This window comes from Chryseobacterium sp. FG46 (assembly GCF_057809135.1).
The window spans coordinates 1-57,671 of the sequence record NZ_JBMDJJ010000022.1 but is presented as its reverse complement, the minus strand read 5'-3'; the positions used below and the strand labels follow the sequence as shown (position 1 = coordinate 57,671).

Sequence of the window (57,671 nt, the reverse complement as noted above, 5' to 3'; positions counted from 1 at the left end):
GTGGATAAACAGAATAAAGTGAAAATGACCAATATTAAGATCGGAACTACCCTGAGAGATTCTTATATGGTGGAAAGCGGTCTTAAAAAAGGAGATTTAATCATTTATGAAGGAACTCAGTCTTTGAAAGATGGTGATATTATCAAAATCAAAAAGAAGTATTAACCTTTCATAATCTTTAAATCAATTGACTATGGTAGAAATGTTTATAAGACGAAAGGTTCTTTCGTTGGTTATTTCCATATTATTTGTATTACTGGGAATTATGGCGTTACTGAAAATGCCGATCACCCAGTTTCCCGATATTGTACCGCCTTCAGTAACCGTTACGGCAAAATATACAGGAGCGAACGCCGAAGTGTCTGCCAATGCGGTAGCGCTGCCTCTGGAGCGTGCGATCAACGGAGTACCCGGGATGACGTATATGTCTACGGTAACCTCCAATGATGGTCTTACTCTTATTCAGGTGTTCTTTGAAGTAGGAACAGATCCTGATGTAGCAGCGGTAAACGTTCAGAACAGAGTAACAACTATTCTTGATGAGCTTCCTGAAGAGGTAATCAGAGCCGGGGTAACTACTGAAAAAGAGGTGAACAGTATGCTGATGTACCTTAATATCACCAGTGCAGATCCGAGCCAGGATGAACAGTTCATCTATAACTTTACGGATATTAACGTCCTTCAGGAGCTGAAACGTATTGATGGAGTAGGGCGTGCTGAGATTATGGGACAGAAAGAATACTCGATGAGAGTATGGCTTGATCCTCAGAAAATGGCAGCGTACAATATTTCTGCAGATGAGGTAATCACTTCCCTGCAAAAACAGAATATTTCTGCAGCACCAGGAAAAGTAGGTGAAACATCCGGTAAAACCTCCAGCCAGCTTCAGTATGTGATTAAATATAAAGGAAAGTTTTTTGAGCCTAAACAATATGAAGAAGTTCCCATCCGGTCTGATGTGGATGGAACCATTTTAAAGCTTAAAGATATTGCTAAAGTGGAATTCGGAGCGATGAACTACGGAATGGTTTCCAAAACAGACGGAAGACCTTCTGCGTCGATCATGATGAAGCAGCGTCCCGGTTCCAACGCATCTGAAGTGATTGAAAGTGTAAAGGCAAAAATGGAAGAATTGAAAGTCACCTCTTTCCCTCCCGGAATGGAGTATAACATGGCTTATGATGTTTCCAGATTCCTTGATGCTTCCATCAGTGCGGTATTAACAACCCTTATTGAAGCCTTTATTCTGGTAGGAATCGTAGTCTTTATCTTCCTTCAGGACTGGCGTTCCACATTGATTCCTGTGCTGGCTGTACCCGTAGCATTGGTAGGAACTTTTGCATTCATGAATATGCTGGATTTCTCTGTCAACCTTTTAACATTGTTCGCATTGGTTCTGGCCATCGGAATTGTGGTGGATAACGCCATTGTCGTCGTTGAAGCGGTTCACGTTAAAATGGAAGAAGGAATGAATGCGATGGATGCCACCATCAGTGCCACCAAAGAAATTGCAGGAGCGGTAGTAGCGATTACAATCGTAATGTCTGCCGTATTTATTCCTGTGGCATTCCTGGATGGTCCGGTGGGAGTATTTTACCGTCAGTTTTCATTAACATTGGCCATCAGTATTGTGATTTCTGGTGTCAATGCCTTGACGCTTACTCCGGCACTTTGTGCGATTATTTTAAAACCTCATGATCACAATAAAAAGAAAACCATTATCGACAGAACTTTCCAGAGTTTCAATACAGGATTTGAAAGACTGACCAATGGTTATGTGGGCATTTTATCAAAATTTGCCACAAGAACTACAGTAACTTTCGGGCTGTTGTTTCTATTTGTGGGACTTACTTTTGTGACCAGTAAATTCCTGCCAACCGGATTTATTCCAATGGAAGATCAGGGAATGGTGTATGTAAGTGTTACCACTCCGCAGGGTGCAACAGTAGAAAGAACAGAAAAAGTATTGGATGAAGTAACGGTTATTGCGAAGAAAATTAAAGGAGTAGAAAACGTAACCACACTGGCAGGATACAGTATCGTCACAGAAATCGCAGGTTCATCTTACGGTATGGCGATGATTAACCTTAAAGACTGGAAAGAAAGAAATATTTCAGTGAATGATCTTATTGCAGAGCTTTCAGACAAAACGAAAAGCATTGCAGATGCACAGATTGAAATCTTTGCGCCACCAACGGTTCCCGGCTTTGGTAATACCAGTGGTTTTGAATTGCGTTTGCTGGACAGAACCGGAGGAACGATTGAAAATACAGATAAAATTACGAAGGATTTTGTTAAAAAATTAAACGAAGCTCCCGAACTGCAGAACAGTTTTACCAGTTTCGATGCTACTTTCCCGCAATATATGATCAATGTGGATTATGATATGGCAGCGAAGAAAGGCGTATCAGTAGACAACGCAATGTCGACATTACAAACGATGCTGGGATCTTATTATGCAACGAATTTTATCCGTTTCAGTCAGATGTACAAAGTCATGGTGCAGGCAAGTCCGGAACATAGAGATACGCCTGAAAGTATTTTGAATTTGTATCTAAAAAATGACAAAGGCGAAATGGTTCCTTTCTCAACCTTCATCACCATCGAAAAAGTATACGGTCCTGAAGTACTCACCAGGTACAATATGTATATATCCGCTATGATCAACGGAGAGCCTGCTGATGGTTATAGTTCAGGAGATGCCATTGCAGCGGTAGAACGTGTGGCCAAAGAATCTTTGCCGAGAGGATTCGATATTGAATGGTCCGGAATGACAAGAGAAGAAATTTTATCAGGAAACCAGACCGTTTATATCTTTGCGATCTGCCTTTTATTCGTGTATCTTTTATTAGCAGCACAATATGAAAGTTTCCTTCTTCCCATGCCGGTATTATTGAGTCTTCCGACAGGAATCTTCGGTTCTTATATCGCTTTGGTAATAATGGGATTGGATAATAATATCTATGCACAGGTAGCTTTGGTCATGCTGATCGGATTGCTGGCTAAGAATGCCATTCTGATTGTAGAATTTGCCGTGGCAAGAAATAAACAGGGATTTGATATCATTCCGGCAGCTATTGAAGGAGCAAGGCAGCGTCTGAGACCGATTCTGATGACTTCTTTTGCATTCGTAGCCGGACTTATTCCTCTATGCATTGCATCAGGAGCCGGAGCAATCGGTAACCGTTCCATTGGTACAGCGGCAGCAGGAGGAATGCTGATAGGAACTATCTTCGGACTGGTGGTGATTCCGGGACTGTATATATTCTTTGCAAAACTTGAAAATAAGAAGAAAGATGAAAAGATTAAATCATAGAAATATATTGTATGGAATAGCATCACTGAGCCTGGTTTCCTGTGCTGTTCCCAAGGTAACGGAACTGAAAAAAGCTCAGGAATTGCCAGAAGAAGTCATTAAATCCGACAAAAGTAAATCTCCGGATGAATTCCGGCAGATCAACCTGAAAGCTTATTTTACAGATCCAAACCTGCTTGAACTTTTCGATAAAGTAGTTCAGGCTAATCCTGATTTTCAGATTGCTCAGCAAAGAGTAGAGATAGCCAACAGTTTCCTTCAAAGGTCAAAAATGGATTTGCTGCCTTCACTTGAAGTGGGAGCAGAGGTTTCCGGCAATCATTATGGAAAATATACAATGGAAGGAGTGGGGAACTATGATACCAATCTTTCACCCAATATAACGGAAAACCAGAAAATCAACAGAGATTTTACTCCCAATTACTGGCTGGGCGCAAGAAGCAGCTGGGAAATTGATGCATGGGGAAAACTGAAAAATAAGAAGATTGCGGCTCAAAAGAAATATCTTGCTTCCACGGAAGGATTAAGATTATTACAGGTGGAGCTTTTCACGGATATTGCCAACCTGTATTACCAGTTGGTTGCTTTAGATAACCGTCTTGCCATTTATCAGAAGAACTATAAACTTCAGCAAAGAGCCTTTGAAATTGTTCTGGCTCAGCGTGAAGTGGGAAAAGCTACGGAATTGGCAGTTCAGCAGTTCAAAGCTCAGAATAACAACTGGCTGGCAGAGATTGAACACATAAGAGTGGAAATCGTGACAGTAGAACAGGCAATCACAACATTAACAGGAAGCTACGGCGGAGAGGTGAAGCGTGGTACAATACTGATGCCTACCAATATGGAAGTCTTGAATAAAACCATTAATGTAGAAAATGTGATCCATTCCAGACCGGATGTGGCTGCCAATTATTATGTGTTGGAAGCTTCTCAGGCTGATGCGAAAGCTGCAAGAGCTGCTTTTTACCCCAAAATTGATTTAGGTGCCGGTTTTGGACTGAATTCTTTCTCTGTAGAAACTTTTTTTAAACCAAGTTCACTGGCCGGGCAATTGTTGGGAGGATTAATGGTTCCTGTTTTCAATAAAGGACAGTTGAAATATGAATTCAAAGTAGCAAGTAAAGAGCAGGAAATTGCCTTTTTAAACTATCAGAAAAGCATTACAACTGCTTTTAATGAACTTCAGTCGATTCTGAAACAGACCAGGATCTACGAACGTGTTTTGAAATTGAAATCGGAAGAAGTTGGGTTTCTTGACCGTGGTGTAGAGGTCTCCAATGATCTTTATCTTACGGGATATGCTAATTATTTTGAGCTGATCAATTCCCAGAAAAGCAAATTGACTGCTGAACTTGATCTATTGCAGTTTCAGCACCAGAATACCAGAAATAACGTCCTGCTGTTTAAAGCATTGGGAGGGAAACTGGATTAATTTTTACTTTTTTTACGATGAGGGAGCTGTCTTTTAGGCAGCTTCTTTTGTGTTTTTAATCAAATTCTACGGATTCCCGTAATGATCATTAAAATAATTCCAGGATATTGCGATAGAATCTAACTTTTTACAAATTGAGTTAACTTTTTTTATATGTCCCTAAAAAAAGAGACTGTCCGAAGGGCAGTCTCTTTGTGTATGGTTTAAAATGAATCTGTTTTTAGGGCAGAAACACTTTATAAGTACATATTATTTAACAAGCTGAATTTCAACAGCGGAAAATCCTTTAGGAGATTTCTCTTTTTCGAAAGATACTTTGTTTCCTTTTTTCACCGGCTCTGTACAGTTGTTATTGTGGAAGAAGATGTTTTCTTTGGAATTATCTTCCGTAATGAAACCATATCCTTTTTCACTCAGGAAAGTAACAATTCCTGTTTTTCTTGGATCTTCTTCAATGATAGGTGCTGCACCCAGCTGAATATCATCAAGGTTTACTTCCTGTCTTTGTTCAGGGGGAGTAGAAGTTAATCTTCCGAATTCGTCTACATACATGAAGACATCCTCCGCTCCTTTGTTGTTGTTCGTTTTACGTTCTTCGCGTCTTAGCGCCTTTTCTTTTTGCTTTTGAATTTTTTTCTTGAAATTTTCCTTTTTAGAAAAAGAATCTGCCATAAATTATTTTTAGTATTTAGTTTCTATAAATTATTGAGTTCAATCTGGTCTGTTTTTAGACCCTATAAAGCCTGGCTATGTTTTCTGTCCTGGATAATCCCAATCATACAGAGCTTTAAAATTCCGACAAGTATTGTTCTTAATAGAAGAATAAAAGTTAAAAAGATGGCTGCTCAAAAGGCAAAGACTGAATAAAAAATATTCGGGTCGTTACAGAAAACAAAGTAGAGACTTGGTTTATAATGTACAAATATACAACAATAAAATGAATAATCAGGTTTTAAATGATTGATTATCAGAAAAGGTTTTAAGTGACACCTTATATTCGGCAGGAATGATATAAAGGAAGTTGTGATAATTGTATAAAAAAATCCTCAGAAGCCTGAGGATTATAAAAAAATATATTAAAAATGAAGTGGTGGTGCGTAATACGGGAGGAAGGTATCAAATGTTATGCCTAAAATCGACGCGAGTTTGTGAATTATCCAAAAGTGTTTAACTGAAAAGGCATGTATCAAAGCGTATCTGGTTGGTAAATAACATTCTATTAGAAACTATTGTTTACATATAATAATAAATACTTTTCCTTTGGTTTAAAAATAATTAATAGAAATTTCCGAAAATTTCACCATGTTGAGACAGTTTTTATTATTGATCTTTGTCTCATTAACATTTAAATATAAAAACATGTCAACACAAAATGTACAGGGAAAAGTTGTTTTAATTGCCGGAGGAGGTAAAAATTTAGGCGGATTATTAAGCAGAGATTTTGCATCAAAAGGGGCAAAACTGGCAATCCACTACAACAGCGAAAGTTCAAGAGCAGAAAGCGAAAAAACACTCGCTGAAGTGCAGGCTTTAGGAGCTGAAGCATTTTTATTTCAGGGAGATCTTACTAAAGTAGATCATATCACGAAGTTTTTTGATGAGACCATTTCCCGTTTCGGAGGAATTGATATTGCGATCAATACTGTAGGAATGGTACTTAAAAAGCCATTTTCAGAAACTACGGAAGCTGAATATGATACGATGTTCAATGTCAATTCCAAGTCGGCTTACTTCTTTCTTCAGGAAGCGGGGAAAAAACTAAATGATCACGGAAAGATTTGTACCATTGTTACTTCATTGCTGGCAGCTTACACCGGATTGTATTCCACCTACGCAGGAGCAAAAGCACCGGTAGAGCATTTTACAAGAGCGGCTTCCAAAGAATTCGGAGCAAGAGGTATCTCCGTAACGGCAGTGGCACCCGGCCCAATGGATACTCCTTTCTTCTACGGACAGGAAACGGATGATGCAGTGGCTTATCATAAATCAGCATCCGCATTGGGTGGACTTACTGATATTAAAGATATTGCACCTCTGGTAGAATTCCTGGTAACAGAAGGATGGTGGATCACCGGACAAACCATCTTTGCCAACGGTGGATATACAACGAGATAATATATTGTAAAATCCAGGCAAAAAAAAGCTCACTGAAAAACAGGATTCAGTGAGTTTTTTATGGTAAAAGAAATAAGAAAATTAAGGGGTTTTAATCTTTCCTTTCTCCCATATACTTCTGATAATAAAGAATAATCCGAGAAGAACAAATGGAATACTCAAAAGCTGGCCCATATTCAGGCTCATCCCGTGCTCGAATTCTACCTGATCTACTTTGATAAACTCAATCAGGATTCTCATGATGAAGATCAACAGAATACTGATTCCAAAATAAAACCCTTTTCCGATTTTAAAGATATTCTTCCTGTAAATAAAGTATACAGCAATAAAAATGATAAAATAAGAGATAGCCTCATAAAGTTGAGCAGGATGTCTGGGAAGATCATCCACCTGACGGAAAATAAAAGCCCATGGAACATCGGTAGGAGTTCCTATAATCTCGGAATTCATAAGATTGGCAAGCCTGATAAAAGTACCTCCCAACGGAAGTACAATAGCTATTGCATCCAAAACGGTCATGAACGGGATAGAATATTTTCTCGCGTAGATGAGAAGCATAATAACCAGTCCTATGCCACCGCCATGGCTGGCAAGACCTGCAAATCCTGTGAAATGGTAGAACCCATCCGGTCCTTTCTGAATAGGGAGAAATATCTCTACCGGATGCTGGGAATAATAATCAAAATCATAAAAAAGACAATGTCCCAATCTCGCACCCACTAAAATTCCTATCAGTGCATAAGAGAATAACGCTTCGTGGGCTTGTGAACTAAGCCCTTCTTTTTTATAAATTCTTTTTAAAATATTTAATGATAAAACAAGTCCTGCAAGGAAAAGCAATCCGTAATATTTTATGGGAAGTCCTAAAATATTGACGATTTCGGGATTGACATCCCAGTTGATATATAATAAATTCATTGCTGCAAAGATAAGAAAATAGGATTTTCCCGAAAATATGAACCTGTTCAGGATTTCTATGGTCTGACTCATAAATCGTTAGCTACAATACTGGTTGTGTTGGGTGTACATCCAAAAGAAAGAATTTTTTTAGACTGAGATTAATAAAAATGTGTATATTTGCCCAGCAAAAAAAGAAAGTGATTTTATCTAACCTTAAAAAAGCAAAGAAACAGAACTTACGTCGAACGTCGTGAGTCATTTTCCTTTGGTTAGAAACTAAAACATATCAGGAGCTTGTCATCACGACAAGCTCTTTTTTTTTGGAAAATATTTAACAATTTAAATCTATTATGAAAGTATTAAAATTTGGAGGAACTTCAGTAGGAAGTCCGGGGAGAATTGAGCAGTTATTACCTATCATCAGATCTCAGGCAGCAGATCAACATCTTGTTGTTTTATCAGCTGTTTCAGGAACTACAAATGACCTGGTAAAATTATCAGAGCTGTATGAGAAAAAAGATATTGAAGCTGCTTACAAACACATTGATGAAATGTATGATAAGTATAAAAACTTTGTTAATGAACTGTTTAAAACTGAAGAAGGTATTGCAGAAGCATTACTGTTCATTGATAAAATTTTTGATCTGTTTTATCAATTTAAAAATAAAAACTTTACCTCCAGTGCAGAACGGATTATTCTGGCTCAGGGAGAAATTATTTCAACAACGCTTTTCCATTTCCATTTAAAGGAAATTGAAATTCCTTCAGTGCTATTATCAGCACTTGATTTCATGCTGATTGATGAAGATAAAGAACCCAATATTGATTATATCAGAGAGCACGCAGGGCGTAAAATTTCAGAATACCCTGAAGAAAGCTTATTTATCACTCAGGGGTATATATGCAGAAATGCCGAAGGTGAAATTGATAATTTACAAAGAGGAGGCTCAGATTATACGGCATCATTATTAGGAGCAGCATTACAGGTTGAAGAAATCCAGATCTGGACAGATATTGACGGATTCCATAACAATGATCCCAGATTTGTTCAGAATACAAAATCTATTGCCAGACTCAGTTTTGATGAAGCTGCCGAATTATCCTATTTTGGAGCTAAAATTCTTCATCCGCAAAGTGTTTTCCCGGCAAGAAAATATAATGTTCCCGTAAGATTACTGGATACGATGAATTTGAGTGCGTCCGGGACATTGATCTCCGGAGAAAGTACAAATCAAAATCAGATTGTAGCCATTGCCGCAAAAGATAATATTACGGCAATTCGTATTCAGTCTTCACGAATGTTGATGGCTTACGGATTTTTAAGAAAGGTTTTCGAAGTTTTTGAGCGCTACAAGACACCTATTGATATGATTACTACTTCTGAAGTAGCTGTTTCACTTACTATAGATCAAACTGATTATCTTTCTGAAATTGTGAAAGAGCTGGAATCCTTTTCAGCAGTTGAAATTGATCATGAACAGTCTATCATTTGTATTGTGGGAGATTTCAGAAAAAACAATAATGGGTATGCCACTATTGTTTCTGAAGCGGTAAAACATATTCCGATAAGAATGATTTCTTATGGAGGAAGTGAGAATAATATTTCACTACTGGTTTCATCTGCTTATAAGATAGAAGCCCTGAGATCCCTTCATAATAGATTGTTTTAAAAATAATTACCATCCCCAATAAAAATGTTGGAAAGAAATAATATTGTTAAAAATGAAAACTGCAACATCTTCCTTTAATTAATATATATTGATGGAGATTGATGTTGAATACCGGTCATATAGAGCAGTCTGTATGACCGGGTTTTTGATGGAATGCTTTATACAACAGATTTTTCATGAAATAATATTCTTTGTTTCCTGGGTTTTTAAATTGAAAATAACCTCAAAAATGAACTTTTAGCTGTCTGATAAAAATAGAAGACCTTTACTGATAATGAAATGAAGTTAATTTAAAATGATTCTTGATGAAACATTTGGTAACTTTATGCTGCTACCAAAACAAAAATTATGCATCATCCGCTGGAGAAACATTATGTAAACAGAGTAGGCTGGCTTCGGGCGGCTGTATTAGGGGCAAATGACGGGTTGTTGTCCACCACAAGTATTGTTATTGGGGTTGCTGCAGCAGCACCGGAACGGCATGTGATTATTCTTGCAGCACTGGCAGGAATGATTGCCGGAGCAATGTCTATGGCTGCCGGGGAATATGTCTCCGTAAGCTCACAGGAAGATACTGAAAGGGCAGATTTGATTCGTGAGCAGCGCGAGCTGGAAGAAATGCCCGAAATAGAACTTAGAGAATTGGCTAAAGTGTATGAAAGAAGAGGTTGTACCAAAGAAACTGCAATGCAGGTAGCTATTGAACTTACAGAACATGATGCACTTGGAGCGCATGCCCGTGACGAACTGGGAATAAATGAAATCACACAGGCGAAACCTTTGCAGGCAGCGCTCGCCTCATTCAGTTCATTTGCAGTAGGAGCTTTATTGCCGTTTACCATTTCTCTTTTGGCTCCTCTTAAACAAATGGTATACTTCCAGTATGGTTTTTCAATTATTTTTTTAATGCTTTTGGGAGCCGTTTCTGCCAGAGCCGGAGGTTCCAATATCAAAATTGCCGTGTTGAGAATCTGTTTCTGGGGAACTGTCGCAATGGGAATTACAGCATTGGTTGGACATGTTTTCGGGGTCAATGTTGCCTGAAAATTTTAATCTAAAGAATTCTTCGGGACTCTGATCCGGGGTAGTATATTTGCATTACAAGCAACGTTGTAATTTAGTAAATAACTGTAAATCAGATATGAAGATCTATTTTAGTTTTATATCATATTCGATGCTTAGAAATACTGCATCTTTATAAAACAATATCTACAAGATTTTTATTGCGGAGATTGGCTATTATAGAACCAAAAAAATCAGTTTTGGACTAGCAGTGCCGATAAACAATTGAACCAAAAAACTTACTATTTAAATTAGGGATTTTTTAGCATTGCAAGAATTACAGGTTTTGATCTGTAGCCTAGTTGATTAACAGGATTGTGATTATATCATTGAGCAGCTGATTATTAATTTTTCTCAGAATCCTGAGAAAGAATCTTGTTATAAGACGTTTTATATCTGTATAGTAATGCGCTGAAAAACAACGTAAGCATCTGTGCATTATTGGATAAAATCACCAATAGTAATCCTGCTGGGTGTTTAACAGGACAGACACTTCCGCAAATCCTGAACTCTGAACATCCCGATCATTTAGGAAACTCTTCAGTACTAACAAATAGCGTATCTAAAATGAGTATAAAAATCCTTATAAATACAACGGTAAAGAATTTGATTCTTAAGCAGGATAGTATTATGGAGTATGGTATTATGATCCACAAAGAAGCTTTATATGTTGAAAGCAAATGTTATCCTTGCATCAGAGAATTAAAATTAGTGGATATCCTGAAAAGAACCCAGAATAAATAAACTATCTGATTTAAGATTCATTTTTCTAATAGAAAATAAGCTAACTCAAGAAGTGAATTAGCTTATTAATTTGTTAATGATTATAAATTTATTGTTTCCAGAAAGTCCATACTGTACCGTTAAAAACAGTTAACTGTTTATTAAAAGTATCATACACCATCATTCCCGGGGAAGGGTTTATAATATTAAGGTGCGGACTTGCAACTTTCGGCAGTATCATTGCTTTATTGTTATCTTCCAAAACCAAAATACCTGGAGTAGGGGTTAGAGTACCTATGGATGTTTTAGCAGCAGTATTTTCTGTTGCTGTATTTTGGATAATAGCGCCATCCGTACTTGTCATCGGATCAACAGTGGTTCCTGAAGTGTCCACTGAGAGATCTTTCCAACCTGAAGCATATTTAATCTTAACTTTCTTATCAGTAAGATCATAAACCATGGTTCCATTCACAGCTGCTGTTACAGCTGCTGTAGAAGTTACCCAAGGCAGTACTATTCCCCGATTAGCAGTTCCAAAATCCAGAGAAGCGGACGGAGACGAAACGGACGTTTTTCCTATTGCAACCTGTGAAAAAACAAATCCACAGAACAAAGTAAATATGATTAAGAAAATATTTTTCATTTTGAATATATTAAAGTAAGTTAATTAATTAGTCGGACAAGTTTGGGTATTAAAGCAGGCCCATCCGGCAGAAGTTCCATTGGTATTGATTTGCAGACAATCCAGGGTAATATTGTACACCATCATTCCTTCTACCAGATCAGAAGCCGGAATGGCAGCAATTTGAGAAGAGGTAAGTCTATTGAGAACAAAGCCTTTTGTTTTGGCTTCAAGTACAGTCCATGCCCCTTTTCTTACCATTGGCCAGTTATTACCGGTTGTACCAGTTCCGGCTCTTCCTAGAGAAGTAATACCTTGTGGAGTGTCCAGAATAGTTCCTGTGGTTACTGCAGGTTTGTAGCACACTAACTGAGTATCGGTATCTGTTGCTGTATTATTGGTATTATTGACTTCAGTTATATTAGAGGGAGGAGTAACCGTTACCGTATTAACAAGATTTCCTGAATAAGCAAAAGGTATATTTACCACAACTGTGTACGTTACAGTTCCTCCAACAGGGAGACTTACTAGGTCATTAATTGCTCCGGATTGTGTTCCGGATACGGATGTGGTAGCTCCACCAGCCACAACGGCAGTATAACTGACATTTGCAGAAGGAATTCCTGCGGGAACAGGATCTGAAACAGTAGCTCCTAAAACTCCGAATGGACCGTTGTTATTCACTGTTATGGTATAAGTGGTAGAAGTGCCTGGAGCGTATGTTGAGACTCCGTCTGTTTTGGTTACGGCAAGATCAGCACTAAAAGAGATTGGTGAAGTGACACAATGTGCACCATCATTTCCTGAACTTGGAGGGGCGTTAGAGATCAGAACTCTTTGTCCCGTGGAAAGATTAAACTGATAGAAGCCTCCCAGATTATTAACTCCATACATTTCACCAGTGCTGGAAGCAAACATGGCTCCAATATTTGCAGCTCCCGGTGTAATTCCTATTGGAGTCACAACTCCTGTAGTCGGATTAACGGATACCAGCTGGCCGTTGGTTGAGTTAACACCATATAAAAGTCCTGTAGTTGTGTTATATGCTATATCAGGTAAATTAACACTTGTTGAAAGTGTAATTAATGTAGCAGTTAATGTTGTCAGGTTTATTCTGTAAATCTGATTGTTACTGGTATTTATTTTTACATAATAGTTACCCAGATTATCTATTTCACCAGCATTATATATCACTGCCCCAGGTAGTCCTGTTACTGAACCCAGCGTATTATAGCTGCCATCGGCATTGATACGGATAATTGTATTTGAATTGGCAAGCATTCCGTACATAAAACCATCAAGTGGATTAATGCCTATTGCATTGTAATTTGTAGCAGAGGCGGCTCCTATCTGTGTGTAAGTGAACGGATTAGTAGCCGTATCTACATTATATAAAATATTTAATTGGGATAGATACATGTTATTAGAGCATCCAAAGCCTGTTAAACACTGTATATCCTGAATTGCCGAATTAGCTGAAGTTCCGACTCCCTGTCCCTGATCTGCACCTGCATCTGCAGCTCCGCCAGAATTTACGATTACAGGAACTCCTTGGCCATCAACAGCTCCAGTAATACTTCCATTTGGGTTTAGCTGTGCAACAAGTACATTTTCATCACCTTCAAGGGCATCATAACAGCCATCTCCATCAGAATCCAGATCCAGGTAATCAGGTGTTCCGTCTCCGTCGGTATCTAAATGGTTACAGAATGTAACTGTATTCTGTGAGATCGTTATAAGACCTCTGTTTCCTGCATTTCCTGCACCTGAGCCTGCAGTGCTGGTAAATGCTGTATAGTCCCATGTATAGGTGTTGCCGTAATTTACCCCAAAAGGTAATGTTGATGCGGTGGCGGCGGTGTTAGTAGTATTCTGAAACTGCATTCTTGAATAATAACCACTTCCCAAGACTGCTCCTGCATTTGCAGCATTAAAGCTTGAAAACAGATTGAGTGCAGTATTGCTGCTATAAGAAGAGGTCCCTGTTACTGTTGGTAAGTTTCCTATAGTTGTGGTGTAATTTCCTAACCGGGTAATCATATTGGTGCTTAACAGATACCTAAACCAGGAATCTGGTGTGTTAGGTGATGCGCCAGTCTGATTTTCAGTGGTTGTATTATTAGCCGGCAAACCTGTATACAAAGATGTAGTATTTGGAAGTATTCTGAATTCAGTTGCAGAAGTATTAAATGCACTCCAGGTATGGTTTTGTCCATTAACAGAATTACTAAAGTCTGAATACGTAAAAGGAACAGTAAAGCTGCTTCCTAATGATGCTACTGCAGGGCCGGAGGTTAGGGTATATACCAGATTAAAACTTCCTCCGTTAGCTCCAAAAGTGGCTCCTGCCAGAGTGCTGGCAATATTTAGCGTATAGACACTTTGAGATGTACAATAACCTTCAGTTGTATCTAAAATGCCATCATTATCATCATCCAGATCCAGGGAGTTATCGATTCCGTCACCATCTGTATCGGTAATTACGGGGGCAGGCGTTACACTGGCGGTATTATTGGATGTGTCAGGATCCTGAAGGTCTCCTGAAATAGTAGCATTGTTCAAATAGCTACCTGTGCTTTTTATTGTTGCATTAATTTGTAAAGTGGCATTTGTACCAGCATTTAGGTTTCCTATAGTCCATACTCCGGTTCCGCTATTGTAAGTACCTGTGGAGGCTGTAGAGTTAATATAGGTATACCCGGAAGGAAGAAGATCATTTACGGTCACATTGGTATTGTTGGAAGCTCCTGTGTTGCTGGCGGTAACAGTAAAACTAATGTTGCTTCCTGCTGCGGGAGCTGAATTGCTTACTGTTTTTGTAATTCCCAAGTTTGACTCTAAAGCTGTTACAGCTAACATGTAACCATCTCCAGCTATGTTTGCTGTGCCATGCCAGTCTGTGCCTGTATTGGCAGCTGAACCCCGGGTGAAAACTCTTAAGGTTACTGAAGTTATACCTGTACCTGATATTAATACGGTTCCCCTTGATGCATTTGTCGCAGTACCGTCAGTCGTTGTGGCAGAGTTTAAAATCTGAGTTGGCGTAACATTTAAAAATGTTGTACCGGAAACTTTAGAAAAAGATACAGGTACGTTAGAGGCCAGATAATCAAATTCTGCAGTATAAGACTGCCCGTTAGACTGTCCTCCCAAAGCATTCACCTCTAAGTAGGGGTTATTAACGGGTCTGCTGAATGTAATGGTTAAATCTGCCATTTGCCAGCGTTGGTTTGTAGCTCTTCCAGCAGCTGTCAATGGCTGTACATTGTTGGATAAATTGATCGCTCTGTTTGTTGTAATGTCAATTCCAGTCCCTACCGGTGCACCACTGCTGGTAAAAGGAGTATTGGCAGTGGTACTTCCGAAAGCATTCATTAAGGTAAGAACAGGCTCTCCCGGATACCCCATAAACACAGCTCCATTATATCCTGCAAAATTGGCTTGGGTATACTGTTGATTACTTAAAGTAAAAGTGACATTCAATGCGGTGGGGTTAGCATAAGTTGTATATGTACTTCCTGTAGGATTGTCCATATTGTTTCGGAGTCTAATCACAGTACTGTTTACAACATTGGTTACATTGGCTGTGGGGTTGCCATCACCGTCGGTCATTTCTAGTGAAGGGGATTGGGCTTTTGAGTAGATTGTGGACAATATAGCCATCAATATGAAAAATTTGACCTTAGAAGGCCTCTTACCATAATCTGATTTAGGTAATAAGTTTTTGTTCATTGTTTATATTTTGTATTTCTAAAAATAATAATTATTAATATATCATAATGAAAAAATAATATTAATTTTTAAGTGTAGTTAAAGTTCTAATCAGGTTTTTAGCGAAAATATTTAATTTAGAATTACAAAAGCTGATTTATGATCGTGGAGGAAAAGGAAAAGCAAAAATAAAGGACGTTGAGATATCCATTCCAGCATGGGGAAATTTCAGCTTCAGACTGGCTGTTAGCCGGAATAAAAGCAAACTATTAGGAAAATGGATTTACTAATTCTTTATCTTTAACATTTTTAATATATTATCTATCGAAATGTTTAGCAATATATTAATTAAAAGTAAATATATTTTTCATTTAGCTAAATTGCGTATAGGCATTATGATAATTAGTCGCTCCTTAAAATACAATTAACGGTTTGAATATTAATATCCTAAAGGCTGTTTCGTTTGTTTTTTTTTCGCAAGATTTAGTATCTTAATAGTTTAAAACCTTGCAAATATGTTGGGGGAAAAATCCAGAAAAACTGCCAGAATTATTCCGCCCGATGTTGGTTGATTTTATTGATAATAAGCATGAGCTGGTTTTGCTTTCAGAAAAAATTGATTGGCACTATTTCGAAAAAGAATTTTCGCCATTGTATTCGAAAGTAGGCAATCCGAGCCATCCGATTCGGTTTATGGTAGGTTGTTTGCTTTTAAAACATCTTTATAATTTGGGCGATGAGACTCTTGCTTCAGCCTGGATTATGAACCCTTATATGCAGTATTTTTGTGGAAGAGTTTTCTTTGAGTACGAGTTTCCCTGTGACCCGAGTAATTAATTTTAAGAATTTAAATCGGGCAAACTAGGCACGGTTAGTATTCAATTGGCTTTTGTAAATACTATTCATAGCTTGAATAAATATCCAAAGAATATTCTTAATAAATTCCAGATATATAGCAAATTAATAAGGAGTCATATTATTTAATTATCCGTCCTTTGTTTTTAGTACAATTGCATTAGCTCTTTCAACTCATTCGTCAAATGTTATTATTTCGATAGCAGAAAGAGATTGTCTAAATAATTCAAATGTATTTTTTTTATTTTGTAATAAAATACTGATAATTTGATGATTGTGCTGATTTATACGCTTATTCAATTTTGCGTGATTAATTTTTATATTGTTATTAATTTAAACATTATTTATTGTTTTTTTATTATTTAACATTTATTTAATTGCATTTTTGGATTATTTTGGTACTTTTGAGTATGTGATATTTTTGTTAATTTTATCGAAATTTTGATAATTTCCAATATATGTGTCAGGAATTCATTAGATTCTGGTAATGATGAGTAATAACTATGAAAAAACTAATAAAAACTGTAATTTTTTCTGTTGGATGGGGCACTACAAATTTTTCAATTGTTGTAGTGAAATTTACTCCTTTTGCCAAGCATAGATCGACAAGTATTTCAAATTCAAAGGAAATGAGATTGAAACTCTTCTTATTACCCAGCTAAGTGGAATGGTCCTTTCTAAGTTAATAATCAACTGTAGTAAATAATAATTAATTCTATGCAAAATATAACTTTATTTTTTCTATCCTCTTTTAAAATTATATACGCACAGGATGGTATAGGTGTGATTTATAATGCTTCTTCAATGCATATACGCGCAAAAAATAGTAATGTTCAGGAAAATAATGCAGATATATTATTCGCGGCTTTAAACAGGATATTCTTAATCTTTTTTTTGTTTTTATCTACTGTATTCTATACTCAGAAATGGTCTCCTGAACAAATAGACCTTTTACAAGATAAAATAGGAAGTCAATACATGCAGGAAGGCAGAATTTATGATGGGATTGAACAAACTAAAAAAGCAATACAATTATCAGAGGAAATAAATTATACAAAAGGTAGGGCTAGAGGATATCTTCATATGGTAAATTTTCTTCATTCCTTGGGAAAGTACAGTGAAGAATTGGTATACCTTCAAAAGGCGGAATCTCTTTATTATACATTTGATGATGATCCTGGATTGCTCTCAGCTTTTTTTGCCGCTTACGGAAAAAATTACCAAGAATTAGGATTAATTGCAAAATCTAACCAAAGCTTTGATAAAGCACTAGAGGAAGCTCTTAAAATAAAAGATAAACAGCGAAAAAGAAAACGCCTGCATTATATTTATGGGTGTAAGGCCATAAATTTCGGACGGATTGAATATAGTGATTCCATGCACTATTATATACACAAAGCTTATAAAATTTTACCCAGAGTAGTGGAAGCAACTAATCTTACGAGTTATTTTATTAAAAATAAGAAAAATCCGGATTCTGCAAAATTTTATCTTGACAAGGCTGAAGGTTTACTTAAAAACTCGACGGAAACATTTGACTATTTGGTGTTTAATTATATGTCTGGGCAATATTATGGAAGTATAAAAAACTATAATAAAGCTTTGGAGTTCTACGAAAAATCTCTCGCCTTATCAATTAAGATGAATAGGCCCAAAAATATGATGAAAAATTATAAAGCAATAACTGAAATATATAATCTTCAGAATAATGTTCATAAAGCCAATGAATATCTGCAAAAGTACACTAAAATTAGGGATAGTTTTGAGAAAGGTAATTTGATTGCTTTACAGAGCTCTGGGAAAAAAATAATTGATGATGAAAAGAAGCATAGCGAGGAGTTGAATAAAAAATGGTATTATATTATGGCAGGAGCATTTTTAGGGATAATGATTCTGATTGTTTTACTGAGTATTATGTATTACAGGAAAGTGCAGAAAAAAGATATGTTGTTGAAAGAAAATACAACAACTATTTGGCAGAAAGATTTACAGATGAAAGTATTAGAGCAAAAAGTAAATGAAACTTTTGATGAAATAATACAATTGGCAAAAGAAAATCATCCCGAATTCTGGGGACGCTTTCAAGAGGTCTATCCCGATTTTCGCAGTAAAATTCTCAGTATTAATCCCACGTTAAAAGTTTCCGAACTTGTATTAACTGCTTATATTTATTTAGGATTCAATACAAAAGATATTGCTAATTATACATTTAAGGCTGTCCAGACTGTAAAAAATAATAAGTACAATCTAAGAAAAAGATTAAACATCCCTGCACAGGAAGATATAGTAGTTTGGATAAGAAATCAGACAGATAAAGAGATTAGGATTTAGAAAGGATTCCAAATCTTTGCGAAAGAGAATATGGCTCTTGGGTTAAAAAGTATATTCTGATAATATTTTTTCCATAATAATTTTGGTAAGGTACTTTGTTGGTACCTTATTTTTTTTGATTTAATAAATGACTTGTTTTGCTTTGTGCCTTCAAAATTTTGAAGTTTTAAATTTCTTCCACATAAAAACACTAATGAAAAATAACGGATACTTTGATGTTACAAAACTCATGATCGAACAGATAAATAAAAAAAATGTAGAAAGACAAGATATAAATATCAAATCAGCGACCTAGGACATTGTATTGTAATGATTATTGTCCTTAAGTAGTATTAATTAAAGCTGTCTATTGGTATGAGTTCAAAACAAAATAAAAAAAAATACAGAGAAAAAGATAAGATTTATTATATAACTATGGGTGGTTTTACTATAGCGGTTTCATTAATATACTATTTGCTATTTAGTACAAAAGATGGGAATAGGGAGAAAGCTGATGAATTGATTGAGAAAAACAAGCACCAGGCCTTTGATGAAATTATTCAACTTGCAAAGAATAACAGTCCTGAATTTTGGGCACATTTTCAGGAGCAGTATCCTGACTTTCGGAAAAAGATCCTGAAACTTAATTCCAATCTTAAAGTTTCTGAACTTATCTTCTGTGCCTATATTTTTTTAGGCTTTACAACTAAAGATATAGCTAAGTTTACCTTTAAAGCAGTACAGACCATCAAGAATAATAAAAATAATTTAAGAAAGAGGCTTAATGTTCCTGCCCAGAATGATACAACTCTTTGGTTACGGAAAAAACTTGAAGAATAGATTTTATGACTGATTATCAATATTTTAAAATGTTGAGTACTTCGTTGGTACCGAGGTTTTTTGTTTACACAGAGTAATTTTATTTGATTTGTAATAAATGGTGCTGTAGTTATATAGGGTTATTGATAAACAGCTTAAGATGAAAAAAATAAATGATATACCGGCTGTTGGTATTCCAATTATAGCATGGTATATAAGGTAAAACACAATTCTAAAAACATATACATGTTTAAAAAATTTATTATTTATGGAGCTCTACTAGTTCCAATGTTCTCTCTGGCTCAAGTGGGGATAAGAACAACTTCTCCCGATACGAGTCTTCATATGGAGCCGACAAGCATTTCGGCTCCTACGGAGATGGATGGGATCTTGATTCCCAGGGTAAAATCATTTCCTGTTGCTCAGTCGAAGGGGCATACCGTTTTCTTATTTCAGCACGCTACACTTCCGGATGGCTTTTATTATTGGGATGGCATAAGCTGGGTTTCCTTCCTTAGCAATTATAACCGGCTGTATGACGATAGCATTTATGCAGTAACCGGAGTTGGCTATTCTGCTTCCGGAAATACAGAGAATAATGTATTATTCAGCATATTAAAGGCATATGATACTACAGGTTTCTCTGTTTCGGGTAATCAGATTACTGTAGGAAAAAGCGGAACCTATCTGGTCAGTTTTAATTCCGCATTAAAAAAAACGATTGGTACAGTCAATGAGAATAGAGCAATTTATACTTATCGGATAAAAAAGAACGGAGTAACGGTTTTGACAACTTCCAACTCCATAACTAATGAAGGCACAACAGCAACCAGCGTGGCCCTTAGCGGAATTTTAAATCTGGCTCAGAATGATGTTATAATAGTTACAGTACAAAAGACAACTGAGACGGGAAGTACATTATACACAGGTTATGGAACCAACTGTATTACAATGACGTACCTAAATGATTAATCTTTAATGCTATGAAAAAGATAACTTTATTTTTCTTAATGCTTCCTTTAGGATGTTTGTTTGCCCAGAATGGGATAGGTATAAACACTAGCGCTCCGCAGGCTCTGCTGGATATACAGGCAAAAAATACTGGTACCCCGGAAAGTTCTGCAGGTATACTATTCCCAACTGTAAGTCGCTTTTCATCTGTGGATCCTGCTCAGAGCCAGAATGGAATGCTGGTTTTTTTGGATAACGCAAGTACGGCAGGTTTTGAGGGGTACTATTTCTGGGATGATACAAAAAAACTATGGCAATATATATTCCAGACTAAGATTTTAGGAAAAAATTTATTTAAGACGATTGCTTCAGGAAATGGATTTCCGGTAATTTCCAATAGCGACACAAATACTAATGTTTGGTTTAAGGCCCCCTTTACGGGTTTGAAAGCTCCGGATGCGAATTACACTTTACAGAACGGTGATGTAGTTGTAGGGAAAACTGGAAATTATTCAGTATTCTTTACCGGTGGTGTATACAAAAATATGGGTGATCTCGGCGCAACAGTAACAGAAGTGGGAATCTTTATAGATAATGGGCCTACTCCTGTTCTTATAGCCAAATCACCTTTGCCGGCAGCAGATAACGCTAAAAGAAGTACCAATCATACGATTTCGAATATTATAACATTAACTAAAGGGCAGAGAATATCGGTACAGACACGGAGAACCAATTCATGTACTACGGAAGTTGGGTCAGAGTCTGTTTATACACTAACCTTATCTTATTTGGATTAATAATTATGAGAAATATATCAACTTTACTTATACTTGGTAACATCTTTTGTTTTGGCTTTTTAAGTTCTCAGGTTGGCATCAATACCAATGCTCCTAAAGCCACATTAGAAGTTAAAACCACAGATAAAGATAACCCGCAGAGTAATGAAGGGGTAATTATACCAAGGATAACATCACTGAATGTAACAAGTGCTAAGCAACATGGATTATTGGTTTTCCTTGACTTCGAAGATCCCCTTACTGTGGCTATTGAAAGAGGATTTTATTGGTGGAACAATACAAGTAATACATGGATTCCCTTTTTTTCTATGAATAAAATGACCAAGGACAAAACCATTACTTATGTAAGCTGTAAAAATGTATTTGATGAGGGGCCTTTAACTTCTGCTTCAACCAATGTAAGAACTCTTGGTTTTGACAGCACTACACTTATTGCTAATGATACAGGTAGCTTTTCAGTCAATACAGCTGGAGAACTGGTTGTGCAAAAAGCAGGGACTTATCATGTTCAGGGTGTGCTTTCTCTTCACAGCGTTACAAATGGTAATAATCCTGCCAGAGATGCCTATGAAGGAATCATTTTGGTAAATGGAGCAGAGCCTGTACCTAATCTGCGCACTGCATACGGATTTCCCAGCGGCCAAACTGTTTTGGACAGCAACACGGCCATTTCCGGATTTGTAACCTTAAATGTAAATGACAGGGTTCGGTTCTCTATTAACAGATATTATAGAGACCCTACTTTTACCGATTCTGCTACAATTACCCCCAATGGTACGCTTTCTAACCTTACGTTGCGGTATATGGGCAATTTTTAAAAAAAATATCAATAAAGTTTAAAAGCTGGATAATCTTGTTTTTCAGCTAAGCATTTTGTTGATATTTAATATTGGGTGAAATGTTAATGCTTCCTTGGTCAAATTTAAAAATGCAAAACAAGCTTAAATGCAGGTTTCAATTATCAGATTGATTTTCCCCACGATTAAGTGAAAAATATAATATACACAATAACAAGCTTTATGCTGTCTGGCATTTCCGTAGATTTTAAAGTTCACTAAAATTCAGTGATTAAATAGAGTGAATTCGGAAGAAACAAGTTAAACCTAGATGATCCATATCGAAAAGTTCTAAATGTTAAACTTTGAAACATTATTATTATGAAAAATTTATTTTTAGCAATCTTATTGGTATTGCCAAATATTATCTATTCTCAGGCGGGAAATGTCGGAATAAATACAGTAATTCCAGGCAGTACTTTTACTGTGAATGGATCTATAGCAGGTCAGTATAAAAGGATATCTGTATCTACAACGTTGGGTATTGGTGATTTCTATACGGCTTTTAGTGGTTCCTCAGCAGGAACATTCACTTTACCTGCGGCAATAGCAGCTACCCCCGCCAGTGGACATATATTAGGAAGGGTATATTATATCAAAAATGTTGGAACTGCGCCACTTACCATTGCAGCGAACGGAACTGAACTTATTGATAATCAATCCGGAGCAGGTGTTTCAAGTGTAATCCTGACTCCTGGTGGATATACAATGCTTATCAGTAAGGGGACAACAAGTGGAACGACCTGGGAGTTAGGGATTTTGATCAATAAAACAACTCCAACAATTGCCGCACTGGGGGCTTCTGATACAGTTACCTATTCTGGAACTGCACTAACAAACTTTAATAACAGTATTCCTCAGATCATTCCATTTTCTATAAGTGATATTATTGTGAACCAGGGAGGTTCCGCAGTTTGGAATGATGCAGGAGATTACTGGCAGATACTTGAGTCAGGTGTTTATAAAATAGAGGGCTATGCTTATTTTGGAAGTGGTGGGGCTGTTTCAGGAACTGGAGCTTTTACTGGAATCAACCTGAATATTACCAAGAATGGAACTGCTCTTTCAAGTATTATTGGAGGAAACAGGGGCAATATTGATAATGCAACTGCATCAGCCGGAAATACACCTATAAATGTGAATTGTATTGTACGTCTCAATGCCGGGGATAGAGTCTATCTTACAATGAACTGGGGGGCACTGAATAAGCCTACCGTAGATGCTCATATTACAACCCCTGCTTCTTTGTTGGAAAGCCGAAACTTTTCTTTACAGCAATTATCTACACCATAATTATTTTGAAAATAGCTTTTTACATCAGTTTCTAATTTTTAAAAATTAATCTATTGACTTATCCTTTTAATTAATACTCGGGATTAATGATTAACAAAGGTTTTCTTATTGAGATCCCTTTTTCAGGCTGAGCCTGTCGAAGCTATTATTACTAAAAGGGATAGGCCAATTAATCTATTTACATAGAAATTTATTAATCAGCTAAAAATTGTTTTTAATACTAAGATGAATATAAATTTTAAAAATATTAATATAGGATCATTGATCAAGCAAAGGGTTTTGGAAACTGGAATTGAAACAGAGCGTATTTGCAGGTTTTTTAAATGCACTAGTGAGCAAATAGATCAAATGTTTTTACAGGAAGAGCTGCATACTGATGCTTTATTAAAATGGTGCAAATTACTTGAGTATGATTTTTTCAGAGTCTATTCTCAACATTTGATATTATATGCCCCACCTGCAAGAGTTAATTACAGTGCTTCCATAAAAGAAAAGGAATCTCAGCTTCCGCAGTTCAGAAAAAATATTTACACCAAAGAAGTAATCGATTTTATTTTGGAGTCGCTTGAATACAAAGAAAAAACAAAGGAACAGATCATAAGCGAATATAAGATTCCTAAAACAACTTTATATAACTGGATAAAAAAATATGCCGCAAGAAATAAGGAAGAAACTCAGGTTAATAAGTTAAAACTAAATATAAAATAATAGTAAGATACAATATGGAAAAATCAACTCCAGATTATCATCAGATCTATAAAGACATAATAAGCAAAAAGTATCCATCTAAAAAAGAGGAATGTGAATTTTTATTGAATAAAAAAAATCTATCTATACTAGATATAATTGAGCTTAATAGTAAAATTTTTGGTTTATCAGATCAGATGGCGGAGGCATTTAATCAAAGTCATCGATCTTACGATAAATCTTCCATACTTATGATGTTAGATTATCAAAAAAAAAATAAATTGACTAATTCACAGCTTGCAAAACATTTTAAGTTAAGTAGGAATACTGTAACTAAATGGAAGAGACTGTTTCTCAGTATGACGGAAAATATAGATAAATATTACGAAGTTAGAAAAATTGCAGTTAATTGATATTCTCTTACCTGATTAGTGATCTGAAAATTATCAATAGCATTATTGAAATAGTCTTTATTAATTTAGTAATTTATCGATAAAGAAATCTAATATTTAATTACTATAGGTATTTTAAATAATAATTTTCCTTTTTAAAATGTATGATTCTGATTCTAAAAACACATAAAATTTATTTAAACACATGAAAAATCTTTTTTTATTCTGTACAATCCTCGTTTCTGGATTTTACAAATCACAAGTGGGTATTAATACTTCAATACCTAAGGCTACATTAGATGTGGAAGGACAAGCCACAAGCCCAACCATGATAGATGGTTTTATACCTCCCAGATTAACAGGGGATCAGTTAAAAGCAAAAGATAACGTTTATTCAGCTAATCAAACAGGTTCTATTGTTTATGTTACAGCAGCAACAAATTTACCTTCGGCAAAAACTATCAATGTAACTGCTATAGGATATTACTATTTTGATGGAGCTGTATGGAAATCTCTTGCTGCCCCGACTTCCGGAGGTACAGTAGTAGGATATAGTGCACTTGTATATGGTAATAACGTTCCATGGACTACTGACAATAATATTACTACATTTGATATAAGCCAGGGAAGTGGTAGTCTAGCATCATGGAGAACAAATAATACCACACTTACTGTTCCTGCTAATCAAGGGGGAACATATATAATCTCATATACTGCAGGGCTGTTAATAAATGGTAATGTTCCCACTACTTATTCTTTCATGGCTTTTCCTGCTAAGAACGGTGTTCAGATAGGCAATCGTTCCACAACCGCAGTACCTGGAGGGGCGGGAACAAATTATGCAAATGAAACAGTTTCCAATACCTGGAGTGTAATAGTAAGTTTAGTACCTGGGGATCAGATTCAAATGAGAGGATTTACTTATAATGCTTCTGGTACTCCTGTTTCTTTCAGAGTCGTACGTTTATCATTGGAAAAGGTAAACTAGCTTTAGGAAAAAATAAGTCACCCTGAAATAGGATGGCATAAAATTAGACAATATTAAATCCTTAAAAACTTTCTTCTCTTAATTTAGAGCTATCTAGATGGATGATAATTTCATAAAAATACGAAATATAAGTCCACTAAACATTATTTATTTTAATTTCATAACATTTATTTAACAAACATTAAAATGGGGAAAATATTTTTACCTATTGCGGTTTTATTTTTAAACAGCATGGTATATGCACAATTGGGAATAAATACTTCCACTCCACAATCAACGATGGACATTGTTGCCAAAAATTCTAATGGATCGTCAACACTAGTAGATGGATTATTAATACCCCGTGTAGATAGACAAAGAGCCGTTAATATGACCTCTGTTCAACCATCCACTCTTATCTACGTCAACAGTATTGCAACTGCTAGTGCTACAGGGCAGGCATCAAATATAGATAGCATAGGGTTTTATTATTTTGATGGAGTTACAAGTAAGTGGAATAAGTTAGTTACGGCAGATCCTACTCAAGATGCATTTATTGATGATAGTGCAAATACAATGGTTAAGCTTGGAGTAACTTCATCTGGTGCTGTCAGAGCATCGGGGTCAGATTTTGTTATTAAAGATAATGGTCAAGTTGGCGTTGGTACTTCAATTCCTCTGCAAAAACTTGACGTTAGAGGAAGTGGCAGATTTGAATCTGATAATACATCTCTTAATATGATTTCTACCGGGAGTTTTCCAGCTAGTATGAATCTTTATAGAAACAATGGGGGAGCAAATCTGGCTTTAAATAGTTTGATTGGCTATGTAGACTTCAGAGGACGGATTAATAATACTGATAATTCTGCCTTGGGTGCTATTGTATCAACTTATAAAGGAAATGGAACCGATAATTTATCATCCCTGGATTTCCGTACTAGTGGAAATGCAGGGAGCGATATGGTATTAGATCCTTCAGGAAATCTTGGAATTGGTATTTCAACACCGGCTCAAAAGTTGGAAGTTAATGGGAATGTAAAATTCAATGCCGTACCAGATGCACTATCTGTAGATAATTCAGATAGAATAATGGTACTCCAAAGTGACGGTACCGGTAAGAAAGTTTCTTTATCTAGTCTTCAGCCTGCTGGTACTTATACCCCGAGGGGAGTATTTGTTTCATCCCCAGGTGATCCTGTAACATATGCATTGAATCAGTCATATCCGAGTACTACAATAATAAATAACATTGATCTAAATTATTCAATGACAGTATATGTACCACCCAATACATCTTCCATAATCGTTTTTAATTATTCGATCCCAAACGGAATTACTGACTCAACCGGAGATCTTCTTAACGTTAATACAAGCGGTACTGTGTATCAAGGTATAAGATTTGTAAGGAATGGTGTTGAAGCACCATCAGGTTCAAGAAAGTTTATTCAAAATGGAGTTTCTACTGTCTCAGGGATGTATACCGAAACATATGATAATAATACATCAACCCCAGTTGCCATAACATTCCGGCTTGACGGATATATGGAAATCAATAGTGGGACGAATTTTCCAAGTGGATCTTTTGCAAGATTTAATATGAATAAGGCATCAGGCCAAAATTACAATTGGGGAAAAGGAACTCTTACTTTGCAGCAATTTGATAAACCATTGTAAAGTCCAAGTTTTGGAAAACACAAATATTAGATACCATCGTACTAAACTTCTAAAAATATTTGAGCCAGCAGCCCTTAAAACCAATTAAGGGAATATTTATAAAACACGGATCTTTATCAACTTTTTAATTTGAGTTTTGATTCGTGTTTATTAAAATATTAAGATTTTAAATACTAATTATTTTGAACATTATATAAAACTAAACAAAATTCTGTAATTTTTATTGTTAATGATTAATATTCAATAAAATTTATTAAATATTAAGTAGGTGCTTGAATAAAAGATGAGATACTTATATCTTTGGGTAAGAAATACAAAAAAAAATTAATTAAAACACATTTAATGAAAAAAAAATTATTATGTATGGCAATATTTGTCATATACCTAAACTACAATGGCCAAGTGGGGATAGGAAATCCTGCTCCTAAAAGCACTTTAGATATCACAGCAAAAAATGCCACAGGTACTTCAACAAACACTGATGGGTTGCTAATTCCACGTTTAGACAGGCAAAGGGCACTGAGTATGGCTTCTGTAGAACCTTCCACTTTAATTTATGTCAATAATATTTCCACTGGAACAGCAACCGGCCAGGCATCCAATGTAGATGCTGTAGGGTTTTATTATTTTGAGGGGACAACAAGTAAATGGACTAAATTAAGTACATCTATTTCTAATAATACCACAGCGAACAATGGTCTTACCAAAACCGGGGATAATTTTCAGTTGGGTGGTACTCTTGTAAAAAATACCGATATAGCAACAGCCGGTTACAATACTACCTTTAGCGGTAGTGGGAATATAGGTATAGGGACAGGTGCTCCAGATACAAAGTTAACAGTACTGACGCCAGATGATAGCTTTGGGATTAATCATAGCAACGGAACAATTAATCTGAAATCCTATATTGGAAAAGGAAAAGCTATGTTAGGGACTACTACTTCACATGATCTAAGCCTTGTCAGCAATAATGTTGTTAGAGCCACCATTACCAAGGATGGCAAAGTAGGGATAGGAACAGATTCACCTACAGAAAAAATGGAGATAAATTCCGGAAGTACTAATACTTCTGGATTAAAATTTACTAATATGACCTCTAATACACCTGCAGCCATTAACACTGCTACTCTTGGAGTAGATCAAAACGGGAATGTAGTTGTTTCAGGCCTTAAAACCCCTTCCAATGTATTATATGCCAGGAGAACCGGGACCTCTGTGAAAACAGGAAATAATATCTATCATATTTTGTGGTTTGAAGCAACGGATCATATCAATAATGAATATGTTACCAGAGTGGATAATGGAACCTTTGTTGTTAATAAAACAGGCTTATATAGCTTTGATGTGTGGGCAAAGTTTTCAGATATTCCCGCTGGAGATCTTCGGGATAGGGGGATAGCGCTTAGGTTAACTTTAGGAGCTTCAGCTATTCAATCTCATGGATATAGATGGAACAGTGGAATGGGAGATACTCCTATAGTTACAACAGTAAAGTTATCAGCGGGAGATGTATTTAAGCTAGATACAGTCACCTATAAAAGTGGGACATATACTCAGCTACCGGGGGCGTACATATCTGTCATGTATACTGCAATCCCTTAAACTGCAGCGGTATTTTAGCAAAAGATTCTAAAAAACTATATAATACAAATGATGAGAAAGAGTGTGATGTGGAAGATTCTGAGAGAAGCTGGTTTTTCCTGCCGGCTTCTTTTCTAAAAAATATATTTAAGTTTTTAAAGATATGAATATGGGAAGTCAACAAATACCTGCTTGATTTTTATCAACTTCCGGAAAAATGGTGCAAAGATAAATCTATTATCAATAACTAAATCAAAAGATCTTTTTGTCATTTAATGAGGTAGCTTCCTGGCAAATTGTAGCAGATTAAATCTGTTTGGTGCAATTTCATTTCTTAAATTATTTTGAATATCACATAAATCAAAACAAATAACCGTAATATTTCTTTATAATATCTAATATTCGATAAAATTTATTGAATATTAGATATTTAATTGAATAAAATAAACAATATATACATCTTTGCTAGATAAATATAAAATATTATAATTAATAAAACATTTATGAGAAAAAAATTATTATGTATGGCAATACTTGTCATATCCTTAAGCTACAAGAGTCAAGTGGGCATAGGAACCACTACCCCCAAAAGTACTTTAGACATCACAGCAAAAAATGCTACAGGATCTTCAACCAATACAGATGGAATTCTTATTCCTCGTGTAGACAGACAGAGGGCGTTGAGCATGACATCTGTAGAGCCTTCAACTTTGATTTACGTAAATAATATTTCCACAGGGACAGCTACGGGGCAGGCATCCAATATTGATGCGTTAGGTTTCTATTATTTTGATGGCTCCACAAGCAAGTGGACAAAGCTCAGTACAGGTACCAATACTAATATTTATAATACTGATGGCATTTTAACAAGCAACAGAGTCGTGGGGCTAGGTAATAAATCTTTGATATTCAGAAATGGTGTTGAAGCCAATCTGTATTTTGAAAGATCCGGTACTGGTAATTTACAGAGTGGTCAGAATGTGGCGAACCTTTATACAAGTGGTTATGTTGGAAATACAAATCAGACCTTGTCAGGAATCAGAACCTATTATCGGGGAGATGGAACCAATAACAAAAGTTCTATGACTCTTTCTGTTAATGGGGAAAACAGCAACAACCTGGTATTATCTGATAATAATAACATAGGAATAGGAACAGAAACTCCCGGAACCACACTTGATGTAAAGGGTGCCATCACAAATCGTGAAACAGCGATAGCCGTATCCGGTAATGCAGCTACAGTACCCGCTAATGTGAGCCAGGTACAGCTTACAGGAGCTGCCACTGCGGCAGTAACCATCACAGCACCGGCTGCTCCCAATGCAGGTCAGCGGCTGGTTATTTTTAACAATACAACAGGTGGTTTTGGTGCTACCCTGAATGGGGTAACCATTCCAAACGGACAAGCACTGGAGTATGTATACAGTAATTCAGGATGGAGATCAACTGATGGAGGTTCAGTAGGCGCTGCACCGGTTAATATTTACAACACTGATGGCGTTTTAACAAGCAACAGAGTCGTGGGGCTAGGTAATAAAGCTTTGATATTCAGAAATGGTGTTGAAGCCAATCTGTATTTTGAAAGATCCGGTACTGGTAATTTACAGAGTGGTCAGAATGTGGCGAACCTTTATACAAGTGGTTATGTTGGAAATACAAATCAAACTTTTTCAGGAATCAGAACCTATTATCGGGGAGATGGAACCAATAACAAAAGTTCTATGACTCTTTCTGTTAATGGGGAAAACAGCAACAACCTTGTGTTATCTGATAATAATAATATAGGAATAGGAACAACTACTCCTGATACCAAACTTACCATCAGTACTCCTGATAATAGTTTTGGTTTAAATCATACGAATGGTTCAGTGAGTTTGAAATCTTATATAGGAGGCGGAGTTGTCTCTGTGGGTACGACTACAGATAATGATCTCAGATTTACTACTAACAATACTCAAAAGATGAGTATTACTTCAGCAGGAAATGTAGGAATAGGTACCTCAACGCCTGATACCAAACTTACCATCAGTACTCCTGATAATAGTTTCGGTTTAAACCATACGAATGGCTCAGTGAGTTTGAAATCTTATATAGGAGGAGGAGTAGTTTCTATGGGTACTACTACGGCTAATGATCTCAGATTTACCACTAACAATACTCAAAAGATGAGTATTACTTCAGCAGGAAATGTGGGAATAGGTACAGTAACTCCTCAAAAGCAATTACATATAAATGGAAGTTTACAGGTGACTAATGAATTGAATGTAGGAGGGGATGCTTCTACGGCTGGGTCACCGGGAATTGCCGGGCAAGTGCTCAAGTCCAACGGACCAGGTACTCCTCCTACATGGCAAAACCTTGCAGGGGTTCCCAGTTCTATAGGAACAGTCATTGCTGTGAATGGACAATTTTTGGTGGCCCAGGAAATCATTGTACAAATGACTTCTGATTTTACTGCTATGCCTCTGTCTCTAACGGGAAACATTCCGGTTGCCATAGGAAATTTAAATAATAAAATTGTAGATAATGAAAACCTTTATACGGGCTCATCGTCAAGTAATTCATTTAAAGTCTCTGCAGATGGAGTATATCAGGTAACAATGAACGCACAGTTATCAACAACAAATGAGCCTAATGGCACACCTACAATGCCAGTGTTGGGCATATGGGACGATACAATTAATGCTTGGGTGGCACGTGTTAATGATGTTTATTGGGCAGGATCAGTACCTGTAGCTGGTGGAGAACCTAGGCAAACTTATACTCTGATTACGTCAATTCCAATGGTGGTTTCTCATACATATTCGTTCAGATTAGGTAATACACGGGAAGTAACCGTCAGACATTTAAGTTCAGGGAGTACAGGGTCAGGGCCTGTTACCCAAATGTCTGTAAAACGATTAAAATAAAATTATTGACTTATCCTTTTAATTAATACCCGAGATTAAGGTTTTCGTATTGAGAAACCCTCGACAGGCTTAGAGTGACCAGTCGAATACCAACCGAAACTTTTGAACGTTGTCAGGCTGAGCTTGTCGAAGCAATTATTACTAAAAGGGATAGGTCAATAAAATTGTTAGAGTAACATTCAAATGATGAGAAAGATATAATGTAGTGACGATCCAAAGAAAATCAGTTTCCCTGCTGATTTTCTTTTTTAGGGGAAATGAAAAAATAGTAAAACATACATAATGTCTGGTTTAAATATGTATTTAATATAATTAGAGAGAGTTGGTAGTTCTTTTCTCAAATCAACTAAGTTGAAAACTGATTAGTTATCATGTAATCTTCAGGAAACTTTGTTATTCAGGAATTTGATTCCGAACTATTATAAGTACACATCATAAAAACAATATAAAGTATAATGTAATTTTTTAATATGCATGATAATTTCAAAAATATTCATATAGGCTCATTAATTAAACAAAAGACTGTTGAGCTGGATTTAGAAGTTTCCCGTATCTGCAATTTCATGAAATGTAATGCAGATGAGATAGAAAAAATGTTTATGCAGAAAGATCTGTCTACAGATACTTTACTATGTTGGAGTAAGCTGTTGGAATATGATTTTTTCAGGATGTATACCCAACACCTCATATTATTCTCTCCCCCGGCAAAAAATAAAACCGATGAAATAGAAAAGAAAGTTTCCAACCTCCCTCAATTTAGGAAAAATATTTATACAGGAGAAGTTATTGATTTTATTTTAGAGCTTATCAATTCAAATGAAAAAACAAAGAAACAGATCATTGATGAATATAGAATTCCTAAAACTACACTGTATAAATGGATTATGAAATACAAAAACAATAACTTGGAAATGCAAAACAGATAGAATGGTAAATGATATCTAGTAAACAATTTGTCTAACCTTCTCTCCATCTTTACATCTTAATGATAAATTATAATAAGGTGGTTACTGAGAATTATAAAAACAGGGATATGAATAATTTATCTCCAAATTACAAACTGATTTATCAGGATATTATATCGAAAAAATATCCACATAAAAAATCTAAGTGTAAAGATATACTGAGTAAGAAGGAACTTTCTGCTTTAGATATTATCAGATTGAACAGTCTCATTTTTGATGAAGAAACCATCATATTTAACCAAAGATTACGTTCTTATGACAAATCGGCAATACTTGACATATTACATTATCAGAAAATAAATAGTTTAAATAATTCTGAAGTAGCTGAAAAATTTAAGCTAAGCAGAAATACCATTGCTAAATGGAAGAAGATGTTTCTAGTATAGCTGATAATTTTAATTTCGTAGCATAAAAGCCGGATAATTGAATTCAATAGATAAATTTTACTTATAACATCTTGTCATATATAAGGTTTTATTACATTAATCAAAGGAAAATGGCTTGCACGTACTAGTCAGCTGGTAGATACATTGTTGTGGGACTGACGGTAAATTGGAGTAATTTTCAGTATACATTCATTAACGGTAGTATTCCTATTACTGATGATTCTATATTCTTGCATTTACAAGAAGTATTAATACAGTAGAAACACCACCTGCAGTTAAAACAGGCAATTATGGAGAAAATTACTTGTACGCAATACAATTAGCGGATATTGTATCGGGCTGGTTAGGTATTGTTGATTTGAGCTATATAATGTAGGTTGAGAAAGGGGGTCACAGTAAAATTTCACAAAAGAACTCGTTTCACGATTTGTGAAACGGGCTCTTTTAGCATAGTAACTTCTTAAATAGCTACACTAACGGTAGCTCTGTAGTATTTTTTACTTCTGATAAAACAAAATAAGTATGTACGGTATTCACATGGGGAAGTATAGATAGCTTGTGACGTAGAAACACATGGTATGAATCCATATCTTTTGTAACAATGCGTAGCATAAAATCATATGAGCCTGCAATTTGATGGCACTCTGTGACTTCGGGAAACTTAGCTATTTCCTTTTCAAATTCTAATAATACATCAAAAGTATGGGCTTTTAAAAATACTTGAGAAAAAGAAATCAATCCCAATCCTATTTTATGCCGATCCAATAATGCAACAGTTTTTTTTATATACCCATTCGCCTTAAGCTTTTTTACCCGTTCATGAATAGCTGCAATGGATAAGTACAGCCTTAATGAAAGCTCTTTATTATTTAATGATGCGTCTTGTTGAAGCAATTGCAGCAGCTTAATGTCTGTTTGATCCAATTTCATTTTTTATGTTTTTTTTTAATATATATAAATTTAAATAAAATTCCGCAATATTTCTTGCGAATCGTTAAAATTTCAATAAAATTTATTAAATACTTCGCGAATAGTTGAATAAAAGAAATAAGACGTATAACTTTGCCTTATAAATACAAAAAAATGGGAATAATTGAAAAAAATGAATTCATAAAATGTTTTTCACCTGAGTTAGATCGCAAATTCAAATATCTATGGTGTTTAGTGGGTAATACACCTATGCTGGAACTGCAATATAATTATAAGAGCAAGCCTGGAAAAATATATGTAAAATGTGAGAATTTTAATCTTACAGGAAGTATCAAAGACCGAATGGCTCTGTATATTTTATATAAAGCTTATTTAAATTGCAATATTCAACCTGAAGATACAATTATTGAAGCTACCAGTGGTAATACAGGAATTGCTTTTTCTGCAATAGGAAAGGCTTTAGGTCATCAGGTAAAGATTATTATGCCTGATTGGCTAAGTAAGGAAAGGATTGATATTATAAAGAGTATGGGTACTGATATACAGCTTGTATCCAAAGAAGAAGGAGGGTTCTTAGGGAGTATTAGATTGAGTGAAGAACTTGCATTAAAAGGAAGCATCTTTTTACCCCGTCAGTTTGAAAACCAATATAACGCTGAGGCTCATGAATTAACAACTGGAAAAGAAATATTTCTTCAGCTTGCTTCTAAAGGAATGACAATAGATGCATTCGTTGCAGGAGTAGGGACAGGAGGAACAGTAATGGGAATAGGTAGACAATTAAGAAATCAAAATCCAAATATTAAAATTCATCCTTTGGAACCGCTGGAGAGTCCTACCTTAACAACAGGATTTAAAATTGGTTCCCATCGTATACAAGGAATTTCGGACGAATTTATTCCCGATCTTGTAAAATTAGATGAACTTGACAGTGTTATTTGTGCAGCAGACGGAGATTCTATTATTATAGCCCAGAAACTTGCACGGCAACTAGGATTAGCGGTCGGAATATCTTCAGGAGCAAATATTATTGGCGCTATAAAGTTAAAAGAGGAAATGGGTGATGATGCTGTTGTCGTTACCTTACTTCCGGATGATAACAAAAAATATTTAAGCACTGATTTGGTTAAGGAGGAGCCGATGAAAGATGATTATATTTCTAAAGAACTAAACTTCACTGGATTTTTACCTATCGCAAGACTTGAAAAATCATTGTTAGGAGTTTAATCAAAAAAAATTACTGGTAGTGTCTCACTAACTGTGTAAGTTAAAAAGTTATTCTGGAAAATTTTGGAAAACTGAAAATTTACTTGCTAAGTTTACTCTTTATTACACATTCCATTCTTTTAAAATTAACAAATCAATAGATGTATCGGATTTATAATTGTGAAGTCATGTCAGTAAATATAAAACAAGCACACAAAAAAATTATACGAAGCCCTCGAACAAATTTTAGTTTAGCGCCTTTCAACTTAGACGCAGAGTATTTATACTGTACTATAAAATAATAAAAGAGAAGCTTTATTTGCTAAGGAGATAGCAAACAAAATAGTAGAAATGAAAATATTTCAAATTATTAATTAGTAAAGAAATGGAGTGCTTAGTGGTGAAAAGGCAGATTACATATTGATGTGTATTTCCTGCAGGAAAAGATAATCTGATGGATATTCTTAAAATTATTCCATCAAAAAGTGCTGTTGCATGGCTTTCATATTTGCTGTTTAAAAGGATTTAATAACAAGTAACCAAAGTGAACTTGATTTTTATATCAGAAAAGGAAAAAATATATTTCTATTTGAATTTAAGGATGTTATGCTAAATGCTAAGATTAAGCATTGCAGTAATTTAGAGGAAATTCAGCGTGAGTTTCTTCAAAACTTTGAACTTAAAACAATAGAAAAAAATGGGAAAAATCAAAAACATAAATATAAAGGTATAACACAGTTACTAAATGTGATAGAGAATTACTTAACTACAATCTTCCAGAATTTGGATAGATTTCATGTTTATCCTATAATTGTCTATCAAGAAATGATTATACTCAAAGAATCGCAAATCATGCATTTGGGCATCCTGCAAGAGTAGGGGTAGATTTTATAAAAATATAAAATAACTAGCCACCCTTTTGACCACCCTAAAAAGTAAAAACCTCTGAAAATCAAATGATTTTAGAGGTTTTTTGTACCCAGGACCGGGATCGAACCGGTACTCCTAAGAACTGGTGTTTGAGACCAGCGCGTCTACCAATTCCGCCACCTGGGCTTGATGTTGATTACAAACATGATGTTTGTTTCAAATTGGTGTGCAAATATAGGAACTTTTTTCAATGTTCAAAAGCTTTTTGAAGAAAATATTTTAAAAATTAAGTTCCAAACCATCGTAGGCAAGGTGTATACCGGCTGGAAGCTCCTTATCTTCAATATCATGCAGCCCTAAATGATGGCTGATGTGGGTTAAAAATAATTTTTTAGGTTTTAATTCTTCAAACAGTTTAATAACATCGGGAAGAATAAAATGGGCAGGATGAGGATCAAATTTTCTGATGCAGTTTAAGATCAGAATGTCCAGATCCTTCAGTTTTTCCTTCTCTGTTTCAGAAATGAAACCAGCATCCGTAATGTAGGCCAGCTTTTTAAACTTATATCCAAATACGGTAATTTTATAGTGAATCACTTCCACAGGAGTAATTTCTGTCTCCAATACCTGAAAAGGTTTATTTTCTATTTCATGAAGCTCAAAAGCGGGTGCACCAGGATATCTTACATCTGCAAAAGCGTAAGGAAACCTGTTTTTTATTTCTTGAGCCACTCTTGAATAGCAGTATAACGGAACATCTTTTCCACTTTTAAAAATCAGTGGCCGCATATCATCCAGCCCAATCACATGGTCATTGTGTTCATGGGTAATCAATGCAATATCTACGTTATGTTCATGGTTGGTAAGCATTTGCTGCCTGAAGTCCGGACCGCAGTCTATCAGTATTTTTTTATTTTCCTCCGTAGTGATCATCACGGAAGAGCGTAAACGTTTGTCTTTGGAATTTTCTGAAGTACACACTTCGCATGTGCAGCCTATAACAGGTACACCTTGAGAAGTACCGGTTCCTAAAAATTTCAACTTCATTTTGTTTTGAGGTTGGTTTAATTTTGGTAAATTTACAAAAAATTTCATGTCCTAATGTATCAGAAACTAACTCCTAAACAAAAAGCATTAACAATTAATCTAGATCCTACTATTTATGGTACTTTCGCAGAAATTGGAGCAGGGCAGGAGACTGTTCGCCACTTTTTTAGAGCAGGGGGAGCTTCCGGTACGATTGCTAAGGCAATGTCTGCTTATGACAAAGATTTTAGTGATGCCATCTACGGAAAGGAAGTCAAAAATAGGTACGTTACCCAGAACAGGCTTCGCAAAATGCTTCGATATGAAGTAGCGTTGATTGAAGAGAGAATTTCAAGAGATAATAATCCGGATAGAAAATTCTTTTCTTATGCCAACACGGTAACTACCATCAATTTTGACAAAACGGTAAAAGGCCACGGCTGGGTAGGGATTCGTTTTCAGACCAAAGAAAATGAAGATTACAATGAAATCGTTATCCATGTAAAATTCAAAGAAAATGATGCTACTCTTCAGCAGGAAACTTTAGGGAACCTGGGGGTAAATCTTATTTTTGGAGCCTTTCATTATTTTGACAATCCAAGAACTTTGGTAGAATCTCTTTACGATGATATTGCAAAAGATAACCTGGAGATTGATATGATCGACTTCAGCGGACCAGCTTTTGCGTATGTTGACAACAGACTGATGTCTCTTCAGCTGGTAAAGAACGGAATGACCGATGCCGTGATCTTCAATTCTCAAGGGAGCAACATGCTTCCGGCAGATGTTTTGTACAAGAAAAATATTTTCGCGGTAAGAGGAAGCTTCAGACCGGTGACGAAGGTAAACATTGATATGCTTAAAAATGGTATGGATATGTTCTTCAAAGATGCTACCTGCACCCATGAAGAAACAGAAGTTCTTATTGAAATCACCATTTCCAATCTGAGAGCAGACGGAGATATTGATGAGAGAGATTTCTTGGATAGAGTAGATATTCTTGCAAAGCTGGGGTATACTGTTATTATTTCAAACTTCTCTGAATATTACAGACTGATTGATTATTTTGCCTCTTATACAAGTGGTGACATCGGAGTAGCAATGGGTGTAAATAATATGCTGATGGTATTCGATGAGAAATATTATAAAAATCTTTCGGGAGGAATTCTTGAAGCATTCGGGAAGTTCTTCAGAAATGGAATGAGAGTATATCTGTATCCGTACAAAGATCCGGAAACTCATCAGTTATTAGATTCTTCCAACCTGAAAGTGGAAGAAAATCTGAAAGAATTATATAAGTACTTCAAACACAACAACCGTATCGTAGATATTACCAATTATAATCCTGAGTTTCTGGAAATTTATTCCAGAGAAATATTGAGAAAAATTGCATGTTGTGTGAAAGGCTGGGAAACTCAGGTTCCGGAAGGCGTAGCAGAAATGATTAAAGAGCGTGGAATGTTCGGATATAAAGAAGAACTTTCCCTAAAACAATTCTCTTAAAATATAAATACAATGTCAGAATTAAAAAAAAGACTTTCCTCAATTCTTGAAAGTCCTAAACATAATACAGAAGAAAAACTTGAAAAAGTCTGCCACCTTTTGGATCAGGAAATTCCTTACTTCAACTGGACGGGTTTCTATTTCAAAAACGGAGATAAGGATGAATTGATTTTAGGCCCTTATGTAGGAGCACCTACAGATCATACCATTATTCCTTACGGTAAAGGAATCTGTGGTCAGGTTGCGGTTTCCAACGAAACATTTGTCGTTCCTGATGTACACGAAGAAAGCAACTATTTAAGTTGTTCTATCGATACGAAAGCAGAAATTGTAGTTCCTATTTTTAAGGACGGAAAAAATATTGGCCAGATCGATATTGATTCTCATACCATAGACCCTTTCACGCAGGAAGACCGTGAATTGCTAGAATGGCTTTGTAACGAAGTTTCTAAGATTTTGTAATTGGAACTTACTATAAAAAAATAAGAACTCCGGCTATTTCTGCCGGAGTTTTTTATGGATTGTTGGTGGTAATCACAAACATAATTAAAGGCTCATCTCCCGTATTTTCAATAGAATGATATCCTATAGAACTGATCGCTGTAATATCGCCTTTTTGCAGCACTTTCCTGCGTATTGCTCCTTCTGTTCCGGTTCTTTCCCTATATTCTCCGATTCCATGTATAACAACGTACAGTTCCTGTTCATTTCTTTGATTATGCGTGTGAAATCCGGATTCATCACCGTTATTCAGTAAAACCATATATGCAGCCAGACGGTTATTAGCTAACTCTTTCTGATCAAACATCTGTATCATATAGACTGTTCCGCTTCCACCATACATATTTTCGCGTTTGTCTACACGTGTAATGGTTCTTTCTTCTTTTTCAAACGCCATTACATACAGGTGAATATATTTTGAAACTTCCTGTATGACGTGATCGAATTCTGCTCCTTCGGATAGTATAACTGTACCAGACATGAATTAAATATTTAAAGTTTAAAGTTTTGGGTTTAAAGATGATGGTGAAAAATCAGCTTTGCTGCATAAGGTGAATTTCTGCCAGTAATTCTTTAAAGTAATTCTCACATTTCGCAATATGCGTCCCATACCAGGAAAAAGCTTCACCATCCACTATTATAATTTTTTTATCAGGATAAAAAGCCTTTAGTTCCTCAATATGCTTTTCTTTAAACGGAAAAGGTTCAGACGAAAGCATAATGACATCGGCATCTGCAAGATCTTCAGTAGTGATTTGAGGATAACGGGTTTGATTTTTAAAAATATTTTCAAAACCAATTTCAGTTAAGATCCTATGAATAAAGGTATCTGAGCCAATGGTCATATAAGGATTCTTCCAGATAAGATAAGCGGCTTTTACGGGAGTATCCAGTTTGGCCTGATTCAGAACATCATAGATTTTAAGATTGAAAAGCTGTGCTCTGTCTTCCTTTCCGAAGAGCTTTCCGAGATTTTTAAGCAGATAATAATTGTCCTCAATGGTGTCTATATTAGTGACCATTACCTTATAATCATCCATCAGGGCTCCCACCTGATCTTTTACATTTTCTTCCTTATTGGCAAGAATAAGATCCGGCTGTAATGCTTTAATCTTCTCAATATTAATATTTTTTGTTCCGCCGATTATGGGTACATTTTTTATTTTATCCTGAGGATGAATACAAAATTTTGTTCTTCCTACCACTTCATTTTCGGTCAGTCCAAGGTCAAATAAAGCCTCAGTAATAGAAGGTACAAGTGAAACGATTTTCATATTGGCATGTTAGATGATGCCTAAAATTACAAAAGTTTTCCGGTTAAGAAAAGTCCGGCTACGGTAAAATAGATAATAAGCCCTGTAACATCCACCAGCGTTGCTACAAAAGGAGCAGATGAAGTAGCAGGGTCAAGATTCAATTTCTTTAAGACAAACGGGATCATGGAACCTGATAATGTTCCCCACAATACAATGGCAATCAGGGAAACAGAAACACTCAATCCTACGTATACCCAATACTGTCCGTAATCAAACAGGCCTATCTGCTGCCAAAGCATAATTCTGACAAATCCGATAACTCCTAAAATTGCTCCAAGACATAATCCGGAGATAATTTCTTTTTTCATCACATACCACCAATCTTTCAGACTGATTTCCTGAAGAGCCATCGCTCGGATAATCAAAGTAGCAGCCTGTGATCCGGAATTTCCGCCACTGGAAATGATCAATGGAACAAATAGGGCAAGAACAACCGCTTTTTCAATTTCCTTGTCAAAATATCCCATTGCAGAAGCAGTCAGCATTTCAGAAACAAATAAAATGATCAGCCAGGTGGCTCTTTTCTTGATCATTTCTGTCCATGAAGTCTGGGTGTAGGGAAGATCCAATGCTTCCAATCCCCCAAATTTCTGGATGTCCTCCGTATTCTGCTGTTCAATCTGATCGAGAATGTCATCTATTGTTACAATTCCTACCAGAACACCAGCTTCCGTAATAATGGGAAGCGCACCACGGTCATATTTTTCGAAATAGGTTACCGCATCCTCTTTGGAAGTAGTGGTGGTAATAGCTACGAAATGATTGTCTGTGATATCAGAAACCAAAGTGTCTTCTTCTTCCAGCAGTAAAGTTCCTATGGCAAGGTCATCAATCAGTCGGTTTCTTTCGTCTACCACGTACAGATAGTTCATGGTTTCCACCCTTTTTCCTACCTTTTTAATCTGCTGAAGACACCTTTTTACCGTCCATTCCTTACGGATCTGGATATAGTAAGGAGTCATCAGACGGGCAATAGAATCCGAATTGTATCCAAGAAGTTTTAACGCAATCCTTCTTTCCTGAGGGTTAAGATGGTTGATGGAGTACTTAATCAACTCATCCGGGAAATCCTCGAAAAGAGCAGTTCTGTCATCCGGAGTCATCGCGTTCAGGATTTCGGAAACTTCATCGCTTCCGATACTTCTGATGGTATCTTCCTGAAAATCAGGATCAAGATGTGAGAAAACTTCTGCTTTGTATTCTTTCGGAACCTTCAGGAACGCGAGCAACCTCTCGTCAGCAGGAAGTTCGCTGAGAGTTTCGGCAATATCGGCAGGGTTAAAGATAAGTTCGTCTCTAGAATTCAAAACGTGAAATTTTTGGATATGCAAAAATAATTCAAATTTTTAAGACTGAGCAATAAACTGATAAAATTAAGGATTAATTAAAGTTGAGCGCTTCAGTATAAGGCCCCAAAAAAAACACCCGCCGAAACGGATGTGTAAAAATTAAATTTTAAATTCCAATATTCTTTAAATTGGTTCGCATTCTGAGGTGGGAATGTATATGCAGACAGCATTTGTACAGCATTGGTAGGGGCCGCAATCTGAATTGTCACCACACTTTTTTACTCCACTTCCTTTAATGTTTTTCTGTTCCAGCCTGTTGAGCTTCTTAAGATTTGAATTTTTCATGGTAATCAAATATAGTAAGATTAAGGCTCTATCGGACAGTCATGATCAAGGCATTCTCCATTACAGCAGTATCCAACGGAACAAGGTCTGGTTATGCTGCATCTGAACGGTCCTATACCGCCATTAATTTGTTTGGCAGCTTCTCTGCTGAGCTTTTTTAGATTTTTCATATAGTTATAGTTTGGATTTAATGTAAGACTAAAATAGTAAATATTTCTGTATTATTCATTTACGTGTGAAAATATTTTATAATCAATTAATAATTTATTGATATCATAAATAAAAACACCTACGAATGCAGGTGTCTGTAATGATTATATATTATTCCAGAGGACATGGATTAATAACACAGATGTTGTGACAACATGATCCGCCCGGACATTCATAATGCTCTGTACATCTTTTGAAAGGTCCGCTGCCTTTAATTTCCTTTTGTACTTGTCTGCTGAGTTTTTTTAGATTTTTCATAAGATTTGATTTTATATGATTTAGTTTTATCTTTTATTCAAGACAGATGAAAGGGGAACAAATTCCAAAACAGCACCATCCCACAGTACACGGATTGGTTTCGCTGCATCTTTCCATAGATCCTCCATTAATGTGTTTTGCTTTTTCCCTACTGAGTTTCTTTAGATTTTTCATAAGATTTTGTTTTTAATGTCGGTCTAAAATAGTAAAAAATATTCAATAAATCCTTATTTGGTGAAAATATTTAATTGTTATTCAGGTGTTTATGGTGTGTTTTAAATAAAAAGCACCTGTTCGTAAGGGTGAACAAGTGCTTTATATATCATGAAAATTTTTTAAAGAATGATGAATGATGAATGATGAATATTTCTGTTACAGCTTATTGAACAAGGAAATAAGATTCACCATTAACTTGCGAAGCAAAATTGACAATTCACCGTAAAAAGCCCTGCATTCCAACCTTAAACCAAGAACTTTAAACTCTAAAGCTCTGCTTCCGTTGGTTTCAGCTTTCTCAGCTTCTTAATAATTCCTTTTATAGCTCCTTCGGTTCCTATTTTAACGGAATTAACGGTAGAACCCAGCAGACGCATATTTTTCCGATAGGTATCATGATCGGTTTCGGTGACAAGTGTTCCGTCAGCACCAAAGAGTTTCATACTCACAACCACCTGATTGGAGAAAACATACTTGCCAAATCCTACTTTGAAATATCTCACTTTAGAAACAATAGCAAAATCTGCATCATTGTTGAGACAGTAATCCACGATGGTCTGTTTGTCTATGCTGTCGAAGGGAACCTGTACTTCTGCACGGAGCATCTTATTTATTCTGTTACTGAAATTATCGGTAACAGCATCAAAGAAAGCGTTGTTGGTAGGGTCTTTTATTTCGTCGATATCAGGCTCTACCTCGGGATTGAAGTAAAGAACTTTTTTTATTTTATCATCAGTATTCTTCTGGGCTTTTACCGAAGTAAATCCGATGAATAAAAAAGTAGTAACCGCTGTAAAGAATATAATTTTTTTCATTTGTAATTCGAATGCAAAATTACTGCCTTTTCGTTGGATTGCATACAATTTATTAAGAAATTTTTAACATTTTTTTCTATCAAATTTGATATATGAAATCAATAATGTTTGCAGAATCAAAAAATAGTCGTAATTTTGCACCCGTTACATAATAATCATTAAACAATATTGGAATGTACTTAACAACAGACAAAAAGCAGGAAATTTTCGCAAAACACGGAAAATCTGCACAGGACACAGGGAGTGCTGAAGGACAAATCGCTCTTTTTACTTTCAGAATCAATCACTTATCTCAACACCTAAAGGCTAACCGTCACGATTTCAACACAGAGAGATCTCTAGTGAAATTGGTAGGTAAGAGAAAAAGTTTATTAGATTACCTTAAAAACAAAGATATCGCAAGATATAGAGCAATTATTGCTGAACTAGGTTTAAGAAAATAATCTATAAAGATTTTCAAAATAAAAAAGCAACTTCGAAAGAGGTTGCTTTTTTGCTTCTACACAAGAAGGGATTTTTAATCACAAAAGACACAAAAGTTTTTTTTAAAATACTAAATGACTGAGAAGAGCACTTAAGTTTCTTAAAGTCTTTGATTCTCATGTGATAATAAAAGAGTATTTAGATTCCTACGGAGTGACAAATTGTATGGATAGACGAATACGCCAATTGTGTCATTCCGTAGGAATCCAGCCTTTATTAGCTTGAAAAAAATACTGAAGATGATTACAGCTGTAACAGCGATCCCAGCTGAAGGTACGATAATTCCTCTTCCTCGAAGGGTGAAAATTCAAAGAATTTTTGACGGTGTGGTTTACAACATCACTATTCAGTTTTCTTACCAATCTTCCCCAAATGCGTATTCTGAAAACTATCCGGATACTTCAAGCCGTAACCCAGAATTCTGTCAAACGCAGAGTGAGAAAACAAAATAGTGCCAATCACCTGCAAATAGGGCAGGGACAAGGCTGTTCCGGTAAAATAAACAACGACAGCCACTCCAAAATGGTGAAAGAGATTATAGCAAAAAGCACCCACTTTATTATTAATCGTATATCCCAGCATGGAAATATCCGGAGCAAGAAAAAGTCCGGCAAACCACCACCAGGAATATCCTGTTTGTGCAAAAGCATAGATTCCTGATAGTAGAAATGCTGCGTATTCAAGCTTTAACTGTATTTTCATAATAATGGTGTCAGTTTATAAGATAAGTTCTTTTTTCTGATGAAAAGTTACATGGTAAGATGGGAAAAAAGAAAGCGGAATACCTTTGAGATATTCCGCTTATACATTTTGATTTGAATTTTAATGACCTGATTGGGCTTCTGTAGTTTCCACATGCCCCAGATATCTGGTACAGTAAGCTCCGAAGATCAGAATAACCAGATAGCAGAATACAGGGATAATAAATGAATGCTGTACCCCAAACTGATCTGCAAGATATCCCTGGAATATTGGAACAATAGCGCCTCCCAGAATCGCCATTACCACCAAAGAAGATCCTTGGCTGGTATATTTACCCAATCCTGAAATAGCCAATGTGTAAATATTTGAGAACATGATAGAGTTGAAAATCCCGATTCCCAGAATACTGTACATGGCCAGTTCACCATGATTTACCATTGCAGAAATTAACAACGCAACATTGATCGTTGCAAAGATGGATAAAGTTCTTGCCGGAGCTGCTTTACCCACGAAAAAAGCAATGAAATTAAGTATGATAAACACAATGAAAAAGCTGATCTGACTGAAAGTAAGATTGACAATGCTGAAAATCACAAGGAAAACAGCTGCAGCTGCTCCCAGCATATAAACAGCCTTTTTGCTTTGACTTATTGATTGATTTAAAGAGATAGCCCCAAGAAAACGGCCAATCATCGCTCCACCCCAATATAAGGAAAGGTAATTTTTACTGATGATCTCATTAAAACCCATAATCTGCGGCTGCTCCAGGAAACTGATAATAAAACTTCCTACGGCAACTTCTCCGCCTACATAACAGAACATAGCGAATACTCCGAATTTCAGATGACTGAATTCAAGTGCTCCCCAACCTTTTACCACTTCTTCTTCACCCATCTGAAAGGAAGGAAGCTTTACTCTGGAAATCAATAAAGCAACCAGTAAAAGGATTCCTGCAAAAATAAGATAAGGAATTCTTGTGGCTACCGCACTGAAAGATCCGTCCGGAGAAGAGAAAAATTCAAAAATAAGGTGGCCTCCAAGTACCGGGGCAATCGTTGTTCCGAAGGCATTGAATGCCTGGGTCATATTCAGTCGGCTGGATGCAGATTCTTCACTTCCCAACAGTGAAACATAAGCATTAGCTGTAATTTGTAATACCGTAAAGCCCAATCCTAAAATAAACAAAGCCCCCAGAAACAGAGGGTAATATGAAAACGTAGCTGCCGGATAGAACAGAACGCAGCCAAATGCTGCCAGAAAAATTCCGAACAGGATTCCCTTCTTATAGCCTAATTTATTGATAGGATCTCCTTTCGTAATGGAAATCATAAAATAAATCAGTGATCCGATAAAGTAAGCTCCGAAAAAACAGAACTGTACCAGCATGGATTCGAAAAAGGTAAGATTGAACAGTTGCTTCAGATAGGGAATCAGAATGTCATTCATACAGGTGATGAATCCCCACATAAAAAACAGCAGGGTGATGGTAATTAACGGAACCGTATAATTCCTGCTTTGAGATTGTACTTCTTTATTAATCATAAACATTTATTTATCTGGATAAGGAGAGTTCCTTAACTTTTTGCCTACAGCATTGTAATTGGTGAAGTAGGGCAAATATAGGGATCAGCCTATTGGTTTGCAATATTCTTAATAGTTTTTATAATGAAAATGTATACTTTTTTAAGATCAGATTACTATTTTCATTTTTTGAGACAATAATACAAAAACAACAGGATTTTTCAATACCTTATCATTAAAAAAAAGCTTTTTTATTTTAAAGAATAGTGAATAAACCGGGAACAGATATAAATTTTCAAGAACGTTCATGAACTGATAGCCAATTTTTTGTATTTTGACAGGCTATTTATGCAAGGGAAAAATTTATTATTTCATTATTATATAGTACCTTTGCACACGAAATTTAAAGAGTTTAAATATTAATTCATACTCAATACGGAGTATTAAGAAGACAAATTTTATGAGTATACCTCAAGCGTTTACAGAAATGATTACTCTTGCAGATGGCAGGGAAATCACTATTGAAACAGGGAAATTAGCCAAGCAGGCTGATGGATCTGTGGTAGTAAAAATGGGTGGAACAATGCTTTTAGCAACTGTTGTAGCCAATAAAGAAGCAAATCCTGGTGTAGATTTCTTACCATTAACGGTAGATTACAGAGAAAAATTCTATGCAGGTGGAAGAATTCCCGGAAATTTCTTCCGTAGAGAAGCAAGGCCTTCTGATCAGGAGATTTTAACCATGCGTTTGGTGGACAGGGTACTACGTCCGCTTTTCCCTGAAGATTTCCATGCGGAAGTTCAGGTAATGATTTCATTAATTTCTTATGACGGAAAAACAATTCCTGATGATTTAGCAGGTTTGGCAGCTTCTGCAGCCATTGCGATTACAGATATTCCTTTCAACGGACCTATGTCTGAGGTAAGAGTTGTAAGATTTGACGGTGTACTTTCTATCAACCCAAGTTACGAAGAATTGAAAAATTCTGAATTAGATATTATGGTTGGAGCTACTAAAGACTCCATCGTAATGGTAGAAGGGGAAATGAAAGAAATTTCTGAGCAGGAAATGTTGGAAGCTATTAATTTTGGTCATGCTGAAATTAAAAAGCAAATTGAAGCGCAGGAAAGATTAGCAGAAAAAGTAGGTAAGGCTTTCCCTAAGAGAGAATACTCTCACGAAACTCACGATGAAGAAATTCGTGAAAAAGTATGGAAAGAAACTTATGATAAAGTATATGAAGTAGCAAGAACTCCATCTGGTAAAGAAGAAAGAGCAGAAAAATTCAAAGCTGTTCGTGAAGAATTTCTTGCTCAGTATGCAGAAAACGAAGAAGAATTGGAAAGAGTAACACCTTTCGTAAAAGTATATTATCATGATGTAGAGAAAGAAGCAATGCGTCAGATGATTCTTGAAGACAATATCCGTCTTGATGGCCGTAATCCTCAAACGATCCGTCCAATCTGGTCAGAAATTGATTATCTTCCGGGAGCTCACGGTTCTGCGATCTTTACAAGAGGAGAAACTCAGTCTTTAACAGCAGTAACTCTGGGTTCTGTAAAAGATGCCAACATGGTAGACAGCGTAATTACGCAGCACGACGAAAAATTCTTTTTACACTATAACTTCCCTCCATTCTCTACAGGTGAAGCGAGACCTTTAAGAGGAACTTCAAGAAGAGAAGTAGGACACGGTAACCTTGCTCAGAGAGCATTACAGGCTGTGATTCCTGAAGAAAACCCATATACAATCAGAATTGTTTCTGATATTCTGGAATCAAATGGTTCGTCTTCAATGGCAACAGTTTGCGCAGGTACATTGGCATTGATGGATGCAGGGGTTCAGATTACAAAACCTGTTTCGGGGATTGCAATGGGGCTGATCACTGATACAAAATCAGGGAAATTTACCGTACTTTCTGACATCTTGGGCGACGAAGATCACTTGGGAGATATGGACTTCAAAGTAACAGGTACTGCAGACGGTATCACCGCTTGTCAGATGGATATCAAAATCCAGGGACTTTCTATGGATATCATGGAAAAAGCTTTGATGCAGGCTAAAGACGGAAGATTACACATCCTGAACAAAATCACGGAAACTATTTCTCAGCCAAGAGCAGACGTGAAGCCTCACGCTCCGAAAATGGTGGTAATGGAGATTCCAAAAGACTTCATCGGTGCTGTAATCGGACCTGGTGGAAAAATCATTCAGCAGATGCAGAAAGATACGGATACAGTGATTGCTATTGAAGAAGTAGGGGAAATCGGACGTATCGAGATTGCAGGAACAGACCGAGAAAAAATCAACGCTGCCATTGCCAAAATCAATGAAATTACTTTCGTACCGGTTGTAGGAGAAGTTTACAAAGGTAAAGTAGTGAAAGTAATGGACTTTGGTGCATTCGTAGCTATTGCTAAAGGAACAGAAGGACTTCTTCACATTTCTGAAATTGAATGGGCTCGTTTAGACAAAGTTCCTTATGCAGAAGGTGATGAAGTGGAAGTGAAGTTCATGGGTTACGATGACCGTAAGAAAATGAAACTTTCCCGTAAAGTTCTTTTACCAAGACCTCCAAGACCGGAAGGACAAAGCAGACCTGAAGGGCAGAGAAGACCAGAAGGACAGGGCAGACCTGAGGGACAAAGAAGACCTGAAGGGCAGAAGCCACAAGGTGAAAAGCCGCAAAGCGAAAAACCAGTGGAAAACCAAACGCCTTCCAACGAAGCTTAATAAGATTCATTCTTAAACATAAAAAATCCCTCAATTTGAGGGATTTTTGCTTTTTTTGACAGTGGAAGTGTTGAAATTTATCAATCCCGCCACTCATAACTCATTATTATGATACAGTTTTTTCCTTATCTGAATTAAGGCTTTTGTTGTTTTTTCCAGATCCGGAGCGTTGGGTAGCCTGGAAATGGAATAATGATTTTCTATAGACTGTATCAGGTTTTCTGCCTTTTGCATGACGCTTTCGTAAGACTGGTTTCCCGCTTTGATGTCTAACAGTTCATCACGGTTATCAACACGGATATTCAAAGAGTTGGTTTTAAAAATCTGTTCGCATGACTGTAATAAACGGATGGTGTGCATCATATTCTTGCTGTCGTAATTCTGTCCATGGTTTTGATTGACATTGTAACGGTCTTCATTACGCTCAGCAACCCATTTCCAGTATTCCCTGTAATCTTTGCAGTAAACAGAGTAGGCATCAAGATTGCAGAACAGATAAGCAACTGGTTTCTCACCTTTAGAAACAGATGATACGGAAACCTGGTTCGCTTCTTCATTCTGGATAACTCCTTTATATCCCAACGTTCCTGATTCATCATAAAATAAAGCATACATTCCTTTTGTATGGTCAATATTTACCAATCCACATTTTTCCTGTGATAAACCACCCTGTTCTCCAGAGGAAGGGAATTCATGCAGCCATTTTTTCAATGGTACAGAACCCTGTCCATCCAGAATAAAACAGAAATCCAGGATTGATTTTCTCTCTTTATCAATAGGATTTAAGATCTTTTTGTTGAGACCTTTCGCCTTTTTAATCTGGGAAACGGCATAGCCCGCAAAAGTATCTTTACAGAGTTTTGACAGGAAATCTTCAGTTTTCAGCAGATCCATCAGCGGATGTTTATATTGAATACAATCTTCCGGACTCGCCAGAATTTCCAGAATATTAGGATTGTTTTTCTGAAGCAGTTCTACAAACCTCCCGATTTCATAATACGTAAGATCATTCGTCTCATTGGAAACCTGCGGAATGTAATTCAGACCAAAGAAATCTTCCTTCGGCAGATAATACACCCCGCGGATGTCTGTATCAGAATTCTCCGTTGCCAGCCCAAAAGCCCGGCTTCCGGAAATGGATTCAAAGAGGATGAGGCTTTTGTTTTTTAAGTCCTTGATGGTCATTTTATTATTAAATTTTAGTCATTTTCAATTAAATCATCTATTACTCTCCAAATGCCACCATTTTCAATTTTTAGACTTTCTACATGTTCCTCAATATTTTCTTTTAAAACTGCGAAACATAGTAAATGAGTTGGTCTTGAAAAGCCGACATACATCATTTTAAGTGCTTGCTTATCATAAGTTCCATCGCATTTATGTTCTTCAAGTAACAAAGGATTGGAAATATTTCTTCCTTTTTTTATAATTTTTAGAGTTTCATAAGCGGGTCTTTGATATGCTGATTCAATATACATTGTCGCGCAATGTGTTTGCCCTTTTACTGAATGTACCGAAGATAAGTTTATCGGATAATCAGTGGTTTCAGTTGGTTCTGTTTCATTGTCTTCTTCAGATTCAAAAGGAAAATCTTTATTAATGAATTCCCGTGATGCTGAAATTCTTTTCGGCGTATATTCTTCTTCATTATGCCAATTTAAACCGATGAAATTTTGGCTTTCAATAAAGTTTTTAATTTCTTCATATATTTCATTATAACTTGCCCGTGTAACAATATTAAAGCACCATTTGAAGAGTTTATTTTTGAAATTTTCATAAAATTCTTCTCCTTGATTTATAATGAAACTGATGAGCTGCCTTTTAGTGTAATTTTTGTCATTAACAGTTTTAATATTTTCTAAATCTAAAATTCTAATTAATGAATTTAAGATTGATTTTTTAATTGATTCTAAAGTTGATTTTTCTCTGTCAAATAAAAATAAATGTTTCTTTAAACAGTCAAAGTCCTCTTTTTTCTTTTTTGATTCTTTTGAAAAATTAGGAAATAGTTTTTTTAAACATAATGCATCACTATTATCTTTTTCTGTTGTCCAACTTATAATATGAAATCCTTTTTCTAAATTTTTAGAATCAGAAGGTAAAGTATGTTCTTCAATAATTTCTTTAAATTTTGCTTTTAAGGATTCTCCTGATGTATTATGATCAATTAAAATAAGGTGTGGAGCTATTGCTGATCCTTCAAATTTACCCATAACACTATAGTTTTCAGGTCTTGTAAGAACAAACTTGTCTACAAGATTTGCAATTATTGGGCTTAATCTCATAGAATTTTGAATACTTAAATCTGTATAATTTTCGGAATCAGTTTCTTGTCGCGTTTTCCAATCACAGTTTTCTTTTACAGAATTATATATTGATTGATTTTTATCTCCAATTCTTTGAATTATTGTATTTGAAGTATTATTAAAAAAAATTTCATCAATTAAGTTTATCTGAAAATCTTCTAGATCTTGCATTTCATCAATAAAAATAAATTTAAACCTTTGTTGTAGAATTTTTTTAATTATAGGTATTTTACGTAGATAAATTTTTGCATAAAAATAACTATCGTTAAAATTTAAAATTCCATCTGTTAAGAGCTTTAATTTTATTTTGTAAAGATTTTTTTCTAAATTGTTTTTTTCTGTTATGCTCCAATCTACTGGATTTTTTGCTCTTCCTCTTGGCTTTGTGATTACAATTCTATTTTTAGTTCCTAAATCTATAATTTGATTAGGTGCTTCAGATAGCTCAAAATTATATTTCCAAGGGATTTTTGGGGTTCTATAAATGTGTTTTAAATTTGTATTTGCTATAAAACTTTCTAATATAATTTTATTTAAACGATAATTATGGTATTCATCATCAATTGAAATGATTCTTTTATGATTTTTATCTTCATAAAAAGGTATAGTTAAAAACTTATTTACAAAAGATTGTATTGTACCAATAAAATTTGGATATTCGAATAGTTTTGGGCAATAGTTTTTTAATTTTTTTTCAATTTCTTCTATTGCATGATTAGTATGTGATAAAACTAATATGCCCGAGCCGTCTTCAAATGGCATATTTTGTGCGATGCAATAGAGTTTTGCTAATAATGCCGTTGTCTTCCCACTTCCCGGAACAGCAAGTAAATCACAGGTTTCTAAGTTTTTAATGAAGTTTTTTCTTTCATCATCAAAAGTTCCTCCATTTAAAAGAATTATTTCTGCTTGCTCTATATATCTATCTATTTCCATCGCAAACATTTTTTATTGCATCAACTAAATATTTTAAATATAAGTCATTCTCTGTTTCAATTGTCAAAGTTGTAGTTTTTGCTATTTTATCAGCAAGTTCAGATGCTATTCTTACTTTATCTAACGCAGTTGTTCCAGCTTCTTTTTTTAACTTAGAAACTAATTTGGTTCTAAATTCTGGTTTGAAGTTCTGAGTTACATCAAGCTTAAATTCATCTGTTCCGGAATGTACTTCTTTAACAGCATCTTTAAATAGATTAGACAAACTAAGAGAATTAAATAAACACCACTCCAAAGTCCATTCTTTTGCTAAATATAATGTGACAGAAGTATTTTGTAATTCATTTTTTAAATTTTCAAGATTTCTAAATCTTTTTTGAACACTCTCTGTTTCATTTTCTATTGTAGCAAATATCCCTTCAGCATTTGGTCTATTATCCAAGTCAGTAATTATAGAAACAGGAACAGTCATCATTTTACTGTCATTTCGCAAAAATATTTTTGCAAAATGTAGATATGCAGTTGATGCAACATTTACTATTGAAATTTCTTGTTTAGTGAAATCGTATCCAAGTTTTTTTGCAAGTTCAGGTAATAATATTTCTTCTGACCAACCTTCTACTAAAATAATTCCCTTGGCAAAAAATAAATTTGATTTAGTAACATCAAGAAAACGCTCAAGATAAGTGTAGTTTTTTTTCTCTAATTTTGTATATCCAATTCCCATTGGAAAAGCATCATTGTTATTACAAATTATCAAAGATTCTAAGTTAATCTTAGAAGCAATGTTTGGACTGTGAGTTGTGAGAATAAATTGAATATTATTTTCATCACTTTCTTTCTTCAGTTTCTCAATGATTTTCATTTGAGCTTGAGGATGAATATGCGCTTCTAACTCTTCAATAACGCATAATTTTAGTCCGTTCCAATTTCTTCGTAAATGAAGCAATTCGGTTGCCATAAAAATTCTATTTAGAGTACCTAAGCCTAGATGATTTTTGCCATCAATTCCTAATGATATTTTTTCAAGAATTTGTTTTATATCTGTTCCTGAAACATCAAATTTTGAATAATAGTCATCTTCAATGAATTCTTTTAAAAATTCATCAATTACATCTTTTATTTGAGTTTTATTGCTTTCTTCACCGGTGTTATCGTTAAAGAAATTTTTAATGTCATTATTTGCATTAATAAAAGTGTCAATTAAAGGATGTTCAACATTAGCATTTTTAAATAACTTATGATCATTTAGTATTTTGGCAAGTCTAGAATTCTTCCTCCCTAATAATTCATTTTCAGCATCTCTTAATGGTTTTAAATATGTACACTTGAGATATTCTTTAGCTTCAGCATTTAAGATATGCCCAGTTCCATCCATTCCTGCACGAATATCAGACGGAATGACATTATTATTTTTTCTTTCAACATCATATATTAAAATGAGTTTGGGTCTTTTTACTATTCCTTCCGAAATATCTCCCGCTTCATTAGTAATTATTAATTTTTCATCTTCCCAACCTAGCCATTCAATAAAATTTCTTGCTTCATTATCTGTAATTCCTTTGAAATGAATCTCAATTCTCAAACGATTTGAAATCTGATTATCTATACCAATATGAAAGTCTTTATCTTCAGCTCTAATCCATTCATAAGTATGAGCTTTTAGTACTAATTTTATAGCATCTATTATTGCACTTTTACCAGAATCATTTTCTCCTATTAATAAATTCAACCCTTCATTAAAATAAACTTCTAAATGAGGTTTATCTAATTCGAAATTTTCAGAGCCATATTTCCTGAAATTCCAGAGTTTAAGTAATGATATATGCATGATTTAAGTTTTTCCTAATATATTAATTTCTATCTAATTAAGCAGTTTTCCTCAACCAACAAATATATTCCCAATCCATAAAAAAAGACTACGGCTTCCCGTAATCCTTAACATTTCTCCAATATCTCCCTAAAAACCCGCTCCATCTCACCTTTATCCGCCTTTCCTCCTGATAAACCTTTCGATTTTTCTTCATTTTCAGCGATTGTTTTCTCCAGAAAATCAAACAGTTTCCAATCGTTCGGGTGGTAATAAGATTCTCCTTTGGTGGCTTTTAAAGCGACAAGTTCTTCTATTTTCCGTTTGGTTTCATCATCGGTTAAAACAAGCAGATCACTGAATAACACAGGAGGAACAGTTCCTTTTTCTATGATCCATTTTCCTGTTAATGTGGTTCGTAAACAATAAAAATAACTTTTTAATTTTACTTCATCACTTCTGCAGGCTTCCAGATATTTCTTGCTCATGCTCAGATAATGGTAAGAAACCGCAACCGGAGAAAAGCAGGCATCTGCTAAAGGTTTGAACAGTTCTATAAACTTTTCATCCGCTTTATAAACGATAGGAGAATAAAACCAGCTCAGCAAAGCTGCATTCGACTTTAACAAGAGATGAAAGGTCTTTCTCAGATCCCAGCCGGAACCGTCCAGGTCATCTTCTGTCATAAATTCTATCGTTTCATCCTTATCCCAGGGAGAAAGATACCACTCTTTTTCGTGACGGTATATGAAACGGATATCATAATCACTGTCAGGAGATGCAAAGCCCCATGCTCTGCTCCCTGATTCTACAGCAAGAAGGACTTCTACGCCACGTGCTGCTTCTATTTCTTTTATTTTTTCAAGTATTGTTGGTGTCATTGATATTGATTGATGATACAAAGTAAAGGGTGAAGTGCGCAATGTTCTTACGTAGGTTTTTCGGATTGCAGGATTCGTGTTCCGGGTTTGAGAGTAGGAGAGTGAGAGTGTTTGAGAGTTATAAGGTCAGAGAGTTTGAAATTGTGGGATATTTAACTTCCAGCTCCCAGCTTCTGGCTTCCAGCTTATAAAAACTCCAGACAAATCATAAAAAATCCTCTCTATTTCACTAATATTGCACTTTTCCATTTAACGTAACTATAAACATCCATGTTATCATCAGAATTACAGCATAAAATTGATTTTAAAACAAAACCGTTAGGCGCATTAGGGCATCTTGAACATCTTGCCCATAAAATCGGAATGGTTCAGAAAACCACTTCACCACAGTTATTGAATCCCCATATGGTAGTTTTTGCAGCCGACCACGGCATTGCCAAAGCGGGGGTAAGTGCCTATCCACAGGAAGTCACCTATCAGATGGTCATGAATTTCCTTGGAGGAGGTGCTGCCATCAATGTTTTTTGCAGGCAGAATGGTATCAGCATAAAAATTGTAGATGCCGGAGTCAATTTCGATTTTCCGGAAGGACTGAATCTGGTAGACAAGAAAGTAAGAAAATCCAGCCGTAACATCCTTGAAGAACCGGCCATGACATTAGAAGAATATCATCAGGCTCTTCAAAATGGAAAGTCTGTGGTTGCTGATATTGCTAAAAAAGGCTGCAATATTATTGGTTTTGGAGAAATGGGAATCGGGAATACTTCCGCTTCTTCTTTAATGATGAGTAAGCTGTTTGATATTCCTATCACCAATTGTATAGGACGCGGAACAGGGCTGAATGATCATCAGCTGGATAATAAGATCAGTATCTTGAAAGAAGCTATTGAAAAATATCCGGCTGAAATGACTGAGGATGAGATAGCCCAAACTTTTGGAGGATTAGAAATTGCCCAAATGATCGGTGCAATAGAAGAAGCGTACCATCATAATATGCTGATTATGGTAGACGGTTTTATCGCCACTGTCGCTGTAGCCACCGTATGGAAAAAGAACCCTGAAATTTTGAATAACTGTATCTTCTGCCATGTAAGCAATGAAAATGCCCATCCTCAGCTGCTGGGACTGATGAGAGAACAAGCTATTCTCAATCTGAATCTGCGCCTGGGAGAAGGAACAGGCTGTGCATTGGCTTATCCGATTATTCAAAGTGCCGTTAATTTTCTGAATGAAATGTCAAGTTTCGAAGATGCAGATGTATCAAATAAAAACTAAATGAAAGCTATAAAAAATGAAATGATTTACTTTGCAACGGCACTCATGTTTTTCACGAGAATTCCGGTTCCGTTTACCATTCCGTACTCCAGCGAGATTATGAATAAATCTCAGAAATATTTTGCCTGGGTAGGCTTGATTGTAGGGCTCATCAACGCTTTGGTTCTTTATCTTTCTACACTGCTTTTTAATCTTGAAATCGGGATTGTTTTAATGATGATTTCCAATGTTTTGCTGACCGGAGCTTTTCATGAAGATGGCTTCACAGACATGTGCGACAGTTTCGGAGGCGGATATGGAAAGGAAAAAATCCTGACGATTATGAAAGACAGCCGGGTAGGAGCATATGGTACAATAGGAATCATTTTGCTTTTTGCTTTAAAATTTTATAGTATTCAGACCTTAGGAATGAGTAATCCGGTGGGAGTTTTACTCATTGTCATCTTAGGACATACGGTAAGCCGTTTTATTGCAGGAACGATGATCTATACCCACCAATATGTTACGGATATCGATGTCAGTAAGTCAAAGCCTCTGGCCAATAAACCATTGGATGGAATGGCTTTGTTGGTAAGCTTCATCAGTGTTTTAGCCACTTTTGCCCTGTTTCCGGACTGGCGTTTGATTTTTGCTTTTGCGCTCGCTTATTTAGGAAAAATATATATGGGCTGGTATTTTAAAAAGCATATCGGAGGTTATACAGGTGATTGTTTGGGATCGGTACAGCAGGTTTGTGAAGTTTTATTTTATTTAGGAACAATCATCGTATGGAAATTCATGTAATCCGGCATACAGCTGTAGAAAATTCGGAAAACCGATGTTATGGTTTTGCTGAAATGCCTTTACGTAAAGAGTGTATCCATGATTTTAAATCGGTGGATATTGATGATCATTATGATGTAATTATTTCAAGTCCTTCCCAGAGATGCTGTTTTTTAGCGGATTATTTTAGGTTTGAATACCAAACAGATGAAAGGCTTCGTGAAATGAATTTTGGAAGCTGGGAACTGAAGAAATGGACAGATATTCCTGAAGAAGAAATCAATCCCTGGTACAAGGATTTTATCCATGTAAACGCTTGCGGAGGAGAAAATCTTCTCGAAATGCAAAACCGGGTCCTCAGTTTCTGGAATGAATTGATTCAGAAAAAAAACAGGGAGAAAGTGCTCCTCATTACTCATGCCGGAGTTATTCGTCTGATCCTTCAGGCTGTGCTTCAGTTTCCGTTGGAGAATATGTTCAGTATCCAGATTGATTATGGAAAGAAAGTGATCATTAATATGAATGAAGGAATATTTTCTGTTAAAAAGATGAATGTATAACATTAAGGACATTGCTATAGCTTTCAAGCAATAAATAATACAAATTGTTTAGATTCCTTCGGAATGACACAATTGCAATGAAGGTCTATTCACACACTTTGTCATTCCGCAGGAATCCAGCCACAATCGTACAGAAAAGTACAATCCTGACCAGCCTTTCAACTGAAGACGTGAAAATTCCCCTCCCTCGGACTATCGTGTGGACACAATTATTTCTAGTTTTATACATTTATTGTTATTTAG

49 protein-coding genes and 1 tRNA gene (1 of these 50 running past the window's edge) are annotated in these 57,671 nt (G+C 35.7%); 30 read left to right on the top strand and 20 right to left on the bottom strand.

Features of this window, described 5'->3' with window-relative positions; genetic code table 11:
* The 3 genes in view from ACODR7_RS16000 to ACODR7_RS15990 are tightly spaced (at most 28 nt apart) and all read left to right on the top strand, a layout consistent with a single transcriptional unit that may run on beyond the window.
* Positions 1–165 carry the 3' end of an efflux RND transporter periplasmic adaptor subunit gene (locus ACODR7_RS16000; RefSeq protein WP_488840551.1) on the top strand. 924 nt of this gene lie to the left of the window's left edge, so the window shows 165 of its 1,089 coding nt (coding positions 925–1,089); its start codon lies off the left edge, out of view; the stop codon is at positions 163–165.
* A 28-nt stretch (positions 166–193) separates the two neighbouring features.
* Positions 194–3,316: an efflux RND transporter permease subunit gene (locus ACODR7_RS15995; RefSeq protein ID WP_488840549.1), complete on the top strand. Its 3,123-nt coding sequence runs from the start codon at positions 194–196 to the stop codon at positions 3,314–3,316.
* The gene (locus tag ACODR7_RS15990) at positions 3,297–4,748 is read left to right on the top strand and encodes a TolC family protein (RefSeq protein ID WP_488840547.1); all 1,452 of its coding nucleotides are present in this window, start codon (positions 3,297–3,299) and stop codon (positions 4,746–4,748) included. The genes ACODR7_RS15995 and ACODR7_RS15990 overlap by 20 nt, the downstream gene beginning before the upstream one ends.
* Before the next feature lie 249 nt (positions 4,749–4,997).
* Here ACODR7_RS15990 and ACODR7_RS15985 read toward each other — a convergent pair whose 3' ends face one another.
* On the bottom strand, positions 4,998–5,420 hold the full coding sequence (locus ACODR7_RS15985) for a cold shock domain-containing protein (protein ID WP_076596824.1): 423 nt from the start codon (positions 5,418–5,420) through the stop codon (positions 4,998–5,000).
* A gap of 687 nt (positions 5,421–6,107) precedes the next feature.
* Here ACODR7_RS15985 and ACODR7_RS15980 point away from each other — a divergent pair.
* Entirely contained in the window at positions 6,108–6,863 is a 756-nt protein-coding gene (locus tag ACODR7_RS15980) for an SDR family oxidoreductase (RefSeq protein WP_076597636.1), read from the top strand.
* An 81-nt stretch (positions 6,864–6,944) separates the two neighbouring features.
* Here the strand turns inward: ACODR7_RS15980 and lgt are convergent, their stop codons facing one another.
* The gene (lgt, locus tag ACODR7_RS15975; protein ID WP_488840584.1) at positions 6,945–7,781 is read right to left on the bottom strand and encodes a prolipoprotein diacylglyceryl transferase; all 837 of its coding nucleotides are present in this window, start codon (positions 7,779–7,781) and stop codon (positions 6,945–6,947) included.
* A 332-nt stretch (positions 7,782–8,113) separates the two neighbouring features.
* Between lgt and ACODR7_RS15970 the strand changes: the two genes are divergently transcribed.
* The 3 genes from ACODR7_RS15970 to ACODR7_RS15960 all read left to right on the top strand — a co-directional run bounded on the left by ACODR7_RS15970 (position 8,114) and on the right by ACODR7_RS15960 (position 11,239).
* Complete coding sequence (locus tag ACODR7_RS15970) at positions 8,114–9,433, top strand: aspartate kinase (protein ID WP_488840544.1); 1,320 nt, start codon at positions 8,114–8,116, stop codon at positions 9,431–9,433.
* Positions 9,434–9,781: 348 nt separating this feature from the next.
* Positions 9,782–10,477 carry a VIT1/CCC1 transporter family protein gene (locus ACODR7_RS15965; RefSeq protein ID WP_488840543.1) on the top strand — a complete coding sequence of 232 codons (696 nt, stop codon included), beginning with the start codon at positions 9,782–9,784 and terminating at the stop codon, positions 10,475–10,477.
* A 585-nt stretch (positions 10,478–11,062) separates the two neighbouring features.
* A complete protein-coding gene (locus tag ACODR7_RS15960; protein WP_488840541.1) occupies positions 11,063–11,239 on the top strand; it encodes a hypothetical protein in 177 nt (58 codons plus the stop codon).
* 88 nt (positions 11,240–11,327) lie between these two features.
* On the opposite strand, the gene ACODR7_RS15955 is transcribed toward ACODR7_RS15960, so the two are convergent.
* Positions 11,328–11,861 (bottom strand): hypothetical protein, encoded by a 534-nt coding sequence (locus ACODR7_RS15955; RefSeq protein WP_488840539.1) that lies wholly within the window; start codon positions 11,859–11,861, stop codon positions 11,328–11,330.
* 24 nt (positions 11,862–11,885) lie between these two features.
* Positions 11,886–15,503 carry a DUF6923 family protein gene (locus ACODR7_RS15950; protein ID WP_488840537.1) on the bottom strand — a complete coding sequence of 1,206 codons (3,618 nt, stop codon included), beginning with the start codon at positions 15,501–15,503 and terminating at the stop codon, positions 11,886–11,888.
* A gap of 609 nt (positions 15,504–16,112) precedes the next feature.
* Here ACODR7_RS15950 and ACODR7_RS15945 point away from each other — a divergent pair.
* The 15 genes from ACODR7_RS15945 to ACODR7_RS15875 all read left to right on the top strand — a co-directional run bounded on the left by ACODR7_RS15945 (position 16,113) and on the right by ACODR7_RS15875 (position 32,973).
* Positions 16,113–16,388 carry a transposase gene (locus ACODR7_RS15945; RefSeq protein ID WP_488840582.1) on the top strand — a complete coding sequence of 92 codons (276 nt, stop codon included), beginning with the start codon at positions 16,113–16,115 and terminating at the stop codon, positions 16,386–16,388.
* Between the two features lie 735 nt (positions 16,389–17,123).
* On the top strand, positions 17,124–18,737 hold the full coding sequence (locus tag ACODR7_RS15940; RefSeq protein WP_488840535.1) for a tetratricopeptide repeat protein: 1,614 nt from the start codon (positions 17,124–17,126) through the stop codon (positions 18,735–18,737).
* A 354-nt stretch (positions 18,738–19,091) separates the two neighbouring features.
* Positions 19,092–19,556 (top strand): helix-turn-helix transcriptional regulator, encoded by a 465-nt coding sequence (locus ACODR7_RS15935; RefSeq protein ID WP_488840533.1) that lies wholly within the window; start codon positions 19,092–19,094, stop codon positions 19,554–19,556.
* A gap of 225 nt (positions 19,557–19,781) precedes the next feature.
* The gene (locus ACODR7_RS15930; RefSeq protein ID WP_488840531.1) at positions 19,782–20,507 is read left to right on the top strand and encodes a hypothetical protein; all 726 of its coding nucleotides are present in this window, start codon (positions 19,782–19,784) and stop codon (positions 20,505–20,507) included.
* 11 nt (positions 20,508–20,518) lie between these two features.
* The gene (locus tag ACODR7_RS15925) at positions 20,519–21,283 is read left to right on the top strand and encodes a hypothetical protein (protein WP_488840529.1); all 765 of its coding nucleotides are present in this window, start codon (positions 20,519–20,521) and stop codon (positions 21,281–21,283) included.
* A 5-nt stretch (positions 21,284–21,288) separates the two neighbouring features.
* The gene (locus ACODR7_RS15920) at positions 21,289–22,101 is read left to right on the top strand and encodes a hypothetical protein (RefSeq protein WP_488840527.1); all 813 of its coding nucleotides are present in this window, start codon (positions 21,289–21,291) and stop codon (positions 22,099–22,101) included.
* A gap of 339 nt (positions 22,102–22,440) precedes the next feature.
* Positions 22,441–23,412 (top strand): hypothetical protein, encoded by a 972-nt coding sequence (locus ACODR7_RS15915; RefSeq protein ID WP_488840526.1) that lies wholly within the window; start codon positions 22,441–22,443, stop codon positions 23,410–23,412.
* Between the two features lie 348 nt (positions 23,413–23,760).
* A complete protein-coding gene (locus ACODR7_RS15910; protein WP_488840524.1) occupies positions 23,761–24,120 on the top strand; it encodes a hypothetical protein in 360 nt (119 codons plus the stop codon).
* Between the two features lie 14 nt (positions 24,121–24,134).
* A complete protein-coding gene (locus tag ACODR7_RS15905) occupies positions 24,135–24,512 on the top strand; it encodes a helix-turn-helix domain-containing protein (RefSeq protein ID WP_488840522.1) in 378 nt (125 codons plus the stop codon).
* A 184-nt stretch (positions 24,513–24,696) separates the two neighbouring features.
* Positions 24,697–25,479, top strand: a complete 783-nt coding sequence (locus ACODR7_RS15900; protein ID WP_488840520.1) for a hypothetical protein — start codon at positions 24,697–24,699, stop codon at positions 25,477–25,479.
* A gap of 186 nt (positions 25,480–25,665) precedes the next feature.
* On the top strand, positions 25,666–27,132 hold the full coding sequence (locus ACODR7_RS15895; RefSeq protein WP_488840518.1) for a hypothetical protein: 1,467 nt from the start codon (positions 25,666–25,668) through the stop codon (positions 27,130–27,132).
* 342 nt (positions 27,133–27,474) lie between these two features.
* The gene (locus ACODR7_RS15890; protein ID WP_488840516.1) at positions 27,475–28,734 is read left to right on the top strand and encodes a hypothetical protein; all 1,260 of its coding nucleotides are present in this window, start codon (positions 27,475–27,477) and stop codon (positions 28,732–28,734) included.
* Between the two features lie 503 nt (positions 28,735–29,237).
* Positions 29,238–31,622 (top strand): beta strand repeat-containing protein, encoded by a 2,385-nt coding sequence (locus tag ACODR7_RS15885; protein WP_488840514.1) that lies wholly within the window; start codon positions 29,238–29,240, stop codon positions 31,620–31,622.
* Between the two features lie 470 nt (positions 31,623–32,092).
* The gene (locus tag ACODR7_RS15880) at positions 32,093–32,548 is read left to right on the top strand and encodes a transposase (protein WP_488840513.1); all 456 of its coding nucleotides are present in this window, start codon (positions 32,093–32,095) and stop codon (positions 32,546–32,548) included.
* A 107-nt stretch (positions 32,549–32,655) separates the two neighbouring features.
* A complete protein-coding gene (locus tag ACODR7_RS15875; RefSeq protein WP_488840511.1) occupies positions 32,656–32,973 on the top strand; it encodes a helix-turn-helix domain-containing protein in 318 nt (105 codons plus the stop codon).
* Between the two features lie 468 nt (positions 32,974–33,441).
* Here ACODR7_RS15875 and ACODR7_RS15870 read toward each other — a convergent pair whose 3' ends face one another.
* On the bottom strand, positions 33,442–33,903 hold the full coding sequence (locus tag ACODR7_RS15870) for an Lrp/AsnC family transcriptional regulator (protein ID WP_488840509.1): 462 nt from the start codon (positions 33,901–33,903) through the stop codon (positions 33,442–33,444).
* Positions 33,904–34,056: 153 nt separating this feature from the next.
* Here ACODR7_RS15870 and ACODR7_RS15865 point away from each other — a divergent pair, with 153 nt between their 5' ends.
* A complete protein-coding gene (locus tag ACODR7_RS15865) occupies positions 34,057–35,130 on the top strand; it encodes a PLP-dependent cysteine synthase family protein (RefSeq protein WP_488840507.1) in 1,074 nt (357 codons plus the stop codon).
* Between the two features lie 955 nt (positions 35,131–36,085).
* Here ACODR7_RS15865 and ACODR7_RS15860 read toward each other — a convergent pair.
* Both ACODR7_RS15860 and ACODR7_RS15855 read right to left on the bottom strand, forming a co-directional pair.
* Positions 36,086–36,165: transfer RNA gene (locus ACODR7_RS15860), tRNA-Leu, on the bottom strand.
* Between the two features lie 93 nt (positions 36,166–36,258).
* On the bottom strand, positions 36,259–37,026 hold the full coding sequence (locus tag ACODR7_RS15855) for an MBL fold metallo-hydrolase (RefSeq protein ID WP_488840505.1): 768 nt from the start codon (positions 37,024–37,026) through the stop codon (positions 36,259–36,261).
* Positions 37,027–37,080: 54 nt separating this feature from the next.
* On the opposite strand from ACODR7_RS15855, the gene ACODR7_RS15850 reads away from it, so the two are divergent.
* On the top strand, positions 37,081–38,508 hold the full coding sequence (locus ACODR7_RS15850) for a hypothetical protein (RefSeq protein ID WP_047432722.1): 1,428 nt from the start codon (positions 37,081–37,083) through the stop codon (positions 38,506–38,508).
* A gap of 12 nt (positions 38,509–38,520) precedes the next feature.
* Complete coding sequence (locus tag ACODR7_RS15845) at positions 38,521–38,970, top strand: GAF domain-containing protein (protein ID WP_062671360.1); 450 nt, start codon at positions 38,521–38,523, stop codon at positions 38,968–38,970.
* Positions 38,971–39,022: 52 nt separating this feature from the next.
* On the opposite strand, the gene ACODR7_RS15840 is transcribed toward ACODR7_RS15845, so the two are convergent.
* From ACODR7_RS15840 to ACODR7_RS15810, 7 genes are all read right to left on the bottom strand, one after another.
* Positions 39,023–39,490 carry a cupin domain-containing protein gene (locus ACODR7_RS15840; RefSeq protein ID WP_488840502.1) on the bottom strand — a complete coding sequence of 156 codons (468 nt, stop codon included), beginning with the start codon at positions 39,488–39,490 and terminating at the stop codon, positions 39,023–39,025.
* Between the two features lie 52 nt (positions 39,491–39,542).
* Complete coding sequence (locus tag ACODR7_RS15835) at positions 39,543–40,283, bottom strand: ABC transporter substrate-binding protein (RefSeq protein ID WP_488840500.1); 741 nt, start codon at positions 40,281–40,283, stop codon at positions 39,543–39,545.
* Between the two features lie 26 nt (positions 40,284–40,309).
* Complete coding sequence (gene mgtE / locus ACODR7_RS15830) at positions 40,310–41,632, bottom strand: magnesium transporter (RefSeq protein ID WP_076597501.1); 1,323 nt, start codon at positions 41,630–41,632, stop codon at positions 40,310–40,312.
* Between the two features lie 347 nt (positions 41,633–41,979).
* Positions 41,980–42,129, bottom strand: a complete 150-nt coding sequence (locus ACODR7_RS15825) for a bacteriocin-like protein (protein WP_158521347.1) — start codon at positions 42,127–42,129, stop codon at positions 41,980–41,982.
* A gap of 151 nt (positions 42,130–42,280) precedes the next feature.
* Positions 42,281–42,427: a bacteriocin-like protein gene (locus tag ACODR7_RS15820; RefSeq protein ID WP_164976668.1), complete on the bottom strand. Its 147-nt coding sequence runs from the start codon at positions 42,425–42,427 to the stop codon at positions 42,281–42,283.
* Positions 42,428–42,460: 33 nt separating this feature from the next.
* Positions 42,461–42,601 carry a bacteriocin-like protein gene (locus ACODR7_RS15815; RefSeq protein WP_488840497.1) on the bottom strand — a complete coding sequence of 47 codons (141 nt, stop codon included), beginning with the start codon at positions 42,599–42,601 and terminating at the stop codon, positions 42,461–42,463.
* 308 nt (positions 42,602–42,909) lie between these two features.
* Complete coding sequence (locus tag ACODR7_RS15810) at positions 42,910–43,458, bottom strand: pyruvate decarboxylase (protein ID WP_488840495.1); 549 nt, start codon at positions 43,456–43,458, stop codon at positions 42,910–42,912.
* Positions 43,459–43,631: 173 nt separating this feature from the next.
* On the opposite strand from ACODR7_RS15810, the gene rpsO reads away from it, so the two are divergent.
* Positions 43,632–43,901 (top strand): 30S ribosomal protein S15, encoded by a 270-nt coding sequence (gene rpsO / locus ACODR7_RS15805; RefSeq protein WP_034692246.1) that lies wholly within the window; start codon positions 43,632–43,634, stop codon positions 43,899–43,901.
* A 382-nt stretch (positions 43,902–44,283) separates the two neighbouring features.
* Here rpsO and ACODR7_RS15800 read toward each other — a convergent pair whose 3' ends face one another.
* Complete coding sequence (locus ACODR7_RS15800) at positions 44,284–44,643, bottom strand: DUF4260 domain-containing protein (protein ID WP_488840492.1); 360 nt, start codon at positions 44,641–44,643, stop codon at positions 44,284–44,286.
* A gap of 120 nt (positions 44,644–44,763) precedes the next feature.
* Positions 44,764–46,185 (bottom strand): sugar MFS transporter, encoded by a 1,422-nt coding sequence (locus tag ACODR7_RS15795; protein ID WP_488840490.1) that lies wholly within the window; start codon positions 46,183–46,185, stop codon positions 44,764–44,766.
* A 439-nt stretch (positions 46,186–46,624) separates the two neighbouring features.
* On the opposite strand from ACODR7_RS15795, the gene ACODR7_RS15790 reads away from it, so the two are divergent.
* Complete coding sequence (locus ACODR7_RS15790) at positions 46,625–48,898, top strand: polyribonucleotide nucleotidyltransferase (protein ID WP_488840488.1); 2,274 nt, start codon at positions 46,625–46,627, stop codon at positions 48,896–48,898.
* 93 nt (positions 48,899–48,991) lie between these two features.
* Here ACODR7_RS15790 and ACODR7_RS15785 read toward each other — a convergent pair whose 3' ends face one another.
* The 4 genes from ACODR7_RS15785 to ACODR7_RS15770 all read right to left on the bottom strand — a co-directional run bounded on the left by ACODR7_RS15785 (position 48,992) and on the right by ACODR7_RS15770 (position 54,831).
* Positions 48,992–50,083 (bottom strand): nucleotidyltransferase domain-containing protein, encoded by a 1,092-nt coding sequence (locus tag ACODR7_RS15785; protein WP_488840486.1) that lies wholly within the window; start codon positions 50,081–50,083, stop codon positions 48,992–48,994.
* A 14-nt stretch (positions 50,084–50,097) separates the two neighbouring features.
* The gene (locus tag ACODR7_RS15780) at positions 50,098–52,140 is read right to left on the bottom strand and encodes a UvrD-helicase domain-containing protein (RefSeq protein WP_488840484.1); all 2,043 of its coding nucleotides are present in this window, start codon (positions 52,138–52,140) and stop codon (positions 50,098–50,100) included.
* The gene (locus tag ACODR7_RS15775; RefSeq protein ID WP_488840483.1) at positions 52,127–53,971 is read right to left on the bottom strand and encodes an ATP-dependent nuclease; all 1,845 of its coding nucleotides are present in this window, start codon (positions 53,969–53,971) and stop codon (positions 52,127–52,129) included. The genes ACODR7_RS15780 and ACODR7_RS15775 overlap by 14 nt, the downstream gene beginning before the upstream one ends.
* Before the next feature lie 107 nt (positions 53,972–54,078).
* Positions 54,079–54,831: a nucleotidyltransferase domain-containing protein gene (locus tag ACODR7_RS15770; RefSeq protein WP_488840481.1), complete on the bottom strand. Its 753-nt coding sequence runs from the start codon at positions 54,829–54,831 to the stop codon at positions 54,079–54,081.
* A gap of 270 nt (positions 54,832–55,101) precedes the next feature.
* Here ACODR7_RS15770 and cobT point away from each other — a divergent pair, with 270 nt between their 5' ends.
* The 3 genes from cobT to ACODR7_RS15755 are packed head-to-tail and all read left to right on the top strand — an operon-like array spanning position 55,102 to position 57,428.
* Positions 55,102–56,106 carry a nicotinate-nucleotide--dimethylbenzimidazole phosphoribosyltransferase gene (gene cobT, locus ACODR7_RS15765; protein WP_488840479.1) on the top strand — a complete coding sequence of 335 codons (1,005 nt, stop codon included), beginning with the start codon at positions 55,102–55,104 and terminating at the stop codon, positions 56,104–56,106.
* Entirely contained in the window at positions 56,107–56,889 is a 783-nt protein-coding gene (locus tag ACODR7_RS15760) for an adenosylcobinamide-GDP ribazoletransferase (RefSeq protein WP_488840478.1), read from the top strand.
* The gene (locus ACODR7_RS15755) at positions 56,874–57,428 is read left to right on the top strand and encodes a histidine phosphatase family protein (protein ID WP_488840476.1); all 555 of its coding nucleotides are present in this window, start codon (positions 56,874–56,876) and stop codon (positions 57,426–57,428) included. Before ACODR7_RS15760 ends, ACODR7_RS15755 begins: the two co-directional genes overlap by 16 nt.
* Positions 57,429–57,671: the final 243 nt, after the last annotated feature.

Coding starts and splice junctions, on each gene's coding strand:
- cobT (WP_488840479.1), top strand. CDS start 55,102: ATGTTATCATCAGAATTACAGCATAAAATTGATTTTAAAACAAAACCG.
- lgt (WP_488840584.1), bottom strand. CDS start 7,781: ATGAATTTATTATATATCAACTGGGATGTCAATCCCGAAATCGTCAAT.
- ACODR7_RS15965 (WP_488840543.1), top strand. CDS start 9,782: ATGCATCATCCGCTGGAGAAACATTATGTAAACAGAGTAGGCTGGCTT.
- ACODR7_RS15955 (WP_488840539.1), bottom strand. CDS start 11,861: ATGAAAAATATTTTCTTAATCATATTTACTTTGTTCTGTGGATTTGTT.
- ACODR7_RS15800 (WP_488840492.1), bottom strand. CDS start 44,643: ATGAAAATACAGTTAAAGCTTGAATACGCAGCATTTCTACTATCAGGA.
- ACODR7_RS15945 (WP_488840582.1), top strand. CDS start 16,113: ATGTTGGTTGATTTTATTGATAATAAGCATGAGCTGGTTTTGCTTTCA.
- ACODR7_RS15935 (WP_488840533.1), top strand. CDS start 19,092: ATGAGTTCAAAACAAAATAAAAAAAAATACAGAGAAAAAGATAAGATT.
- ACODR7_RS15900 (WP_488840520.1), top strand. CDS start 24,697: ATGAAAAATCTTTTTTTATTCTGTACAATCCTCGTTTCTGGATTTTAC.
- ACODR7_RS15785 (WP_488840486.1), bottom strand. CDS start 50,083: ATGACCATCAAGGACTTAAAAAACAAAAGCCTCATCCTCTTTGAATCC.
- ACODR7_RS15890 (WP_488840516.1), top strand. CDS start 27,475: ATGAAAAAAAAATTATTATGTATGGCAATATTTGTCATATACCTAAAC.
- ACODR7_RS15790 (WP_488840488.1), top strand. CDS start 46,625: ATGAGTATACCTCAAGCGTTTACAGAAATGATTACTCTTGCAGATGGC.
- ACODR7_RS15895 (WP_488840518.1), top strand. CDS start 25,666: ATGGGGAAAATATTTTTACCTATTGCGGTTTTATTTTTAAACAGCATG.
- ACODR7_RS15840 (WP_488840502.1), bottom strand. CDS start 39,490: ATGTCTGGTACAGTTATACTATCCGAAGGAGCAGAATTCGATCACGTC.
- ACODR7_RS15825 (WP_158521347.1), bottom strand. CDS start 42,129: ATGAAAAATCTAAAAAAGCTCAGCAGAGAAGCTGCCAAACAAATTAAT.
- ACODR7_RS15925 (WP_488840529.1), top strand. CDS start 20,519: ATGAAAAAGATAACTTTATTTTTCTTAATGCTTCCTTTAGGATGTTTG.
- ACODR7_RS15910 (WP_488840524.1), top strand. CDS start 23,761: ATGTTTTTACAGGAAGAGCTGCATACTGATGCTTTATTAAAATGGTGC.
- ACODR7_RS15815 (WP_488840497.1), bottom strand. CDS start 42,601: ATGAAAAATCTAAAGAAACTCAGTAGGGAAAAAGCAAAACACATTAAT.
- ACODR7_RS15820 (WP_164976668.1), bottom strand. CDS start 42,427: ATGAAAAATCTAAAAAAACTCAGCAGACAAGTACAAAAGGAAATTAAA.
- ACODR7_RS15875 (WP_488840511.1), top strand. CDS start 32,656: ATGAATAATTTATCTCCAAATTACAAACTGATTTATCAGGATATTATA.
- ACODR7_RS15855 (WP_488840505.1), bottom strand. CDS start 37,026: ATGAAGTTGAAATTTTTAGGAACCGGTACTTCTCAAGGTGTACCTGTT.
- ACODR7_RS15845 (WP_062671360.1), top strand. CDS start 38,521: ATGTCAGAATTAAAAAAAAGACTTTCCTCAATTCTTGAAAGTCCTAAA.
- ACODR7_RS15985 (WP_076596824.1), bottom strand. CDS start 5,420: ATGGCAGATTCTTTTTCTAAAAAGGAAAATTTCAAGAAAAAAATTCAA.
- ACODR7_RS15950 (WP_488840537.1), bottom strand. CDS start 15,503: ATGGCTATATTGTCCACAATCTACTCAAAAGCCCAATCCCCTTCACTA.
- ACODR7_RS15995 (WP_488840549.1), top strand. CDS start 194: ATGGTAGAAATGTTTATAAGACGAAAGGTTCTTTCGTTGGTTATTTCC.
- ACODR7_RS15915 (WP_488840526.1), top strand. CDS start 22,441: ATGAAAAATTTATTTTTAGCAATCTTATTGGTATTGCCAAATATTATC.
- ACODR7_RS15980 (WP_076597636.1), top strand. CDS start 6,108: ATGTCAACACAAAATGTACAGGGAAAAGTTGTTTTAATTGCCGGAGGA.
- ACODR7_RS15850 (WP_047432722.1), top strand. CDS start 37,081: ATGTATCAGAAACTAACTCCTAAACAAAAAGCATTAACAATTAATCTA.
- ACODR7_RS15775 (WP_488840483.1), bottom strand. CDS start 53,971: ATGCATATATCATTACTTAAACTCTGGAATTTCAGGAAATATGGCTCT.
- ACODR7_RS15960 (WP_488840541.1), top strand. CDS start 11,063: ATGAGTATAAAAATCCTTATAAATACAACGGTAAAGAATTTGATTCTT.
- ACODR7_RS15970 (WP_488840544.1), top strand. CDS start 8,114: ATGAAAGTATTAAAATTTGGAGGAACTTCAGTAGGAAGTCCGGGGAGA.
- ACODR7_RS15870 (WP_488840509.1), bottom strand. CDS start 33,903: ATGAAATTGGATCAAACAGACATTAAGCTGCTGCAATTGCTTCAACAA.
- ACODR7_RS15760 (WP_488840478.1), top strand. CDS start 56,107: ATGAAAGCTATAAAAAATGAAATGATTTACTTTGCAACGGCACTCATG.
- ACODR7_RS15770 (WP_488840481.1), bottom strand. CDS start 54,831: ATGACACCAACAATACTTGAAAAAATAAAAGAAATAGAAGCAGCACGT.
- ACODR7_RS15795 (WP_488840490.1), bottom strand. CDS start 46,185: ATGATTAATAAAGAAGTACAATCTCAAAGCAGGAATTATACGGTTCCG.
- ACODR7_RS15810 (WP_488840495.1), bottom strand. CDS start 43,458: ATGAAAAAAATTATATTCTTTACAGCGGTTACTACTTTTTTATTCATC.
- ACODR7_RS15930 (WP_488840531.1), top strand. CDS start 19,782: ATGTTTAAAAAATTTATTATTTATGGAGCTCTACTAGTTCCAATGTTC.
- rpsO (WP_034692246.1), top strand. CDS start 43,632: ATGTACTTAACAACAGACAAAAAGCAGGAAATTTTCGCAAAACACGGA.
- ACODR7_RS15885 (WP_488840514.1), top strand. CDS start 29,238: ATGGCAATACTTGTCATATCCTTAAGCTACAAGAGTCAAGTGGGCATA.
- ACODR7_RS15755 (WP_488840476.1), top strand. CDS start 56,874: ATGGAAATTCATGTAATCCGGCATACAGCTGTAGAAAATTCGGAAAAC.
- ACODR7_RS15905 (WP_488840522.1), top strand. CDS start 24,135: ATGGAAAAATCAACTCCAGATTATCATCAGATCTATAAAGACATAATA.
- ACODR7_RS15865 (WP_488840507.1), top strand. CDS start 34,057: ATGGGAATAATTGAAAAAAATGAATTCATAAAATGTTTTTCACCTGAG.
- ACODR7_RS15940 (WP_488840535.1), top strand. CDS start 17,124: ATGCAAAATATAACTTTATTTTTTCTATCCTCTTTTAAAATTATATAC.
- ACODR7_RS15920 (WP_488840527.1), top strand. CDS start 21,289: ATGAGAAATATATCAACTTTACTTATACTTGGTAACATCTTTTGTTTT.
- ACODR7_RS15880 (WP_488840513.1), top strand. CDS start 32,093: ATGCATGATAATTTCAAAAATATTCATATAGGCTCATTAATTAAACAA.
- ACODR7_RS15780 (WP_488840484.1), bottom strand. CDS start 52,140: ATGGAAATAGATAGATATATAGAGCAAGCAGAAATAATTCTTTTAAAT.
- ACODR7_RS15990 (WP_488840547.1), top strand. CDS start 3,297: ATGAAAAGATTAAATCATAGAAATATATTGTATGGAATAGCATCACTG.
- ACODR7_RS15835 (WP_488840500.1), bottom strand. CDS start 40,283: ATGAAAATCGTTTCACTTGTACCTTCTATTACTGAGGCTTTATTTGAC.